A 56,080-nucleotide genomic window follows, 5' to 3' on the forward strand; every position below is an offset into this window, starting at 1 on the left:
AAAGAAGGAATTATAAATTCAGTATTATATGCATTAAAAAAGGTTGGAATTGAAGAATTACATGTAAGCGAGTTAGATTCATTTATTGGTCCACCCATCCAGCAATCATTCGTAGAGAGATACAATATGAACGAAGGAGAAGTTGAACGAGCTGTTTTTTATTTCAGAGAGTATGTAAAGCAGCGTGGATTGGTAGAAAATAATGTTTACGAGGGTATTCCAAATCTCTTAAAACAATTAAAAGATACCGGAAATCGTTTATTTATAGCAACTTCAAAACCTACTGTATTTGCAAAACAAGTACTAGATCATTTCCAACTAACGAATTATTTCGAAGGTATAATTGGAAGTAATTTAGATGGTACGAGAATAAAAAAAGAAGAAATCATTGCTCATATTTTACAAACAAATGAAGGCCTAAATAAAGAAGAAATTGTTATGATTGGAGATAGAAAGCACGATATAATCGGTGCGAATAATAATGAAATTGCTTCAATCGGCGTTTTATATGGATATGGTAGTAAAACAGAATTGACTGAAGTTGGTGCGACTCATATAGTAAACGATGTAAACGAACTACATCATTTTTGTTTAGAAAATAGTTTGATAAAGAAGTAAATATTGAGACTAACAATCCCTTTATAATGTATGACGATGAAATCGTTTCTGCTTAAAGGGATTTTTCATATGTAATCGAATATGTATAATTAGACATTTTTAGCATGAAAAATTTGTATGAATAAGAGGAGGGATGTCAGAATCAAAAGATTAGTAGAAGTTTATTTATAAAAGTTTGAATTTTCTGTTTAAAGGAGGGGTATAATTGGAGCTAGTTATTATATTATTAGCACTTAGTTTACTAATGTTTGTAGCATATAGAGGGTTTTCTGTTATTTTATTTGCACCGATATTTGCATTATTTGCGGTATTTTTGACAGAGCCTAGTTTTGTATTACCTTTCTTTTCGAATATCTTTATGGAGAAAATGGTAGGTTTTATTAAACTATATTTCCCTGTATTTTTACTTGGGGCAATATTTGGAAAAGTAGTAGAAATGTCAGGAATTGCAGACTCGATTGCAAAGACAATTATAGAGTTAGTTGGTGAAAAACGTACGATTTTAGCGATTGTATTAATGGGTGCTATCTTAACGTATAGTGGCGTTAGTGTGTACGTAGTAGTGTTTGCTGTATATCCGTTCGCAGCTAAGCTGTTTCGACAAGCGAATATTCCGAAGCGTTTAATCCCTGGAACGATTGTACTTGGAGCGGTCACGTTTACAATGGATGCGCTACCTGGATCACCACAAATTCAAAACGTAATACCTACAACCTTTTTTAAAACGGACATTTATGCTGCACCGATACTTGGTATTGTAGGGGCAATTTTTGTACTCACGTTAGGATTACTATATTTAGAGAGTAGACGTAAGAAGGCAAAGGCGGCAGGAGAAGGGTATTTTGGTTTTAACGATGGGGATACTGAAATGGCAGCTTCTTTGCAAGTGCAAGTAGAACAAAAAGATATGCCATTACTGAAAAGCATTGAAATTACAAGAGTTCAACAAGTGATTGCTTTTATACCACTTATTTTAGTAGGTGTAATGAATAAAGTTTTCACTATTATGATACCGAAGTGGTATCCGAATGGTTTTGATTTTTCTGCAATTGGTATGAAAGCATTTGGAAAAGTAGAATTAAGTGCAGTAGTTGGAATTTGGTCAGTAGAATTGGCACTTATTATAGGTATTGTAACAACGTTATTATTATATTGGAAACGAGTAGTAACAGGGTTTCAAGCTGGATTGAATACAAGTATTGGTGGAGCGTTACTTGCAACAATGAATACAGGAGCTGAGTTTGGATTCGGTGGTGTCATCGCAGCACTTCCAGGATTCGCGATTATGAGAGATGGTATTTCTGCCACATTCACAAATCCTCTAGTGAATGGAGCAGTCACGACGAATATTTTAGCTGGAATTACAGGCTCTGCATCAGGAGGAATGGGAATTGTTTTAAGTGCGATGGGAGATAAGTTTATTGCAGCGGCCAATCAATTTGATATTCCATTAGAAGTAATGCATCGTATCGTGTCAATGGCATCGGGAGGAATGGATACATTACCACATAACGGGGCTATTATTACTATTCTTACAGTAACAGGTTTAACACATAAACAGTCGTATAAAGATATTTTTGCCATTACAATTTTGAAAACGGTTGCTGTATTTTTAGTTATTACATTCTATACAGTAACAGGAATTTATTAAGTCTATATTTTATAAACTAAAATATTAATTAGGGTAAGAAGGGGTGGAGTACTTGCAAGAAGTTGCTGAGTTTCGTATGCCGAAGTCTGTATTATATGGAAGAAATTCGCTTGAAAAGCTGGGGGAACAATCTAAGAAGTTGGGGAAAAGAGCGTTTATAGTTACTGATACAATTATGGAGAATTTAGGATATGTTGAGAGGTGTATACAACAATTAAATACGAAAGGTATTACTGTTATTACATATAATAAAGTAAATGCTGAACCTACCAATATACACGTGTTAGAAGCGTTATCTATTTGTAAAGAAGGAAAGTGTGATTTTATTATTGGTATTGGTGGTGGAAGTTGTATTGATGCAGCGAAAGCAGTTGCGGTATTATATACAAATGGTGGAGAAGTGGAAGATTATGTTCAAAAGGATATGGAAATAGACAATAATCCGCTACCACTAATTGCAATCCCAACAACTTCTGGTACTGGGTCGGAAGTAACAAGTGTAGCAGTAATTACGAATAAACGAACAGATGTAAAAATGATGATGAAACATCCGAGTTTTACCCCACAAGTAGCGATTATTGACCCAATTTTAACGCGTTCAGTACCACCTCATATTACAGCAGCAACAGGGATAGATGCATTATGTCATGCAGTCGAAGCATATATTTCTAAAGTTTCACAATCGCTTACCGATGTACTAGCTCTTTCCGCTATTGAAAGTATTATGAAATATTTACGTATTGCATATGAAGATGGAGAGAATATGGAGGCAAGAGAAGCGATGATGATTGCTTCCTTACAAGCTGGAATCGCATTTTCCAATGCATCTGTTACGTTAGTTCATGCAATGTCAAGGCCGGTAGGAGCATTATTTCATGTACCACATGGTATATCGAATGCAATACTATTACCTACAGTTTTAGAATATACAAAAGTTAGTGCAGTAAAAAGACTAGCGGATATTGGTCGTTGTTTAAATAAAGATTTGTATTCCTATTGTGATGAAGAAGTAGCCGACTACACGCTGAGGGAAATAAAAAAACTTTGTTTTGATCTTCGTATCCCAAATTTAAAAAAATACGGAATTTGTGAAGTTGAATTTGAAACAGCTATTTCTAAAATGGCATCAGATGCAATTGAAAGTGGAAGTCCAGCAAATAATCCACGTGTGCCATCAAATGATGAAATTAAACAGTTGTATCGAGAATGTTTTCATTATCAATATGAAGATTTTATAAAAACATCAGAAAATTAATTTCAGAATATTCTTATAAAATTTCCTTGGAAATAGTTAAAACAAGACTTTATATTATAAACGTAAAGTCTTGTTTTATTGTGTATAATATACATAATAAAATGTTGTGATTAGTTTTAAAAAACAGTATAAGGTGGGTGTTGGTGTAATGAAAACAATAGGTTTAATTGGTGGTATGAGTTGGGAATCAACTTCTGAATATTATCGAATCATAAATGAAGAAATAAAAGAGAGATTGGGAGGATTACATTCAGCAAAATGTATGATTAATAGTGTGGACTTTGAAGAGATTGAACGATTCCAGTCTAACGGAAATTGGAATGGAGCAGGAGAAATATTAGGAAATGCGGCATATTCGTTACAGAGGGGAGGAGCAGATTTTATAATTATTTGCACAAATACAATGCATAAAGTAGTTGAGAAAATAAAGGAGAATATTCATATTCCAGTCTTACATATCGCTGATGCAACTGCGAAAGAAATTAAAAGGAAAGATATTCAAATGGTTGGTTTACTTGGAACTAAATATACAATGGAGCAAGACTTTTATAAATTACGCATAGAAGAGAATCGTATAAAAGTAATGGTTCCATCAGAAAAGGATAGAGAAAAGATAAATGAAGTAATATATACAGAATTATGTTTAGGAAAGATAACATCTCAATCTAGAGAGTATTATAAAAGAGTTATAGAAGAGCTAGTACAAGAAGGGGCCCAAGGAATTATATTAGGTTGTACAGAAATAGGATTATTAATAAAGCAGGAAGACGTATCAGTTCCGATATTCGACACAACTCATATACATGCAGTTGAAGCAGTTAATTTCGCTTTACGAAATAGATCATAATTATATTATGTAATCTAGTTCGTGTTTGTGGAAAACATTCTGAAAATACTATATAATGTAAGTGGTTACATTTAAGGGGGAATGCGTATGTTTTCAGTTCAACCAATCGCATTTGTACATAATGAAAGAAAGCAAATAAAAGATGATGAGTGGGGAGAAGTAAGATCCTATATTACTTTAACTGAAATATATACAGAGGAAAGTATACAAGGGATTGAAGATTTTTCTCATATTGAAGTTGTTTTTTATTTTCATAAAGTAACTGATGAACAAATTCAATATTTTGCTAGACATCCTAGAAATAATAATGATTATCCTAAAGTAGGCATTTTTGCACAGCGCGGGAAAAATCGTCCGAATCGCATAGGAACCACAATTGTAAAGGTGATCAAAAGAGAAGGTAAATCAATTATTGTTGAGGGATTAGATGCTATTGATGGCACCCCTATATTGGATATAAAGCCGATAATGAAAGGGTTTATGCCGAAAGAAGAAATTGTACAGCCTAAATGGGCAACGGATATAATGAGAGAGTATTGGAAGGGGAATGGAGTAAAATGAGAATATATGAGGCAACAATTGCAGATTTAGATGGACTAGCATCAGTTTTTAATAACTATCGTATGTTTTATAGACAAGATTCCGATATAGAAGGAGCAAAAGTATATTTGCAAAATCGAATCGAGAGAAAAGAATCCGTTATTTTTGTGGCAGTTGAAGACGGTGAATATATTGGCTTCACACAATTATATCCATCATTTTCTTCCATTTCGATGAAAGAATTATGGATTTTAAATGATTTATTTGTACAAGCTGCTAAGCGCGGAGCAGGAACAGGAAAAAAATTATTAGAAGCTGCGAAAGAATTTGCCTTAAAAAATGGTGCGAAAGGTGTAAAATTACAAACAGAGATTGATAATTTATCAGCGCAGCGATTATACGCTGAAAATGGATATTTGAGAGATAATCGTTATTGTGAAAACGTCTTTTTTAATCTGTATTATAGTTGATTTAAAACCCAATTTATTGCATCTTCAAAGTTTTCTGCAATGTAATTTGGTTCAATATGAGCCCATTTGTCTCGGTGTGTATGTAAAGCATCATAGCCAGCGCCTGTTCGTACTAAAATTGTTGTCGCGTTTACTTTTGCTCCTGCAACGATATCAGTCCAGCGATCACCAACTACAGCACATTGTGTTAAATCAAGCCCATGTTTCTTCGCTGCTTGCAGCAACATACCTGTACTTGGTTTCCGGCATTCACAACCATCACCGTGTTTGTGAGGACATACGTAAATATCATCAAAGCCGAATCCTTTTAATTCCTGTACAAAATCAGCTACAGTCGCTATCCCATCTGCGATACCTGGCTGATTTGTAAAGGAGAAAATTTTTATGTTTTTAGCTTTTAGTTTTTGTAAGGCTGCTTGTGTAAAAGGAAATAATGTAAAAGAGCCTGGATAATGTATTGTAGTATCACCACCAATTGTACCGTCACGATCAATAAAAATAGCTTGAATGTTTGTCATAGTTATAGTCCTTTCAATTAAAAAGTAGTTTAAAAATGTTTTACAAATCGATAGCCATTTACTTCATATCCTAATTTTTTGTAAAAAGGATGAGCTTCTAATCTTTTTGTACCACTAACTAGCCATGTGCCAATGCAATTATGCTTCTTTGCTAATTGCTCTGCATAATCCATTAACACTTGTCCAATGCCTTTTCGTCGTATTGTAGAATCGACGCTAATTATTGAAATTTCTCCATACCGAGTTACATCTTCTAAATTTTCACGTATACGAAACCCAAGTAATCCAAATATAGTATCTTCTTCCTCATAAACATATAAAAAATCAAAAGGACTCATTTGTACGAATTGCAATCGGTTGTTCATATCTTCATAGGAAATAGAGGAGCCCTTTAATTCTTTCGTCAAAGAGCAAAGTGCATCTATATCGTCTATTATCGCTTCACGAATTTGAAAAGACATATTATCCACTCCAATAAAATGTAATCAAACATTTAGTATTCTGTTAAAAAATATTTTTTCCTGCTAGGAAAATAAATATCTTATAATGATATATAGATAGTTATATGTTATTCTTTTCCTTGTTTGTATTGGAAATGGAAAGAAGGGGAATGTATGTTAGAAGTGAATATCCGCTCTGCAGGATATGATTTAGGGGAAAAGACAATTCATGATATTGACTTTTCGATTGAAAAAGGTGAATTAGTTGCACTTATTGGTGCAAATGGTGCTGGGAAGAGTACGACGATTAAAACGATGCTCGGTTTACTAGTAAATATGAATGGTGAAATATCATTTGTTGAAAAGAAAAATCCTTATGCATACGTGCCAGAACACCCGACATATTATGATTATTTGACGCTCTGGGAACATATTGAATTATTAATGGCTGCACGAGAGAACAAAGTAGGAAGCTGGGAAAAGAAAGCTAAAGAGTTATTACATATGTTTCGAATGGATAAGCATAAACATGAGTATTTATCAAAGTTTTCTAAAGGTATGAAACAAAAATCGATGCTTATATTAGCTTTCTTAACAGAACCGGATTTTTATATCATTGATGAACCTTTTATCGGCTTAGATCCAGTAGCTACGAAAGAGTTTTTAAGTTATTTATATAAAGAAAAAGAACGTGGGGCAGGAATACTGCTTTGTACGCACGTATTAGATACTGCTGAAAGAATTTGCGAAAGATTTTTACTCATCTCAAAAGGGACATTAGTCGCAGATGGCCATTTAGAGGCAATTCAAACGTTAGCAGAAATGCCAGGAAGTTCATTATTGGACTGTTTTGATGTAATCGTAAGGCGTGAACAGCATGATTAAACAACAATTTTATAAAAGATTGCGCCATGAACTGGGGCGGAAATGGAAGTCTATACGTTCGGTAACTGATTGGACGGTTGCGCTATATATTATTATTCCAGCACTTATATTTATAGGGATTTATTATCGTTCACTATGGATGGAAGAACTATCGATGGGAGAGACGGTTTATTTCGGATTAGGTCTACTTGCATTTTATGTGATTACATATGCAAGAGGAGTTCGTTCATTTTTTGAACAAGCGGATAGTTTATTTTTAATTTCGTATCCCGCTCACATGCAAAAGTTAATTCAGTATGGCATGGCATATACGTTTATTCGAATAGCAATAACGAATATAGTGGTAGTAGTTGCTATGTTACCAGTGTTGCTGAAAAGTATTGGAGTGACGAAGGTACAAGTCGTATTATTTTGGCTATTCTTTACTGTATTTCGATTTATGTTGTCGTTATTAACGAGATTTATTCATGTACGTATGGGGAAACGATGGCTACTATGGGTTATCAAAAATGTAATATTTTCAATAAGTCTATCCTTTTTTGGAGTGAGTCTGTTTCTTATTTATAAAAATCCATTTTATTCTATACTATGTATCGGTCTAGCAGTTTTTCTAATTATCGTATTGATAAAAGAAAAATTGAATTATAAAAATTGCTTTTTTAAAGAAGTTGAGAAAGAGAAAGAAGAAAGTATGCGCTGGACGAGTGGAATTATGCAAGTTGGTGGTCATGCGGCTAAACCGAGTAGTTCGAATAAAAAACCGTGGATGTTTCCGCGGTCTAAAAAGTTTTTAGGGAAGAAAAAGGAATCTCGTATTGTTGAATCCTTTTTGAAAGAATTTTTCCGTACAAGTAGTGCACGATTATTTTATATTCAGATTGTATGTATAAGCACTGTCAGTATTATTATGAGCCCGAGGTGGATTGCAGCTATTATTCTTGCATTTGCTTTAGTTGGAATTTCTCGATATGCGCGTGATTATTGGAATGAATTTTCGAAAAAAATGTTTCTTCATTTATATTGTGATGAAGGCAAATTACTAATGTTAAGATGGAAGGCAGATCGCTATTTATTACTTCCAGTAATACTTTTGTATGGAATAGTTATACTTTCTCATTTTTATTTATTACCAGCTGTAATTGCCGGGATTATTTTTATAGTCTGGATTGGTTGGATTGTATTCTTACCATAGAAAAAGAGCCGAAAAACGGCTCTTTTTCTAATCTGTCACACATTGATAAAGAAAATATACTAAAACTAGTATGCTTGCGGCGGAATACATGACATCTAAAGTCATCGGATCTCCTCCTCATTATTGTTGTATTTTTATTGTATGAAATCTTACAATTTCATATTCAAGTGAAAAATATGTGAACGTTAACAAAATTGTAAAGTGCAAAAATTACAATCATTTTGTATAATAGAAGGAACAACCGTTATATAAAACATAATGAGTGAAAGGGGAGGGAACATACATGCCAAATTGGTTTAGAAAAACCTTAGTCGCATTAATTACCGTATTTACATTTGGTTTAGTGACGCCTCCTTCCATATTGCTTGATAATGCCAAAGCTGCGGACAAGCCTACGAGCACAGCTGGGCAACAAAATTTGGAGAGTACGTCCTATACATATGAAGAAACGAATGACAGGTTAACCACTGATACTTTTATTACGTACGCAATGCAAGAAGCAGAGAAGCAGTCAATGCAAAAGTTTGGCACTAAAATTGGTCCAGTAATTGAAGATGAGTTTAAAGATGTAATATTACCGAAAATTGAAGAGGCAATTGCTGAGCTTGCAAGTGATGTGCCAGAGGAGTCATTGCAATCATTAGCGATTTCTCAAAGACCAGCTGGCGGAAATAATGAAAAGATTTTTCATGTGTATGACACGAAATCAGGAAATGACTTATTGCGATTTCATGTAAGAAGAGATCATCCACCGCAAGATGGTTATTATTTTAATTTCCACTATCACCGTTTTGATGATGGGTACTCAGGACACCATGAATTAGGGAATATTTATTGGAATACGAATATACCGCCAAAGTGGCTTTCTTAAAAAGAACAAGAGAAAATCTTGTTCTTTTTTATGCTTATAGAAGGGTAAGGCAACTATATTGTTGAATAAAATAGGTTTAGGAAAAAAGAAGTAAGGGGGTATGGGAGTGCAAAAATATATTGTTTTTGACTTTGATGGCACATTAGTAGATTCACAAAATATATTTGTACCAATTTATAATCAAATTGCTGAAAAGCACGGATATAAAACGGTAAGGGAAGAAAAAATTGAGTATTTGCGTAAATTAACGATGCCAGAGAGATGTAAACAACTTGATGTACCATTGTATAAACTACCGATATTAGCGCTGGAGTTTTATAAATTGTATCAACCCGCTATAAAAGATCTTATTTTGTTTCATGGGATGAAGGATGTATTAGATGAACTGCATAAAAAAGGATACGGAATTGCCGTTATATCTTCTAACTCAGAAGAGCATATTCGGGCATTTTTACACAATAATGATATAGAAAATATACAAGAGGTATATTGTTCTAAAAATTTGTTCGGTAAAGATAAAATGATAAAAAGATTTTTAAAATCGAAAAAAATAACAGAGAAAGATATGTTATACGTCGGTGACGAACAGCGAGACGTAGCAGCGTGTAAAAAGGCTGGGGTGAATGTAATATGGGTATCTTGGGGATATGATGTTATTGAAACAGTGAAAAAAGATGCACCAGATTATATGGTCAATACACCAATGGAAATTGTACAAGTAGTACAAGGGGCGTATTTTTAATATGAATACACTTTGAGCAGGTATTCATCATATTGAATTTTGGGTAGCAAATTTGGAGGAATCCATTTCTTTTTACGATCCGAATGGGTTTATTGTAGAAGTAGCGTATACATCAAATGTAGAAATACAAGGGGAATAAAAATGAAAACAATTACAGCGTGGCAAAACAATATACAAATAGTAAAAGATGCAGTTAATATTGAAGAAATCTCCAAAGGTTTCTCACCGGATAAGAAATATATAATTACGAGTGCGAATAACGAAAAATATTTATTACGGACAGGCGATATAAAAGAGTATGAAAGAAAGAAAATAGAGTTTCAAATTTTAAATGAAATGCAAAACCGTAGTGTGCAAGCACAAAAACCAATTGAAATGGGTTTGTTGGCAGAAGAAGGTTTATGCTATGGCATTTTTTCATATTTAGAAGGGGAAGATGCGAAGAAGCTATTGCCTACATATACACCAAAAGAACAATATGATATTGGTATAGAAGCAGGAAAAGATTTAGCAAAAATGCATACATATGAAGCTCCTAAGGATATCCTTCCATGGTATGAAAGAGCAATGGAAAAACATCGAAAATATGTAGAGGCATATAAAACATGTGGAATAAAAATAAAAAATGATGATAAAATCATAAAGTTTATAGATGAAAATGAAATATATTTAAAGAACCGCCCAAATCGATTTCAACACGATGATTTTCATTTAGAAAATATAATTGTACGTGATGCGAAATATGTAGGTGTTGTTGATTTTAATGGTTATGATTGGGGTGACCCGCTTCATGATTTCGTAAAAATTGCACTATTTGCAAGAGACATTAGTATTCCGTATTCAATCGGACAAATAGAAGGCTACTTTAATGGGGGAATACCAGAGGAGTTCTGGAACTTATATGCGGTGTACGTTGGCATGACAGTTTTCTCATCAGTTGTGTGGTCCTTACGAGCAGCACCGCATATGTTAGAGGATACGTTAGAACGCCTTACTATCGTTTTAGAGGATCATAAAAACTTTGAGTTATTAAAGCCAATCTGGTTTCAGCCAGAAAAGATTGCTATGAAATAGGAAAGGTAGGTGTGATTCACATCTACCTTTATTTTTTTACCATTCTTCATTTTGAAGCAGTTGTAATACTAACTTTAAATCTACATCTTCCTGTATATGTTCCGGAGTCCAGGGGATATGTATATGCGGTTGTATACCAATTCCGGACATTCCTTCGCCTTTATCTATAATAGAGAGCCGTGAAGTAGGGTAGTAAAGTGCGAATGTATCAGCCCATTCCATTACCGCTAAATTAGAATAATCATTTAAACCAGCAGTAGGACGACCTATTACTTTTACTTTCAATGATTTTTTTGCAACTTCTACAAAAGAATCACCAGAACTTCCACATGTAACATCTGTTAATATAACTACTCTACAAGGTGATTTTCGTCCGTGTATTTTTAATGATTGAAGTTCTTTTGGTAACTCAGAAGTATCAAATGTAACGAATCCTTTTTTATAATTCCTTTTTAAATCTTGAATAAATATATCTGTGAATAATTTGGAAAGTTCGTCTAAAGAATCATAATCTTCCATTTCGATGTCTTTCATACGTAATTGATAGTTTCGTTCTGTATGATTTAATTGCATTGTATCTGAAGAATCTAAAAGGGAGATCTCTTTGTCTTCGAATAAGTAAGGAAGTAATTTAAAAAATGCATCATCACTCCCACCACGATTCAAACGCACATCAATAATTAAGTTCGGAAAAGAATTAAGCTCATTTTTGTGTGAGTCTAATAATTTATTAATCGCTTCAGTATTTGCGAAATCAGTCAAAGTAATTAAGAGTGTGTCTTTATTATGCTGTTTAAATGAATAAATAGGCGTGTATTCATTTTGTTTATACTTTTGTAAAGTAATGGTTTCGATTACGCCATCTTCATTTATAAGTGTACAAGTTGATGATTGTAATAAAACATAATCCCATTTTTCGCGTTCATATGTATTCTCATTTAAATATTTCTTATATTTTATTAATAGCTCAGGAATTTTCATATTATCTAATGCTAGAATAGACTGCCCTTTTTTCACTCTTATTTCTTGTGAAGTGGATGTAATATATAGGCGGTCTTCGTATCTTTTCACTTGGAAGCCAGCACTGTTAAGTGGTTGATTGTTAGAGTTCATTTTGAAAAACATATGATTATCTTTAAAGTCTAGTAAGTAATCACGTACAATTTCAGTAAATTGTATTGGTGTTAGTTCTCCTTGTTTCTCTAGTTTCTCGACTGTCTGTAAATATGTAGTAGGATCGTCCCATCCTTTCTTATCTATACAACCTGAATAATCGTGATGAGTGATCGAAACAATTTCTTTGAAAATTTCTGTATACACAGCTTTTCCTCCTGATAATTTAATTAGTTGAATAATAGAATTCTGTATCCTTTACGTATTATCCTTTTTTTGCATAGAGAAAAGGGGAATAGAGGGAAGTGTTATCTTCCCTCTATTAAAATATTTATTTAATTTTCTTAAATACAAGCGGCTGCGTACTTAACATAGCTGGTACATGTAACTGAAGGGATGGGAATTCACCACTTACATTCATTTCATAAGCGAATAATAAACTCATTTTCATTTGGAATAAATCAACTTTTGCAGAGAAGATGTCGTAATGATGATGAGCTAATTGAATATCCATCTCCATAAATTGTACAAATAACGAATCATCTCGTTTGTATACTTGTAATGTTCCATATGCAGGATGCTCGAAAGTACCGGTATAATCCTCTAACTTGTGAGAAGGTGTAGTCCCTTCAATTTGTTCAGGAATGGATTCAGTTGCTTCTTTCATCATTTCCTTCATTTTTTCAGTATCTTCTACAGCACGTTTATGCCAATCAATGGATTCTAATTCAAGTAGTTCGTCATAAATTTGATTAGCGAGATAAGTAGGTAGTAATGTGCCTCCAGCATTCGTTAAAATAACAAGGCCTATGTTTTCTGTTGGTATGAATGAAACCAGTGCTGAAAACCCATCAATATTACCGCCATGATGAATTACCTTATTACCACGGTAAGCGCTAATAAACCAACCAAGACCGTAACTATTTAATGGAGATTCCGGAAGTGATAAAACTGGTTGATCTGGAATGGAATTATGTGGTGTATACATTTGTTGTAATAATTCAGAGGAGATTAATTCATGATCTCCAAATTTCCCTTCGTTTAAGTGAAGAAGGACCCAATTTGCCATATCTTCAATTGTAGAATTAATACACCCAGCAGCGCCGACTGTATCGATGTTATGGAATGGAACTTCTTTTATTTTACCGTCATTTTCAACGTAAGGTAATGCATAATCATCTGTATTTTGTGAGTCTGTAACAGAGAAGTTTGTTTGATCCATATTTAAAGGCTCTAAAATATGTTCTGCAACATATTGTTCCCATGTTTGATTCGTAATGTTTTCTACAATATAACTAATTGTCGCATACATTAAGTTGTTATAAAGAAATGCTGTACGAAACGGAGCATCAAGTGGTAAATGTTTTATTTTTTCAACGAGATCTTTTCGAGATAAGGAAGAGCTATACCAAAGAGCCTCATGACGGCTTACACCAGTTCGATGAGAAGCTAAATCTCGTCCGGTAACTTGTGAGCTAGCAAGTAGTTCAGATAAAGAGAAGTTAGGTATATAAGTCTGGACAGGAGTATCCCAATTAAACTTATTTTGTTGTGCTAATAAGCTTAATGAAAGTGTACCAAAAGCTTTCGTTGAGGAACCGATTGCGAACCGAGTATTCGGTGTAACAGCCTCTTTTGTCTCTATATTACGATAGCCAAATCCTTCTGAAATAATGACTTCACCATCTTTTATAACAGCTATAGCAGTGCCAGGAACATTTAAATCCTTCATCATTTTTTCAACCGTTGTTTGTAAAGAAGTCATAACAGGAGTTTCAATTTTAGACATACTTCTAACCTCCAAATATAAATTTTATCCTACCGCACTATACTTTCGGTAATAGAAAATGAAAACCTTTATAAATTTGGAAAGTTAATAATTTTGTAAGAATGAATAAAATTATTATTTATTTAGAATTTTAATTTTATTATAATTAATTTAAATTAAGATATAGAAAAGATGGTGAAGAAGTGTGCTAACAATAAAGAGAGTGCTTTGCGATAATAAAAAAAATCCGATAGGTATAGATTCAAAAGTTGTTAAAATGAGTTGGCTGCTTGAGTCGAGTAACCGAAATGTAAAACAACTTGCTTATCAATTGCAGGTTGCGAAAGATAGAGATTTTGAAATTATAATGTTTGATTCGCGAAAAGTAGAAACAGATCAAAGTTTACATATACCAATTAATTCATTTCCATACAGAGCAGAAACACGTTATTTTTACCGGGTAAAGGTATGGGATAATTACGGAGAAGAATCATCTTGGTCAGAAGTAGCATTTTGGGAGACTGGGTTACAAGGACAAGATAATTGGAGCGGAAACTGGATTGCTGCGAAAAAAGAACGAGCGCAAGTTATGTCCTTTAATAAAAATTTTACTATTAAAAAAGTAGTTAAAAAAGCGCGTTTATATATCACAAGTTTAGGATTATACGAGGCTTCTATAAATGGAGAGCGCATTGGAGATTGTTATTTTACCCCTGGATGGACAAGTTATGATAAGAGAGTACTGTATCAAACGTATGATATAACGCATTTATTAAAGGGTGAGCACAATACTATTTCGGCTCTGGTAGGTAATGGCTGGTATAAGGGACCACTTACCATGCATCATGTACGTAATTATTACGGTAGAAGACGTGTGATAATTGCTCAAGTACATATAACGTATGAAGATGGAACGAAAGAAAAAATTGTAACAGACGAAACATGGAAGGTAACTCCAAGCCCAATTTTGTATTCAGAAATTTATGAAGGGGAGGTTTACGACGCTAGGATAGAAGAAAGTGGGCAAGGGCTAGAAGATATTGAAGTAATTGAGCATTCCAAACAAATAATTGTTGCGCAAGAAAACGAAGCAATTCGTAAAATGAAAATTATTAAACCGATTTCTATTTCAAAACTACCGAATCACGAATGGCTCATTGATATGGGGCAAAATATGGTAGGTTGGGTTCAATTTACAGTCCGTCATGTTTATATTGGCCAAAAGATAGAATTGCATCATGCTGAAATATTGAATAAAGACGGTAGTTTTTACACCGGAAATCTCCGAAAGGCAAAACAAAAAATAGTGTATATAGCAAAAGGAGAAGAAGAGGAAACGTTTGAACCTCATTTTACATATCAAGGCTTTAGGTATGTGAAAATAAGTGGATTAACCCAGCCGCCTCAAATAGCAGATTTTGAAGGGGTTGTATTACATACGGATATGGAAAAAGCGACTGAATTTGAAACGTCTAATCCATTAATCAATCAACTTCATCATAATGTGGAATGGTCTCAAAGAGGGAACTTTTTTGATGTGCCAACAGATTGTCCGCAGCGAGATGATCGACTTGGATGGACCGGAGATGCACAAATGTTCATTGGGACAGCTACGCAAATTATGAATGTACAATTATTCTTTAAAAAGTGGCTCCAAGATTTATCATTAGATCAAAATGTTAATGGAGCTGTGCCTTTAGTTATTCCAGATGCTTTTGGGAAAAGAGCGGATTTTGATTTACATACTTCTGGTGGTTGGGGCGATGCAGCAATTATATGCCCGTGGGTTCATTATTTACATTACGGAGATGTATCGATTTTAAAAGAACAATATGACAGTATGAAGAAGTATATAGATTACATACGTTCACAAGGTGAGAACGAGTATTTATGGGATACAGGCTATCATTTAGGGGATTGGCTCGCATTAGATACGAAGCCAGATGTATATGAAGGCGGAACAGACAAGCATTTTATTGCGACAGCTTATTATGCCTATTCTACATCGCTTTTACGAAGGATTGCTGAGATTTTAGGTGAAAATACAGATGCTAAATTATATGCAGAGTTACATGGGAATATTGTTCAAGCATTTCAAAATGAATTCGTTACACCAAATGGTAGGTTAATTTCAAATACACAAACAGCCCACATATTAGTACTTCTTTTTGAACTAGTGAAAGATGATGTGAATGAGAAAGTATTTAATCGCTTAATTGAGCTATTAAAAGAAAATAAAAATCATTTAACAACAGGTTTTATAGGAACACCGTATTTGAATTTAATATTAAGCAAGTTTAACCGGCATGACCTTGCTTGTAAGCTTCTATTTTATGAAGATTATCCATCATGGTTATACCAAGTGAAAAAAGGTGCCACAACGATTTGGGAACATTGGGATGGCGTGAAAGAGGATGGAACACTTTGGAATGATAGCATGAATTCTTATAATCATTACGCATATGGCTCTATTGTTGAATGGATATACCGATATATTATTGGATTAGAAATGGATGAGACAAAACCTGCATATAAACATTTTTATGTACAACCACATTTTGATTCGAATATAGAATGGGTTAAAGTAAAACGTGAGACAGCTTATGGAGAAATTAAGATTGAGTGGCGGTTAGAAAAGGAACAAGCCTTTATATATATTTCTGTACCACCTAATACAAGTGCTACATTACGGATAGACGAAACAAATTGGAAAGCAGAACATGACGTTGGAAGGGATTTAGGATCAGGTGATTATAAATTTACATTTTGTAAAAATATATTGAAGTAGAATTCTGTTTATATAGAAATATATTTTTATTCATTAGGATTATTTAATTCACTGTTTTTCATGTTATGATAAATTTCATATAAGATTGAAAGAAGGTTTTACTACATATGAAACATGCTGAATATGAATACTTAAATTTATGCCGCCATGTAATGGAGCATGGTACGAAGAAAGAAGATCGTACAGGGACAGGCACTGTATCTGTATTTGGATATCAAATGCGTTTTGATCTAAGTAAAGGTTTTCCTTTATTAACGACAAAGAGAGTGCCGTTTCGCCTTGTAGCAAGTGAACTGCTTTGGTTTATGAAAGGTGATACAAATATTCGTTATTTATTGCAGCATAATAATAATATTTGGAATGAATGGGCATTTAAGAGCTGGGTAGAAAGCGATGAGTATACTGGTCCTGATATGACTGATTTCGGTCTTCGCTCACAACAAGATGAGGAATTTAAAGTTCAGTACGATGAGCAAATGGAATTGTTTAAAAAGAACGTTTTAGAAGATGATGATTTCTCAAATAAATATGGTTATTTAGGTGACGTATACGGAAAGCAGTGGCGTGCTTGGAAAACGACAGCTGGTGAGACACTTGATCAATTAAAAGATGTAATTGAAATGATTAAAAAAACGCCAGACTCCCGTCGCCTTATTGTTTCTGCTTGGAATCCTGAAGATGTACCAAGTATGGCATTACCGCCTTGTCATACGCTATTCCAATTTTATGTAGCAGATGGCAAACTTTCTTGTCAGCTATATCAAAGAAGTGGTGACATATTCCTTGGAATTCCATTTAACATTGCAAGTTATTCACTGCTAACACATTTAATTGCACATGAATGTGGTCTTGAAGTGGGAGAATTTGTTCATACAATTGGAGATGCACACATTTATACGAATCATTTTGAACAAGTAGAAAAGCAATTGGCACGTGAACCACGTCCATTCCCGAAACTTACATTAAATCCAGATGTGAAATCTGTATTCGATTTTGAAATGGAAGATTTAACGATTGAAGGATATGATCCACACCCAGCAATTAAAGCACCGGTTGCAGTATAATTGTAGAGGAGATGAAAAAATGATTGTTTCATTTATGGTCGCAATGGACGAGAATAGAGTAATTGGCAAAGATAATAATTTGCCTTGGCGTTTACCAAGTGAATTGCAGTATGTAAAGAAAACAACGATGGGCCATTCACTTATTATGGGCAGAAAGAACTACGAAGCGATTGGTAGACCACTGCCTGGAAGACGTAATATTATTGTAACTCGTAATGAAGGGTATCATGTTGAAGGTTGTGAAGTAGCACATTCTGTAGAGGAAGTGTTTGAACTATGCAAAAATGAAGAGGAGATTTTTATTTTTGGTGGAGCGCAAATTTATGATCTCTTTTTACCTTACGTAGACAAGTTATATATAACAAAAATCCACTACGCATTTGAAGGTGATACATTCTTTCCAGAAATGGATATGACAAATTGGAAAGAAGTTTTTGTTGAAAAAGGTTTAACGGATGAAAAGAATCCGTATACGTACTATTATCATGTATATGAGAAACAACAATAATAATAAGGATTGATGTGAAATTCACATCAATCTTTTTATTTGTATTCAATAATATAAGTTTATAGATGATATTCAATAGTGCTATAATGAAATCTAGCATGTAAAAATGCTAAAATTTTCAAAAGTATTCATATAGAAAGAGGAGGAGAATTGATTGAGAAAGATATGGGGGATTCTTTTTCTTTGCTTAACGTTCATGTTAGTTGGATGCGGTAAAGAAGAAAAACCACAAGAAGCGTTTGATACATATACAAAAGCATGGAATAAACAAAAATTTGCAGAAATGTATGATCAATTATCAGAAAAGGCAAAAAAAGATATTTCGAAGAAAGAGTTCACTGAGAAATATGAAAAAATTTATTCTGGCATTGAAGTGAAAAACTTAAAAGTAGAAGCAGGAGAAGTAAAAGAAGATAAAAAAGATGAAGGTCCTGTTCCTTTTAAAGTAAGTATGGATACAGTCGGTGGTAAAATCAATTTTGCCCATGAAGCAAAAATGGTGAAAGAAAAAGATGGAGATAAAGAATCTTGGAAAATAGATTGGACTCCTGATTTTATATTCCCAGGTATGACAAAAGATAGTAAAGTGCGTATGCAAACGACAGAGCCAAAACGTGGTGAAATATACGATCGTAATGGAAAAGGTCTTGCAACGAATGGGAAAGCTTCTGAAATTGGAATAGTTCCAGAAAAATTAGACGATACTGCTCCGCAAACGAAAGAGACAGTAGCGAAGTTATTAAATATGTCTGTAGAAGAAATTGATCAAAAACTAGCTGCTAAATGGGTAAAACCAGGGTATCTCGTACCAATTGGAATTTTGCCTGAGGGGGCAACGCAAAATACGTACATTGATTTACCAGGTGTTTCAACAAAACCTGTAAATGTTCGTACATATCCGTTAGGGGAAGCGGCAGCTCATCTGACTGGTTATATTGGAAAGGTAAATGCTGAAGATTTAAAAACGCTACAAAAGAAAGGCTATCAAGCTGATGATCCAGTTGGTAAAGCCGGTTTAGAGCAAGTATTAGAGGAAAAGCTACGCGGTAAAAAAGGTGGCCGTGTCTTTGTAGAAGATGCGCAAGGAAAAGAAATTAAAAATTTAGCAAAAACAGATGCTGTTGATGGAGAAAATGTAACTTTAACTATTGATAGTGCTGTTCAAGAAAAAACGTATAATGAAATGAAGGGCGAAGCTGGTTCAAGTGCAGCAATTAATCCGAAAAGTGGAGAAACAATTGCACTAGTAAGTAGTCCAGCATATGATCCTAATATAATTGCACGAGGGACATCGAAGGCACAACGCGAAGCATGGAATAATGATCCGAAAAAACCGATGACGAATCGATTTACACAATTATCAGTTCCAGGATCTGTATTTAAGCCTATTACAGCTGCAATTGGTCTTGAAACGAAAACGATTGATCCAAAAGAAGAGTTGAAAATTGAAGGATTAAAATGGACAAAAGATTCTTCTTGGGGTAATTATTATGTAACACGTGTGAAAGATGCAAATCCGATTGATTTGGATAAGGCGATGAAATACTCGGATAATATTTATTTCGCACAAGAAGCTTTGAAAATCGGAAAAGACAAGTTTATGAGTGAAGCGAAAAAATTCGGATTCGATGAGAAATTACCAATTGAATATGGATTCCCAGCTTCTAAAATCGCAAATGATGGTATTAAAAATGATATTCAAATGGCAGATACAGGATATGGACAAGGACAAGTATTAATGACTCCTCTTCATTTAGCTTTAACGTATGCGCCAATTGTAAATGATGGAACGATTCCATCACCGTATATTATTAAAACAGATAAACAACCAAAAGCTTGGAAAGAAAATGTAATTTCTAAAGGAAATCAGGATATATTAAAAACTGCTATGACGAAAGTAATTAATGATCCAGACGGTACAGGGAAAATTGCTAAAATTGATGGAATGACTCTTGCTGGAAAAACAGGGACAGCGGAATTAAAAGTATCGAAAGAGGCCGAAGGAAAAGAACTAGGCTGGTTCGCTGCATTTGATTTGAATTCACCAGATATGGTCATTACAATGATGATTGAAGATGTAAAAGGTAGAGGCGGAAGTAATATTCCAGCTGAAAAAGTGAAACATGTGTTTCAAAAATAGAAAATGATGAAGACTATCTCCATGGAATGTGGAGGTAGTTTTTTGTTTCACCAAAACGTATTGAAAAGATAGTGTTTATTAACTTACGAAAAAAAAGTAGCTATTTTTTATTGACATTGAACATAACTTTTTGTATTATACTTACATAAGGTAAGTTATTTACTTTCGAAATATAAATCTCAAATTAAAGATAAAATGTGTAAAAGGGAGAGAATACAATGACAAAAGTACTATTTATTACAGCAAATCCAAATTCAGCAGAAGGTTCTTTCGGAGTGGCAGTAGGGGAAGCTTTCATCGAGGCTTATAAAAACGAACATCCACAAGACGAAGTTGTAACAATTGATTTATTCAACACTACAGTCCCAGCAATCGATGCAGATGTATTCGCTGCTTGGGGTAAATTTGCAGCAGGTGAAGGTTTTGAAACTTTAACTGAAGTTCAACAACAAAAAGTTGCAGCAATGAACACAAACTTAGAAACATTTATGCATGCAGATCGTTATGTATTCGTAACTCCAATGTGGAACTTTAGCTATCCACCAGTAGTAAAAGCATACTTAGATAACTTAGCAATCGCAGGTAAAACATTCAAGTATACTGAAAATGGTCCAGTTGGCTTATTAGAAGGCAAAAAAGCACTTCACATTCAAGCAACAGGTGGCGTTTATTCTGAAGGAGCATACGCAGCTGTAGACTTCGGCCGCAATCACTTAAAAACAGTATTAGGATTCATCGGTGTAAATGAAACTGAATACATTGCAGTTGAAGGTATGAATGCAAACCCTGAAAAAGCACCAGAAATTAAAGAAGCAGCAATTGCTAATGCTCGTGAATTAGCAAAACGTTTCTAATATAGAATACTTAAAAATGTCCAAGCACTTGCTGTTTGGACATTTTTTCTTCTTTTTCCTTCGTTTGTCTAGTATAATGAAGGTCGGAATGATAATAGGTGGGGGTTCTGTATGATTCAAACGTTTTTTAAAATCTTTTATTTAATTTTAATCGTAATTGCGATTACACCGAGAATGTGGCGTCTGAAAAGACAAGTAAATACGATGTCGCCACAAGAAAAAGATAATGTTGTGTATAAAACGACAAATTGGTTTGGTAAGAAAATGGTACGTGTAGCTGGTGGGGCAATTGAAGTAAATGGTCTGGAAAATGTTCCAAAAGATAAGCCGGTACTAGTTGTAAGTAATCATCAGAGTAATATGGATATTCCTGTTTTACTAGGTTACTTAAATAAACCAATTGGATTTGTTTCAAAAGCAGAGATTAAGAAGTTTCCAGTTGTACCAACTTGGATGGAACTTATGAATTGTGTATTTATGGTTCGTAATGATCGTCGTCAATCTCTTCAAGCGATTAAAGATGGAATTGAGCTGTTAAAGAACGGGCATTCTATCGTAATCTTCCCAGAAGGGACGAGAAGTAAGGGTGGCGAAATTGGAGAGTTTAAGGCTGGGAGTTTTCACCTTGCAGTAAAGTCAGGTGTAGCAATCTTACCTGTAACGTTAGATGGTACATATAAAATGTTTGAAGCGAATGGAAACCGTATGAAACCAGCTCATGCAACAGTAACAATTTCTAAGCCGATTACACCTGAAGAGTATGCGAATATGGATATTAAAGAATTAACGAAGCATACACAGGATGTTATCGCATCACAATTACATAAGTAGTCAACTACCCCCACTGAGATACAGCGTTTCAGTGGGGGTTTGAGTTTGAACGCTAGGTCTTTTCGTCTATCCCTAGACAGTTTGACGCTCTAGCATTCATGCCACCTGACGGTAACACCCCAAGTATGTTTTTGGTTGGTACTGGCAACGAACTATCGTTTTCCCACTTGCACCACCCTTTCGAAAAAAAGCAGTTCTTCCTTCTGAAAGAAGCCACCACTCAGATGAATCTGGCGTGTGCGTGTGCTACAAGCCCCGACAAGTCGAGTACACATGGATGGTTGACGCACCCACTAAGCTATGCGCGAGGCAACAGCCTTACGTTTTTGCACTTCTAATAGAATCGGAGTTTTCACTTTAAGACTTTCATCCAATTCTACAACTCTTGATTTTTCCAATGTATTCAATGCACCATTAATATCCGAATGAATACATCTTCCTGATTTACTTTGGTACAGACCACGAGTGATTCGTTTACCACTAAAACGATAATGCGTCCTATCATCCTTAGACCAAACTGGAACCGGATCTTTATCCAGAAAACTAGCTTTTGAAGTATAACTTTCTTCTTGTTTGAAAAATCGTATACCTTCTTTTATACATTTATTCTCAATTGCTGCAATCAGTTTATGAAATGGGATTTGAACAAATTTTTGATTATTCTTTTTTCCCATATCAGATTTTTGTTTCCAACCAGCGTTATACCCTACGACAACCGTATCTATGTTACATGCTTTCACTTTTTTAAACAACAGGCCTACAGTTTGTGAAATGTAACCATTTATTTGTCGTTCTCGTTTATGCCAAAGTGCAGTCATTCTATTCGTTACAATACGTTTTGAAATTCCATTGTCCACATTTTTCTGTTGTAGATTATGTATCATTTTGTTGAAGTACTGGTTAATAGATTTTAGTTTTTTCCCATCAATTAAAAATGTATCACCTGTATTTGTCACGCAACTTACTAATCTGTCTACACCTAAATCGCAACTCAAAGCGTTACTCGTAGTCGTGGATTGTTGCTTCATTTGAGAAACGTGCATGTCATATGTGTAATGCACCTCAAAGAACCGACCTTTTTGCTTCGGTACAATCTCAATATAGGAGATTTTTTTATTTCTTAAGTTTTTTGGCATACGTATTTTAATGGAGCCGAATTTTTTCCTGAATGCCACATTCATCGGAATCATCCAATACCCGTTCTCATCCACTTTTGGGACTTGATAGATTTCAATAATTCGTTTGTCAGTGGAACGAGAATAATTCGGAAACTTAGGACGCCCTGTGAACTTCTCAGGTTTTTTCTTCCACTGTTCCAACGCTTTAAAAAAACTCTTCACTTCTGTAAACAAGGCTCTACGAATCGCTTGAACAGAATTTGATTGAATGCCCCAGTAATTCATATCGGCTTGCATGGCAGTGTCCACTTCTTTTACAGTAGCAATCTTGTTATTATTCAAGTAACTTTGTTTTATCGTGTACAATCCGACATTTCGCAATGCTTTTGAACTATGTGACATGCGCTGAAGTAAACGAAATTCTTTAGCTGTGAGACAAGCTCGTCCGATATTCTGTTTCTGCGTGAAGCGTTGTATGTTTTCTCGTTTCTTTTGTTTACGTAATACTTTCACTGCTTTCTTTCTAGCCATTGTTTTCACCACCTTTCTTAGAGAGTTCATTAAACTTATTCATTACTTTTGGTGCAAGTAACCGAATGATGATTATTATCCAATTTCGTTATCTTAAGATATATTCCCTCCTTATCTAAGGGCAGATTGTATCGTAAGACAAAAGAAACAAATATTTGTCCCAGGAACATTGTTATGAACGAAACAAAAGAGTTCAGACTACCTTCTGACGGCAATTCATCTCCACCTGAATTGTTGGGTTTCACCTGTAACACAAATCAGATGGAGTCTTCTTGCCGAAAAAGATAAAAAAGGTTTCAGCTTAATATAAGCTGAAACCTTTTTTATGCTGTAGGTAAGACATAAAAGAGTACGCAGAAGAACATCATCGCACTACCACCTAAAACGAAAAGATGCCAAATGGCATGATTGAAAGGTAACTTTTCCCAAAGGAAGAATATAGCCCCTACAGAATATAAAATTCCACCTGCTAAAAGTAGTGAAAAACCATGTCCAGTTAGATTTTCATAAAGTGGTTTAATAGCAACGATTATGAGCCATCCCATTATGATATAGCATAATGTTGATGCCTTAATAAAGCGACGTACAAAGAAAATTTTGAAGATGATACCTCCGAGTGCTAGTGTCCATATAATAGCGAGTAACGTCCAGCCTAATGGTCCGCGAAGCGTAATAAGTAAAAAAGGAGTATATGTGCCAGCGATTAATAAATAAATGGCTGAGTGATCTAGTATAGTAAATAATTTTTCTACTTTTGGATGATGAATGCTATGTAACAAGGTCGAAAACAAGTACAGTAAAAACATGCTTACACCATAAACCGTAAATGCAACTACAGCAGATGCGGTACCATGCTTAGAGGCATGAATAATTAATATAATTAAGGCAGGGATGCTTAAAATGGCACCGATACCATGTGTAATTGCATTTGCAATTTCTTCTTTCACAAAATGCGTCATTCGTGTCATTTTTTCAGTCATAATGCAAATCCTTTCTACTATCATAAAATAATATGTCATTTCCCTTACCATATCATACACAAGGGCAATAGAAAATGAAATTTGTATAATTGATTATATTTTTGAATTTTTTTGACAAAAGGCAATGGATTTGTTGACGTTTTCAAACTTTTTTGACAAAATAAAATTATGCAATAGTAGGACAAGGAATCTACTAATAAAGGGGATGGAGAAATGTTTTCAAATATTGGCTTTCCAGGATTAATTTTAATTTTAGTAGCTGTACTCATTTTGTTTGGGCCGAAAAAATTGCCAGAAATCGGAAAGGCTTTAGGGGAAACGTTAAAAGAATTCAAAAAATCAACGAAAGAATTGACTGATGATGCATTTCAAGAGAAGGAAAAGAAAGAAAAAATGTAATGAATTTTCCTCGAAATGGATAAATAAAGTGTGGTGAACGAGATGGAAGATCGGGAAATGAGCGTAGTAGAACATATTGTTGAGCTTCGCAAACGAGTAATATATACAGTACTATCCTTTGTCCTATTTTTAATTATCGGATTTACTTTTACGAAGGATATTTATTTTTGGCTAGTAAAAGATTTACCAATGAAATTAACTGTTCTCGGTCCAAGTGATGTATTATGGATTTTTTTCTCGATTGCTACAGTATTTGCTATCGTTTGTACAATTCCTTTTGCTGCTATACAAATTTGGTTATTTGTAAAACCGGGTTTACATCCAAATGAACAAAAAATGACAGTAATGTATATACCGGTATTGTCTATATTATTTATTGCAGGTTTATGTTTTGGATATTTCGTTGTAATGCCGTTTTTATTTCATTTTTTAACTACGATAGGTAATGAAATGTTTAATACGATGTTTACGACAGAAAAGTATTTTCATTTTGTTCTTAATTTAACAGTTCCATTTGCTGTAATTTTTGAATTACCTGTAGTTGTCATGTTTTTAACGAGTATTGGACTGTTAACGGCGGAATTGCTAATAAAAATAAGAAGGTATGCTTACGTAGCATTGATTATCATTGCATCGTGTATATCACCGCCGGATTTTTTATCACATAGTTTAGTAGCGGTACCACTTATTTGTATTTATGAAATTAGTATCGCTTTATCAAAGATTGTCAGTAAGCGGAAAAAGAAAAGAGAAGAAGAAATACAGTCGAAAAGTGCCTCGTTATAAAGGCACTTTTTTTATTTATTTGTTATACTTTAGACATAAACGTATACAATATATAGAAGAAAAAAATTATAGAATCTCCAAAATTTAGACAAACTTTGCGCTTTGCTAAGTTTATACTAAAATTATTAAGCAATATACGGATAACGGGATTCCTGTCTGATCGGATATTTAGGACGGAGGATGAATAGAGTATAAATCTTCTAACCAAAAGGACTACAGGGATTGACTAAGGATACTTTTGTATTCATAGAAGTCTCCACTTTAAACAACGTGTTTTAGCGTAAAGTAGAGGAAGTTCAAAAATCCAATGAAAAAGAGGATTGATATTGTGATTACGAAAAGTTTTTATTTCACTCATTCAACAGGGGATTGTATTAAAATATTCGAAATCCCTGTCCTACAGGCACAGCATCCATTATCGTTTCTAATTCAGTCTCGTCTTCAATTATTTATTGCAAAAATTCAAAAACAAAAGCACCCAAGATTTTCGTATTCTTTCCGTGAATATTTGCAAAATTGTTTGAAGTGGAATGATTATTTAAATGTATATAAAACAAATACCCTTGAAAAAAATGCATGATACAGAGTATGGACAGGGTTAGTAAACTCTGTCTTTTTCATTTTAGGTATAAAAATATAATTAATTTGGTGAAATTTGTTCGAAATTGTTGAAAGCACAGGGAATGCTAGTATAATAACAAGGAGAGCGTATTGGAAAGGGAAGAATATAATATGCAAAAAATTAAAATTGTAACAGATTCAACTGCAGATTTAACGCAGGATGTAATCGAAAAGTATGGCATTCATGTGCTACCATTATCAATCTCTGTAAATGGACAAACATATTTAGATCGCGTTGATTTACAACCTGATGAATTTATTGAAGAAATGATCAAATCAGAGGAATTACCAAAAACATCACAACCGGCAATGGGTACATTTGTAGAAATGTATGACAAGTTAGGTGAAGATGGAAGTGAAGTACTTTCCATTCATATGACAAGTGGAATGAGTGGTACTGTGGCAACTGCCAATAGTGCTGCATCAATGACCGACACAAAAGTAACAGTTGTTGATTCTCAATTTATTACACATGCTTTAGCATATCAAGTAATAGAAGCTGCAAAAATGGCAAATGAAGGACGCTCACTAGAAGAAATTTTAAAACGTGTAGATGAAGTGAGAAAGAATACTCGTTTATATGTAGTAGTAGATACATTAGAAAATTTAGTGAAGGGTGGGCGTATCGGTAAAGGAAAAGCGTTTATCGGTTCGCTACTTAATATAAAGCCAATTGCTAGCCTTGAAGATGGTGTTTATAACCCTGTAACGAAAGTGCGTAGCCAAGGTCAAATTGTAAAAACGTTAGCTAAGTTATTTGAGGAAGATACAGCTGGAAAAGTTGTAAAAGCTGTTGCAATTCCGCATGCGAAAGCAATTCCTTTAGCTGAAAATGTAAAAGCGGCTGTTGAAAAAGTGAGTGGATTTGCTCAATCAGAAATTTTCTTTACAACGCCTATTATTAGTACTCATACAGGTCCGGGTGCAATTGGATTTATGTATTTAGCAGAGTAATAAAAAAGCTACTTGAAATGAATTTTCAAGTAGCTTTTTTTATGTGAATAGAAAGTAAGAAATAAGAAGGGTTATACAGGCACTCCCGCTAATGATATAGCGAGTCTGTAAATATTCATTCATAGAAAACACCCACTGATTAAAGTTTTACTTTATGATTTTCTATAGTATATGTTGGATATAGAAAATAAGTAGTTACGTTATACGTGTAATGTTTCAATTTTTTCATTTACTTGCTTACCGTTTGTTGCGTTATTATAAGTAAAGGTTTGGCCTAAAAAGAGTACATGCAGTTGTTCCCACGGTAACATACGTAAATTCCAATTATTTCGAAGCCTTGTTACTGCCTCGCGGGGTGTTTCATCGGCGAGGGCAAAAGCTCCGTAATGCATCGGTATAAAGTGTGTAGCGTTTAAATCTAAATAAGCTTGCACTGCCTCTTCAGGTGAAACATGAGATGCTTTCATAAACCACTCTGGTTCATAAGCGCCAATTGGCATAAGGGCAATATCAATTGAAAAGCGTCTGCCAATTTCTTTGAAACCTTGGAAATAGCCACTGTCACCACAAAAATAAACGGTTTCTTTCGTTGGTTCATTATTAATAATCCATCCACCCCAATGTGATGTATTCATATCAAATAAGGATCTTCTCGTCCAGTGCTGAGCAGGTACGAAGTGAAAGGAAACATCATTAATGATTGTATTTTCCCACCAATTATACTCTTCTACACGAGTAAATTTTTTGCGAGTAAATAGTTTTTTCAGTCCAATAGGTACAAGGTATAAAACATCATCATTTAGCTGGCGAAGCGATGAAAAATCTAAATGATCATAATGACCGTGTGAAATGAGGACAATATCAATTTTAGGTAGTTCTTGTATAGAAAGACCAGGTTCAGTAAGTCTTGGAACTAATTTTAATTTAGTAGCCCATACGGGATCTGTTAATATATTCAGCCCATTCGTTTGGATAAGGAATGTGGAATGACCAATCCAAGTTACAGACGTCTTTTCAAAGTTGTTTTGTAGGAATTTACTTTGTTTAACAGGTGATTGTTCTACTAAAAAAGAAAAATCCTTTTTATTTTGTTTTCGTTCTTTTCGCCAACGTATAAAGGAACGAATTGATTTTTTTGTACTCACATTATCCATGTTTTCATAACGTTTTGTCATGAACATCACCTCATTTAAAATCGTTGTAATTGTATTGTACCGAAATGTTGTTAAGGAATACAGTGTATAACATGGATGAATGTTTAAGGAATTGTTAAAAAATAGGGGGATGCGTTTACAAAAGTAACAATAAAATTAGTTTTGCAACTTCTATTTAGAGAAATAATAGTAAAAAAATAAATTTTGTCTAGTAATTGGCTTGAAATAAAGAAGTAACATACGTAAATTCGTACGATTTCGTGAACAAATGTAGTAAACAATTTTCTCGTAGTGTTAACTTTTGTTATGATAAACATAACCTATTTAAATTTAGGATAGAGAAAAGAGGTTTATAAATGAAGCGTTATCAAAAAATAATTGGTCTTATGGTTGTATTTTGTCTCTTTGTACTTGCTGGATGTAGTGGATCGGGTTCAAAGCTTCGTAAGCCATTGAATTGGGATTTAGAAACTTTCCAATTTACAAATCAAGATGGAAAGTCATTTGGTACAAAAGATTTAAAAGGGAAAGTTTGGGTTGCAGATTTTATGTTCACAAATTGCCAAACAGTTTGTCCGCCAATGACTGCTAATATGGCAAAACTGCAAAAGATGGCCAAAGAAGAGAAATTAGACGTTCAGTTTGTTTCGTTTAGTGTAGATCCAGACCTTGATAAGCCGGAGAATTTGAAGGCTTTCATTCAAAAGTTTACAGAGGATACTAGTAATTGGAATTTATTAACGGGTTATTCATTAGAAGATATTACAAAGTTTTCAAAAGATAATTTCCAATCACTTGTAGATAAACCTGAGGATGGTCAAGTTATACATGGTACATCATTTTATTTAATTGATCAAAACGGAAAAGTAATGAAAAAGTATAGTGGTATTAGTAATACGCCGTATGAAGACATTATACGTGATATGAAGAGACTAGTGGATTAAAAAGAAGGGTGCACAGCACCCTTCTTTTTTTTTACATTAGTCTATGGATAAAATGTCATGCTGTTGTGGAAGTTTTGGTGCCCGAATTTCTAACACGCCGTTTTGATACGAAGCTTTCGCTGCTTTTTTATTAATTGAGTACGGTAATTTAATCAATCTTGATGCTTCTGAAATGGAACGTTCTCGGCGATAATAGTTATGAGATGTTTCTTCCTCGACCTCTTCAAGTATCTCTTCTTTTACAGAGACTTTTAAGTATTCACTCTGTATTTCAATTTGAATTTGTTCTTTTTGTATACCTGGTAGTTCAGCTGTAACAACGAGTTCTTCACCAACTTCATATAAATCTACGGGGAATGTTAATAAACGATTTCCTTTTTGGAAAAAATGATTTAAATCAGCGATTACATTGCGAAGTGGTGTTTGCTCGAAGAAATCATCAATTTGCTTTAAATAATTGCGAACCGGTGGGCGAGAAGAGTCTTTTTTTTCTTCACTCATGGTATTCCCTCCTAGAAATCAATTTGCAATATCATATGACAAAAGCGGAGAAAGGTGATTGCCTAGTTTTCATGTTTTCATAAAAAATTGTTAAAAATGTGAAATGGAGTGATTTTTTTATAGTTTTTGGTCGCCATATTCAATTGATTATGCTAGTATAAATAGGGTTGATATAGTAGTATATAGACAGAATGAAAACTGAAAGAGGGTAAGAAGTATGTGTGGTTTTGTAGGATGTTTATGTGAAAACCCTAGAGAGTTTTCAGAAACAGAAAAACATCAATTTGAAAATATGAACACGATGATTTTCCACCGCGGTCCAGATGACGAAGGATATTTTCGTGATGAACATGTACAATTTGGCTTCCGCCGTTTAAGCATCATTGACTTAGAGGCAGGACATCAGCCGCTAACTTATGAAAATGATCGATATGTAATTATTTTTAATGGTGAAATTTACAACTATGTAGAATTACGTGAAATGTTACTTGAAAAAGGTGCAACGTTTGCAACACAATCTGATACAGAAGTTATCATTGCATTGTATGCACATATGAAAGAAAAATGTGTAGACTATCTTCGTGGTATGTTTGCATTTATGATTTGGGATCGTGAAGAGAAGAAACTTTTCGGTGCACGTGACCATTTCGGTATTAAACCTTTATACGTCGCACAACAAGGTGATACTACATTCTTCGCATCTGAGAAGAAAAGTATTATGCATGTGATGGAAGATAAAGGCGTTAATCCAACGTCACTACAACATTACTTTACGTACCAATATGGTCCAGAGCCAGAAACATTAACAATTGATGTTAATAAAATCGAGCCTGGTCATTATTTCGTAAAAGAAATCGGTAAAGAGATGGAAATCCATCGCTACTGGAAACCTTATTTCAATGCTTCAAGTGCAACGAAAGAGGAGCATATCCAAGCAATTCGTGATGTGTTATATGATTCAGTAAAAGTGCATATGCGCAGTGATGTACCAGTAGGTTCATTCTTATCTGGTGGTATTGATTCATCTATTATCGCTTCTATCGCAAGAGAAATGAATCCAAATCTTTTAACATTCTCTATTGGTTTTGAACAACGTGGTTTCAGTGAAGTTGATGTTGCCAAAGAAACTGCTGAGAAATTAGGCGTTAAAAACCATAACGTATTCATTTCAGCGAAAGAGTTTATGGATGAGTTCCCAAAAATCATTTGGCATATGGATGATCCTTTAGCAGATCCAGCAGCTGTACCATTGTACTTCGTTGCAAAAGAAGCACGTAAGCATGTAACAGTTGTTCTTTCAGGTGAAGGTGCAGACGAGCTATTTGGTGGTTATAACATTTATCGTGAGCCAAACTCACTAAAAATGTTCTCTTACATTCCTAGCCCAGGTAAGAGCGTTCTAAAAGCATTAAGTGGTGCTCTTAAAGAAGGCTTTAAAGGAAAGAGCTTCCTAGAGCGTGGATGTACGCCAATTGAAGAGCGTTACTATGGAAACGCGAAAATCTTCCGTGAAGAAGAGAAAGTTGAATTAATGAAGTATTACAATGAAAGTGTTAACTATATGGATATCACGAAACCATTGTATAACGAGATTAAAGATTATGATGATGTAAGCAAAATGCAGTACATTGACATGTTCACATGGTTACGCGGTGACATTTTATTAAAAGCTGATAAAATGACAATGGCAAACTCATTAGAACTTCGTGTACCGTTCTTAGATAAAGAAGTATTTGATGTTGCATCTAAAATTCCAACTGAATTTAAGATTGCTAACGGAACTACGAAAGCTATTTTACGTGAAGCGGCACGCGGAATCGTTCCAGATCACGTATTAGATCGTAAAAAACTTGGATTCCCAGTACCAATTCGTCACTGGTTAAAAGACGAAATGCATGATTGGGCTATCAATATTATAAACGAGAGTAAAACAGAGCATTTAATCGACAAACAGTATGTATTAAACTTACTGGAAGCACATTGTGCAGATAAAGGCGATTATAGCCGTAAAATTTGGACTGTACTTGCGTTTATGGTATGGCATCAAATTTATGTTGAGCATAAATACGATACGAATAAGTTCCACGAAGAAACGAAACGTGCGTATAGCTTAGTTTAATTAGAAAAACCTTAAGATCGCATATGGTCTTAAGGTTTTTTTCATAAATAGGACGTATTATTGATACAATAATAGTAAAAGGATGGACAACATATGATTACGTTTGAAAAAGTAAATGTAGAAAATGAAAGCGTTGTTAAAGAAATGTTTCGCTCACATAGTTTAACTGAGAATCAAGTACAGTATTGTGTGAAAGTTGATGATACATATATTGGTGTAATAGACTATAGTGTACAAGAGGAGAGTGCAATTTTATCGCAGTTAATTATTCACTTTGATTATCAAAGTTACGGTTATGGGACAAATACGTATTTTACATTTGAAACGATGATGAAAGAAAGAAACGTGAAAGAGATAAAGGTATTACAAACGGAATTAACAGAACAAGCAAAAACTTTCATAGAGAGCTTTGGTTTTAATGAAGAAGATGGAATATATGTGAAGAAAATATAACGATGATTAGTAATGTGCTAAAATAAATATAAGGCAGGTGGATACATGATAATGACTTCTGGTCTTGTATTAATTGGAGGATGTTTTATTTTGGCAGAACTAAGCCATAAGTTCATTCGGAAAAGAGCTAGTAAGAAAAGAAAGCCGTACGAATTACAATATGTACCTGTGTTTTTTATTTTGTTTTGCATGCTTGTTACAGTACAAAATATTACTAATTTCCCGCCACTTTTGAACATTTTTTTAAAGTTCGGTTTGTTATACAGCGGTGTTGGAATGGGTCTTTTATTTATTTTATTTTGCATACGTTATATTCACTATCAATCGTATATATTTATTTTAAATTGGTTAAAGCAAGATGATAGAAACCGCCTTACATAAGGTGGTTTTTTATTTGTAATTGTAACGGAACTTGTACATTTTACATAAAATAGGACGAGTAGCAATGTAAACCTATTACACGAAAGAAAGGAACGAGACAGTGATATGAAACTTGTAATAGACGCAGGTCACGGTGGATATGATTCTGGTGCTGTTGGTAATGGTTTAGTAGAAAAAAACTTAACACTTCAAATAGCGAGACGTGTGCGAGACATTCTATCTGCAAACTACCCAATTACTATTAAAATGACACGTGATAGTGATGTATTTATCTCTTTATCAGAACGTGCTAATATCGCTAATTCTTTTGGAGCAGATTACTTTATCTCATTTCATATAAATAGTAGCGGTGGAACTGGATTTGAAAGTTATATTTATAATGGGTTATCTAACAGTAGCTCCGCATATGCAAAGCAACAAAAAATTCATGCAGCAGTCAATCCTGTATTAACAAAATACGGCCTTCGTGACCGAGGGGCAAAAAAAGCAAATTATGCAGTACTAAGAGAGACTGCAATGGATGCAATTTTAACTGAGACTGCTTTTATTGATACAACGTTTGATGCAAATTTATTGAAAAATCCACAATTTATTGAAGATCTATGTCAAGCATATGCAAACGGAATAGCAGCTATTTTTGGAGTAGCTCCGAATCCGAATCCTCCAAATCCACAACCTCCAAACCCTCAGCCAACACCACAAACGAAGGGAGTTGCTTATATACTTGGGAAAAATGTAAATTTAAGAAGTGGCCCATCAACATCTTCTTCAGTAATTCGCCAATTAAACTCTCCAGAATCGTATGTCGTATATCAAGAAAGTAACGGATGGTTAGACTTAGGTAACGGACAGTGGGTGTATTATGACCCGTCTTACATTAATTTTGTAAAGACGAGCAATAGTGATGGTAGCGCAATCGGTGTCGCATATATACAAGGAACGAATGTGAATTTGAGAAGTGGTCCATCAACATCTTCTTCAGTAATTCGTAAATTAAATAAACCAGAATCTTATTTAGTATTTATTAATCAAAACAGTTGGTTGAACCTTGGTGGAAATCAGTGGGTGTATAATGATCCATCATATATTAAATATAATCAATATTAGGAAATAAATTTATAATGTAATATGAATGCGTATCTATATATAACATAGATACGCATTTTAAGAACGGCCATTATTTACATACTTATACAGATAGTTTCAAAAAGAAACATTTGAATAACGGATAGAATCTAAATAGTATATATTAAAAAAGTTCTCTTATATACATTGACAATGTATGTAATATACATTAACCTTTAATTGTTAATGATAATCGATTTCATCTAGGGAGGACATATGGTACATACTAAAAAAATTTTTATGTTCTGCATTATGATACTTATGGTTATAATCGCAGGGTGTAGTAAAGAAGAAAAAAAAGAAAATGATCCATCAGCTAAAGCGAAAGATTCTTATACTGTAAAGCATGCAATGGGGGAAACAACAGTAAATGGTACACCTAAAAAAGTTGTTGTTTTAACAAATGAAGGTGCAGAGGCTCTTCTAGCTGTGGGAGTAACGCCAGTTGGAACTACGAAACCGCGTGCGGGTGATGAATGGTACCCTCATTTAGCGAAAGAGTTAAAAGATACGAAGGTTGTAGGAACTGAGCGTGATATTAATTTAGAGGCAGTAATGAAGCTTAAGCCGGATTTAATTATCGGGAATAAAATGCGTCATGAAAAAAAATATGAACAATTGAAAGAAATCGCGCCAACTGTATACGCTGAAACATTGCGTGGAGATTGGAAGGAAAACTTTACGCTCTATACAAAGGCTGTAAATAAAGAAAAAGAAGGTCAAAAGGCAATTGAAGATTATAAAAAGCGTATTGAAGGAATGAAAGAGAAGCTAGGAGATAAATTAAGCTCTAAAGTTTCTATTATTCGCTTCGTTCCAGGTGATGTTCGTATATATCAAAAGAACTCATTCTCAGGTGTTGTTTTAAACGATATTGGATTTAAACGACCACCATTACAAGATAAAGATGAATTTGCGATAAAAGGAATTACAAAAGAACAAATTCCAAATATGGACGGGGACTACTTATTCTATTTCACATCTGATAAAGATGCGGATAAGAATAATGAAGGAAACACGTTAGCGAAAGAATGGACAGAAGATCCGCTCTTTAAGCAGTTACAGGCTTCTAAAGATAATAAAGTATTCGAAGTAGATGAAGTGATTTGGAATACAGCAGGTGGTATTGTAGCTGCAAACCTTATGTTAGATGATATTGAAAAATATTTTTTAAAGTAAATGAATGGTCGAGTACATCACCTTAAATGGGTGATGTACTTTTTTATTTGTAAAAATACAGAAAATTCCTTCTTTTGAGTGTGGATAAGTTGTACAATTAAACCAATTATGGAATAAAGGAGTGGGAATGAATGAAAGCTACTCATAAAGATTGGATTTTGTTTAACGGAAGAATTGTAAATACGAAGGAAGAACAGCCGATGATTCCATTAGAGGAGAGAGGCTTTCAATTTGGTGATGGTATATACGAGGTATTCAGACTATATGATGGGAAGCCACATTTATTAGATCTACATTTGGAACGATTCTTTAATTCTATGGAAGAAATAAAACTAATTCCACCTTTTACTAAGGAGGAGTTAGTGGAAGAGTTGCATCAAATGATTGAAAAAAATCAATTTCAAGAAGATGGGAATGTATATTTGCAAATATCAAGAGGTGCTCAAGCACGTAATCATGTATATGAGTCAAATATGCAACCAACATATTTTGCAAATATTGTTTCGTTTCCAAGACCAATTGCTGCTATGGAACTGGGAATAAAAGTTACGGTAGAAGAGGATATACGGTGGAAGTTTTGTCATATAAAATCTTTAAATCTGCTACCTAATATTATGATTAAAAATAAAATAAACGAACAAGGCTATCAAGAAGCGATATTAGTACGAGATGGAATTGTAACTGAAGGGTGTCATTCAAATTTCTTTATGGTGAAGAATAATAAATTGATTACACATCCGGCTGACAACTTCATTCTACACGGCATTACACGTCACTTCGTTATTACATTAGCGAAAGAGTTACATATTGAAGTAGAAGAACGAGAATTTTCACTACAAGAAGTATATGAGGCTGATGAGTGCTTCTTTACAGCGACACCACTTGAAATATTCCCAGTCGTTCAAATAGGTGATGAACAGTTTAGAACCGGCGAAAGAGGACCAATTACAAAGAAACTCCAAGTTGCATATGAAGAAAGTATTCATTTGTTTAAAGTTACGAACTAATATTGAAGAAAAAAGCTGGTATTCCTCCAGCTTTTTTTCATGATATAATTCAAACATAGGACAAGATTTGAAAACGTTGTAAAAAGGGGATTTAATGTATGAATTATGAAGATTTTAAAGAAGTAATTCACGGTAGACGAAGTGTTAGGAAGTTCACAGAACAAGAAGTATCCATTAGTGACATAAAAGAAATTATTGATTGTGCTCGTTATGCACCGAGTGATACGAACTCACAAACTTGGGAGTTCTTGGTCATTATGAACCGAGAGAAAATTAAAGAAATTGAGCAAATGACTTGGGATGCATTACATAAACTTGCGGCAAAAGCGGCAGAAAACGGAGAAGAGAAAGCAGGGAAATTACTTACCCGTTCATTTGGACCATATGCAACAGCTTTCTCAGAGGCACCTGTATTAATCGTGTGTTTGGCAACACCATATGAATCAAAATTTCGCGAAAAGATATTTGATCCAATTGCTTTTGTTCCAGATTCAGTTTGGGAAGAAGAAGGAATTAAGAGTAGCTGTTTAGCGGCACAAAACTTAATGTTGGCTGCACATGCGAAAGGGATGGGTACTTGTCCAATGACAGGACCGGTATTGTTAGCTCAAGATGAACTACGCCAATATTTACAAATTGAGTCTGAAAAACAAATAAATATGGTTATTTCACTCGGTTTTCCGAAAGATAAGCCGAAGAAACTTGCAAGAAAAGAAGTAGATGAGATTACAACATTTGTTTTTTAAAGCTTAAAATAAAAAGACATTGAATGAACAATGTCTTTTTATTTTGGACAGGTATGTAATTAATTTGTTGGGCTAAAATGATAGATAAGAGGGAATTACTATTTATTTCATAAAAAAAATTAATGTTCTATTAAGGAAAGTATGATACATTAATCGTGAGCAAGATTCTATTTGTTCATGAAAGTGTTGAAAATAGTCTTAAAATTTAAAAGGTATTTTTGTATAATAAATTATAATGAAATGACAGGGGGGATGAATTTTGAAAAAATTCATAATCACTGGATTGTCTGTATTGTTATTAGTTGGTTGCGGTGCTCCACAAGAAAAAGAGGATGCGCAATCAAAGCAGGAAGAACGAGTTGTAAATGCAAGTAATGAGAATATAGTAGTATTCCCTGAAGGTGCAGTACCAGTTGGTGAAGGAAAAGTAAAAGTTATTACACCAGATGGTACTTCTGAAAACGGCAATATACCAACTGTATTCATCAAAAAGGATACTTTAATTCAACATGTTGAATTAGAGCTTTCTAATTTTCAAAATGATAAAGAAACATTTATATTTGTAGATCAAGTATATGCAGATAAACATCAAGTCACTAGTACAACACAGACAACAGTACAATTAAAAGAAAAGACACTTGAGACAGGTAGTCATACGATTACTGCAGTTCAGTATGAAAACAATGATCCAAAAGGAAAGGTTATTAGTTTAAATCAAGCAACATTCGAAACAAAACCAGCGTCATAAGAAGAATAAAAAGTACATTACTCAAAAAGTAGTGTACTTTTTTGTTTATACTAGAGGATGTAATAGTAAATCACTTGTTTCGTTTTCTAATACGATTAAGTAGGAAGAAATTACTTGTTTCTACTATGATAGAGAAAGAGGCTGAAGATGTGAATCGGTGTATTCGTATCGTCTTGATTATTTTAACGATGTCAGTCATTTGGTTTATGATCCAAGAGGTGACTCAAATTACGCTCAATTAACAATTCATGATTTGTTAATAGGAGCTATTTGTTTTACCATTGTTTATCTATCATATGATAAACTCAGATTAAGGTAAGTTTTACATGAAAAATGTAGGTATTTCATTTGAAATGTCGAATAGTACATACGATGTCGTAATAACAAATTTTCTATTGTTTACTGTGAAACAGAAGAAGGGGAGATAGTAGTTATGAAACGAGCTCTTGTTAATATTGATTATACATATGATTTTGTAGCTGAAAAAGGTGCTTTAACATGCGGGAAACCAGGACAAGAAATTGAGAAGGAAATTGTCCATATAACGAAGCAATATATTGAAAATGGAGATTACGTTGTCTTTGCGATTGATAAACATGAAGAAAACGATGTATACCATCCAGAATCAAAGTTATTCCCGGCTCATAATATAGCTGGTACAAATGGAAGAGATCTGTTTGGTGAATTACAAGAAGTGTACGAAACATATAAAAATGCAGAGAATGTATATTATATGGATAAAACACGATATAGTGCATTTGCAGGAACAGACTTAGAAATGAAGTTACGAGAAAGAGGAATAGAAGAAGTTCATCTTGTAGGTGTTTGTACTGATATTTGTGTTCTTCACACAGCAGTAGACGCTTATAATAAAGGATTTAAAATTGTAGTTTATGAAAAGGCAGTTGCATCTTTTAATGCGCAAGGACATGAATTTGCACTTGGACATTTTAAGTCATGCTTACATGCAGAAGTGAAGTGAAAAAAAGAGGCCTTTAAAAAGGTCTCTTTTTACGTTATAGCCCATTGTAAGTAACCTCCGCGAGTCAAAAAATTTTCAAATGAACAATTCGGCGCTGTGTTAATATTCCCCTTTTTGTTTAGGGAAGTATTGAGGTCTTAAAATAAAGTCACTTATAAAAAATTCTATAGTTATCCCCCTTTAGTTAATGAAAAAGGGTATATTTATAGAAGAAAGTGTAACAAGTTTTAAGGAAATCAAAAGGTATGACAATAAATTAGTTTTTCATGAAATTTTCATTAGTTAAGGGTGTGGATGGATGAGTTTATTAACGTATACTGAAGAATTTTTTAATTATGTAAGAGAGTTTTTACTTTTAAGATTTTTACTATTTGCATTAGTTTTAATCATTATCTCTTTTGTAATCAACCGTATTATTGATTGGTTTTTTAGGAAATCAAGCTTTTTTGATGAAGAGGTAGAGCAAACGATTCAAAGTGTGATTCGATCTATTCTTAGATATATCATTATCATCAGTCTAATCATATATTTAATTAGCCAATTTGTAGATATAAAAAGTATCATTGCAGGTGCAGGGATAGCGGGTGTTGTTATCGGTTTTGCTGCACAACAGATGTTAAAAGATGTTATATTAGGCTTTGCGAGATTAGCGGACAAAGAGTTTCGTGTTGGCGATTTTGTTACTTTTAACGGAACAAATTCAGGAACGATTGAGGAAATTAGTATTCGTTTTATGCAAATTCGTGAATGGTCAGGAAAACTTCTTACGATACCACACGGAGAGATTAGGACGATACAAAATTTTAATAAAGGATGGATGCGCGTAATTGAACGGATTACGGTAAGTTATCAGGAAGATCCTAAAAGAGTTAAGGAATTGTTAGAAGAAGTTTGTGTTAATTGTAATGAAAAATTGGCTTCGAGTCTTTATAAAGTAGAGGATGAAGCTGTTGAACCGTTTAAATATGTTGGTGTCACAGATTTAAACCCGAATCTTAAATATGTTGGATATGAATTTTGTATTACAGGTTTAATAAAGCCAGAAGATTATTTTGAAATTTCTAGACAAGTAAGATTTGAATTAATGTCTATGTTCCATAAGAATCAAGTGCAAATGCCATCAGCAAATATGTTCATTACTACTGAAAGTATACAGCATAACCATGGTGGACAATCTTTATCGGACAGCTAAAATAGAATAGTTTGTTAACAAAAATCTAGCTTCCAACATTGGATAGAAAAACAATAATAAAATGATCGATATAAAGAAAGAACTGAAGGAATTCAGTTCTTTCTTATTTGTAGAATTTAGAAATTTCTTAATGTTATAATGATAGATGGTGATGAAAATGAACTTTGAAGAAAAAGAGATGCATCGTTTAGAAGCATTAAAAGCAATTGCAGAATTATTAAATGAAGCAACAGACTTACAAGTCATGTTAGAAAAAGTGTTACATACATTGTTACAAGTTATGAATTTACAAACAGGGTGGATCTTTTTTATTGATGAAAGTGGAAAGCACCGTATGCTTGTAGATGAAAACTTACCGCCAGCTCTTACGTGGCAAGAGAAGAAGCCGATGTGTGAAGGAGACTGTTGGTGTGTAGAGCGTTTTGTGAATGGCAGATTGGAAAAAGCGACAAATATTATTGAATGTAAGCGAATAGAGGATGCGATTGAATGTAATTGGGGAGAGACCGAAGATGTTACGCATCATGCGACAATTCCCCTTAGGTCTGGATCGGAGAAGTTTGGTCTATTAAATGTGGCCTCGCCTCAAAAAACACATTTTTCAGAGGAAGAATTAGCATTACTAGAATCAATTGCATTTCAAATAGGAACGACAATACAACGTATTCAGTTAGTGGAGAAAGAACGTAAATATGTAGTGGTAGCTGAAAGAAATCGACTTGCACGTGATTTACATGATTCAGTAAAACAATTGTTATTTTCTATTATGCTGACAGCAAAAGGTACTTTAAATATGACGCAAGATAGAGACTTGCAGGAGCTGTTGAGCTATATTGGAGAATTATCACAGGAAGCATTACAAGAAATGACACTTTTAATTTGGCAATTAAGACCGGAAGGATTAGAGAAAGGTTTAGCAGAAGCAATTAAAAATTACGGAAAGTTGTTAGGGATCCACGTGGAAGTTCGAATTGATGGTATGGTTTCAATTGGAGATGAAATAGAAGAAGTTTTATGGCGTATTAGTCAAGAAGCAATACATAATTGTAAAAAACATGCTTCATGTGAAAAGGTAAATGTTCTTTTAAAAATAGAAAATAGCCAGTTGTATTTTTACATAGAGGATAACGGAATAGGATTTATACAAGATCACGTAAGAGAGTCAGCGCTCGGTTTAAAAAGTATGAAGGAACGTATTCAGTTAATGAGGGGATCATTTCAAATAAAAACTGAGCTGAAAAAGGGTACAAAAATTGAAATTCAATTGCCGGTTTAAAGGGGAGAAGAAGATTGAAGATTAAATTACTACTAGTTGAGGATCATCATATCGTTCGAAGAGGACTTATATTCTTTTTAAAAACGAGAGAAGAATTTGAAATAGTTGGGGAAGCAGAAAATGGTGAAGAGGCATTAACATTCATTCAAACGGAAAGACCAGATGTAGTATTAATGGATCTATCAATGCCGAAGATGGATGGTATAGAAGCAACAAAACGGATAAAACAATATGATGAAACAATAAAGATACTTATATTAAGCAGTTTTTCAGAGCAAGATTATGTTTTACCGGCACTGGAAGCTGGAGCAGATGGTTATCAATTAAAAGAAGTACAACCAGAGCAACTTGTTGCTTCTATCATTGCAGTACATGAAGGAAATGCGAATTTTCATCCGAAAGTAACACCAGCACTATTCGGACGGTCAGCAGTCAAGAAAGAAAAAGAAAACCCTTTTTCCATGTTAACGAAAAGAGAGCAAGAAGTACTTCGTGAAATTGCGAAAGGGCGAAGTAATAAAGAAATTGCAGCAGAGCTTCATATTACAGAACAGACTGTGAAAACACACGTTTCAAATGTTTTAGCTAAATTGGAAGTAGATGATCGTACGCAAGCTGCATTATATGCGGTGAAGCACGGGGGAAATAATAAGTATGAATAATTATGTCCCTTGTTACGACAGAATACATAGGAGTATTTAAAATTTATCCCGCTATTTGCGGGCTTATAATTAGTGGGAGATGTACAATACTCTCACTGATTAAAGTTTCAATTTATAGTAGTGCTAAATAAAGGTTTTTCTTCTTTCTATAATTAGGTACAATAAAACTACGATGGAAGGGGAAGATATGCTATGCCAGGTACAAGAAGTGGGATTGGAAAGATTCAGGCTTCGTTAAACGGTTTATCACCGAAATTGCGAAGTATTGCCGAACATATATTGAAACATCCACAAGATGTTGTACATAAATCTATTACAGAATTAGCTGAAGTTACGAATAGTTCTGAAGCTACGATATTCCGCTTATGTAAGCACCTCGGTTTTCAAGGGTTTCAAGATTTAAAGATTACATTAGCTCGTGAAATTGTACATACTCCTATGCAAAATATTCATGAAGAAGTATCGGCAGAAGATAGTATGGTAACTGTTGCTAAAAAAGTTTTTCATTCGCATATTACAGGACTGCAAGATACATTGCATTTGTTAAATGATACAGCGCTAGAGCAAGCCGTAAAGGTATTGCAAGATGCAAGTCGTATTGAGTTTTATGGAAATGGTGGTTCTGGTATTATTGCGATGGATGCATATCATAAATTTATGAGAACGGGTATTTCTTGTATTGCTCATACAGATTCACATTTTCAAATTATGGGTGCGGGTTTACTTACTAAAGAAGCAGTGGTAATTGCAATTTCTCATTCTGGTAGCAATAAAGGGTTACTGGAAGCGTTAGAAGTAGCAAAAGCAAGAGGAGCCCACATTATTGCAATTACGAGCTATCAGAAATCAGCATTAAGTCAACTTGCTGATATTACTTTGTATACTTCAACACGTGAGACAGAATTCCGTACAGAAGCAAGTTCATCAAGATTAGCACAGTTAAGTTTGTTAGATACTTTATACGTTGGGTTATCGTTACAACGCCAAGAAGAGACGCTGCAAAATTTACAAAGTATACGTGAAACAATTTCGATGAAACGAATATAAAAAGTCCTTCAGTTGAAGGGCTTTTTATATTGGTCAATAGTTTTTTGTGAAAATTTGATAATTATAATTTCCTGTTTTAAAAAATCTTTATTAATTGAGTTTTTTACTCCCGCGTAGAGTTCTAATAAACTATACATAGATGCAATTTCGGTTTTCCCTTCAAATAAACATTTGGTTAATAATTCAAATATTGTTCAATATTTAACAATAGGCTTTTAAAATTACATGTTATGATGAACGTGTAATGATGATTGAACATTTAAATTTGGCATAATAATTAGCCAAACCAGTGAAGACAGAAGTTGTGAGATGAACTCATTAAAATTCTAAAACACTAAAGGGGAGATCACATATGAAAGCAGTAGTGGTAAATAAAAATAGTAAAGCAAACATTGAAGTTATTGAAAAGAAATTACGTCCGTTACACTCAGGTGAAGCGCTAGTAGATGTAGAGTATTGTGGGGTTTGTCATACTGATTTACACGTTGCAAATCATGATTTTGGAAACACAGATGGCCGTATTCTTGGTCATGAGGGTGTAGGTATTGTTACGAAAATTGCTGATGATGTAACTTCACTAAAGGTAGGTGACCGTGTAAGTATTGCATGGATGTTCCAATCTTGTGGACGTTGTGAATATTGCGTAACAGGTAGAGAAACATTTTGCCGTGAAGTTAAGAATGCTGGTTATTCAGTAGATGGTGGTATGGCAGAACAATGTATTGTTACAGCTGATTATGCGGTGAAAGTACCAGAAGGATTAGATCCTGCTCAAGCATCATCAATCACATGTGCGGGCGTAACTACATATAAAGCAATAAAAGTATCAGACATTAAACCTGGTCAACCTATCGTCATCTACGGTTGTGGTGGATTAGGTAACCTAGCTATCCAATATGCTAAAAACGTATTTGGTGCAAAGGTAATTGCAGTAGATATTAATGACGATAAATTAGCGTTAGCAAAAGAGGTTGGTGCGGATATGACTATCAATCCAATTTCTCAAGGCCCTGCTGATAAGATTGTTCAAGATGAGTTTGGTGGTGCTTATGCTGCTGTAGTAACAGCCGTTTCTAAAGTAGCATTCAATTCAGCAGTTGACGCAGTACGTGCTTGTGGTAAAGTCGTTGCAGTAGGTTTACCAGTAGAAACTATGGATTTAAACATTCCGCGCCTTGTACTAGACGGAATTGAAGTGGTTGGTTCTCTAGTTGGTACTCGTAAGGATCTAGAAGAGGCATTTATGTTCGGTGCAGAAGGAAAAGTAGTGCCGGTTGTTCAAACTTGTTCTCTAGATAAAGTACAAAATGTATTCGAAGAAATGGAACAAGGCAGAATTCAAGGACGTATGGTAATCGATTTTAAACAGCATAATTGTAATTGTAAATAATTCACTTTAAATATAAAAAGTATGAGTCTAACAAAGTACATGTAAAAAAAGTTAGACGGCATAAAAAGATGATCCCTTTATTCAATAGGGATCATCTTTTTTATATTCTACTAATATCAATGCCTATTCATACTTGATTAATGAGATATGATTAAAGGTTCACTTTATTTGCAAACGAAAAAGAATCTTGATGTTTAACAAATTTCTTTTGATTTGGAACGGTTTGAATTGCTACAACTTGCGAATCTCTTGCTTTCAGTGCATCCTGAATCCCGATTGTCATAAGCTTAATAAATAGAATCGTAATAAAGAATGAAGCGAGAGTATAAAAAATAATCCACCATGAAAGATTCATTTCATTACGATTTAATCCAATAAGGCCTGCCCAATCATTAGATAGAGAAACGGGTTTGAGCACTCCGTCATAGAGTTCACGCATTTGTATCCCACCAATTACAATATCAAGTAACGCTAAATGGATAACGAGTATGAGAGTTTGGACGATATGTTCCATAAATAACACAAATAAGCGGTCAAGTAATAAGACTCGTAAGTGTTTTTTGATAATATGAAAACGGCTAGCACCCAGTAATTGTGAACTTAAAATATAATCTTGTTTCATAAATTCATCAACCTCTGAGGATATATATAAAGAAAGTGTAGGCAGAGCGACGAAAATAAGTACGAGTACTTGATAAAACGCAAATGAAATATTTGGATCTAATCTATCAGCATTTGATATGATTACAATATTAACGGGCGTGATGAGTATAAATGCGATAAATAAAGTAGGAATATAGTAAAAAACTTCTGAGCATGCCTGGAAAAATCTCTTGAATTTTGGAACATATAAACTTAAGAGGATTCCTATACATGTTCCGAATAAAATTCGAAAGAAGCTAATTGCCACAGCTAATAAGATAGTGAATTTTGCTCCTTCTATAATTTGTAAGAAAACAGACTCTCCAAAACGATCAGATCCAAAAGGCGGTATTAACGATGGCGGAAAGGGGGCCTTTCCAAGTAATTCGTTATTGTCATTGTAAAGTAACTGAGGAGGTTTTTGGATGTTATCTTTAAAGAACCAACTATAAATAAAACTAGCTGAAACAAGTATGAATAAATAAGTAAAGCCGATTAAAAAGCGTTTTGATTTCCAAATAGATTTCATAAAGCTGCTCCTTTCAATTGCTTTTGCCATCTATTCATCATGAAAGAGATTATTTGAAAAATGGCATAAAACGGTAAGATAATCATGACAAGTATGATAAATGCAGCTGGAGGTGAAATAAACGCCTTTTTAAATAAAAATTGAATAATGCCTTGCATATTAAAAACAAATTCTAAAATGAATAAGTTAGACAGTAAGAAAACAAAAATCGTTTTTAAATGGTGGAAGAAGTGGATAGATATATTTTTGAATAAATGAATACAAAGTATATAACTTGATGAAAGGCCTTTGCCATATGCAACCTCTACGTAATGTTTTCCATGTTCTTCTTTTATGTATAACACCATCATTCGAAACATTTGTAATGTAGGTAAAACAGATAAAGATAAAATAGGGAGTAAATAAGCTCGATTTTCATTAAAAGAAATAATGGTGAAAGGAGCTTCCCTGAATTTCTGAAGTACCCATATGAAAAATATTTGCAAACAAATCATTATCATCATATCAGGGACAGCTTCTAATATGAACACAATTCGGTTTATCCATTTTTTTATATAATCTTTTGCCAAAAAATAAAAAAATGCCATGCTAGATGATAAAAAGAGTGCAAGCAAAAAGGCTAAAAATAATATAGTAAATGAATATAGATAAGGTTCTAAAACAGTTGGAAATAATGGTGTTGTTTTTAAATGACCAAACTTTGGGTCTGATCCTATAACCAACAATGATTCAGGTGAGAAAACCTGTTTTAACATAGTAACGATCTGGTTAAAAAAATAAATTGGTTGAAAGGTGAATCCTTGTTGAGTGATAAATAAATAAGGTAAATTTAATAATAGTAACAGTGATAAAAGAATGGATGAAAGCTTAATTGTGAATTGAGATATTTTATGTAACATTAAATCCCTCCGACATCTTTTTACAACATTATACAATAAATTCAGTGTTATTGTTTTATTTTTCTGAAAAATATAAATACTATTAGATTTTATAGTATGGAACATATATTTACAAGTTAATAAAGTGATAGTAGGATCCGCACTCTAAGACTATTAAGATAAAAGGACGAGTGAACTTCATACAATAAAAACGAGCAAAGTGCACAAAATTTCCATTGCGGAGGTAGTTGCTGTACAACTCCTTTTTCATGCAAATGAGTAGAACGTAAGGAAGGACTATGTATGTGTTGTTAATGAAAGAAAAAGAGAGTGTGTTGCGTAACGAATATTTCGCAACTTTACCGCGGGGAAAATCTAAATTTAGTATGTAAATGAAATGGAATGAGGGGTTTTATTTTTTATTATGAAAAAAATTTTCTTTTTAAAACTTGATTAATGAAAAAATATTTTATATACTAATTCATGTAAACGGTTTACTAAATCGTATTTTGCTAGAAACGAAGGGAAGATTCGCATGGAAACAAGGGGGAGAGTAATCGGGATTGATATCGGTACCACAAGTACAAAAACGGTTGTGTTTACAGAAAAAGGAAAAGTCGTTGCGTCACATGCAGTTGATTATCCAATTATTCAACCGAACGTCGGATGGGCTGAGCAAGATCCTGATGTAATATGTGCTGCTGTTTATAAAACTGTAAGCGTTGCCATAGAAAAAGGTAACGTATTATCAGAAGATATTTCTTCAATCGGTATTAGTACAGCAATGCACGCATTAATTGCGGTAGATGAAAATGGTGCGCCGTTAACGCGTTCTATTATTTGGGCAGATAATCGGAGTACAAAACAAGCAGAAAAATTATTACAACATATGAATGGACATGAAATTTATAAACGTACAGGTACACCAATTCATCCAATGTCGCCATTATCTAAATTGTTATGGATGAAAGAAGAGGAACCAGAATTATATAAAAGTGCTTATAAATTTATTTCTATTAAAGAGTATGTTATTTACCAATTATTTTCACGCTACGTAGTTGATCATTCGATTGCTTCTGCTACAGGGTTATTCAATTTAGAAACGCTAAATTGGGATGTTGATGTTTTGGAAATGTTAAATATTTCTTCAGAACAATTATCAACTCCAGTACCAACTACATATATTTTATCGGATATGAAACCAGAATTAGCACAAAAGATGGGGATTCGTAAAGATACTCCAGTTGTTATTGGTGCAAGTGATGGAGTTCTTGCAAATGTAGGCGTTGGGGCAATATCACCAGGCTCAGCTGCAATTACGATTGGAACAAGTGGTGCAGTTCGAACAATTTCATCAAGTGTTAATACAGATGAAAAAGGAAGAACATTTTGTTATGCATTAACAGACGAGCATTGGGTGATCGGCGGACCAACAAATAACGGTGGAATATTACTGAGATGGTTACGTGATGAATTTGGTAGCCCGGAACAAGAAGTTGCAAGGAAGCTTGGCATTGATCCGTATGATTTATTAATTAAGTATGCGGAAAGTGTACCAGCTGGAGCGGGTGGATTGCTATTTTTACCGTTTCTATCTGGAGAACGTGCACCATACTGGAATGCAAATGCTCGTGGTACATTCTTCGGAATAAACTTGCAGCATAAGCGAGAACATTTTATACGAGCAGTCATGGAAGGCGTTTGTATGAGCGTATATTCTGTTGCACTCGCAATCAGGGATTGTACAGGGCCACTTACTGAAATACGCGTTTCAGGAGGTTTTGCGAAATCTGCATTTTGGAGACAAATGTTATCCGATATGATGGGAAAAGAATTGCTTGTTCCTGAAAGTCATGAAGCATCTGCGCTTGGGGCAGCGGCAGTTGCTTTATATGCTGTAGGAAAAATTGATTCTCTTGAAGAGGTAAAGGATTGGATTGATATTGTTCATCATCATGTACCGAATAAAGAAAATACGGCTATATATTTAGAAATGTTTTATATGTATGAACGACTTTACAATCGCTTGAAAGAAGAATTTGATTGTATAGCTGCTTTCCAACGTAAACAATAGGGGGATTGGGAGAAATGGTAGTTGGAATCGTACTTGCGGCAGTTGTCATACTACTTTTACTTATTACGGTAGTAAAATGGCATCCGTTTGTCGCGTTAATTTTAACAGCAATTGGAGTTGGGCTAGCAATGGGGATGCCCTTGGTTGCAACTTCACCACAACATCCAGGGATTATTGATTCTATTAAATCGGGTCTTGGAAGTACGTTAGGGTTTTTAGCGATAGTTTTAGCATTAGGAACGATGCTTGGAAAAATGATGGCCGAATCTGGCGGTGCTGAACGAATTGCTAACACATTAATTGGTCGTTTTGGGAAGAAACGTGTTCACTGGGCAATGATGTTTGTTGCATTTTTAGTAGGAATTCCTGTGTTTTTCCAAGTTGGATTTGTACTATTAATTCCATTAGTATTTACAATTGCGTTAGAAACTGGGGTATCACTTATTACAATCGGTATTCCACTAGTAGCAGGACTATCCGTTGTACACGGACTCGTGCCGCCACATCCAGCAGCGATGGCAGCGGTAGGTATTTTTAAAGCAGATGTAGGGAAGACAATTTTATATGCATTAATTGTCGGACTTCCAACTGCAATTATTTCAGGTCCGCTTTACGGGAAATGGATTGGTGCTCGTATACATAAAGAAGTACCGTTAGATATAGCGGAACAATTTATTGAAAGAGATAAGAAGAAGGAACTTCCTAGTTTCGGAAATACATTGTTTACTATTTTACTTCCAGTATTTCTAATGCTAGGTGCATCGATTGCGGAAGTAGCGCTAAGTAAAACAAGCCAACTTGCACAAGTATTGCACTTTATTGGAGATCCAATAGTCGCATTATTAATTGCAACGATATATTCTTTCTTTAGTCTTGGTTATGCAAAAGGTTTCTCAAAAGATAAAGTATTACAATTTACAAATGATTGTTTAGGACCAATTGCGAACATACTGTTAGTTATTGGTGCAGGCGGTGCGTTTAATAAAGTATTATTAGATTCTGGAATTGGAACGATAATCGCAGAAATGGCGAAAGAATCTCATATTTCACCGATATTATTAGGTTGGGGAATCGCAGCACTTATCCGAATCGCGACTGGATCTGCTACTGTTTCTATGATGACAGCAGCTGGAATTGTAGCACCGATTGCAGCAAGTACACCAGGTGTAAATGTTGAACTACTAGCACTTGCAACAGGTGCAGGGTCATTAATTTTATCACATGTAAATGATTCTGGATTTTGGATGATTAAAGAGTATTTTGGAATGACTGTGAAAGAAACATTATTAACATGGACTGCAATGGAGACGATATTATCTGTTGTAGCACTTGGACTCATTTCGTTATTAAATATATTTGTATAGAATGGGAGATTGATGAATATGAAACTAGGTTTAATTGGATTAGGAAAAATGGGATTCCCATTAGCAGAACATTTAAATGAAGACAAGCATGAAGTAGTTGTATACGACGTTAATAAAGAGCTTGTTGAAAAGGCAGGGGCTTTAGGGATTACTGCTCGTCATACATTAAAAGAAATGATTGCTGAATTAGAAGCCCCTCGTACAATTTGGGTAATGGTACCTGCGGGAGAAGTTGTTGAGTCAGTATTAAAAGATGTATATCCATTATTAGAAGAAGGCGATATCGTTATTGAAGGCGGAAATTCATTCTATAAAGATACGTTACGCCGTGCTGAAGAAGCGAAAAGCTTTGGTTTACATTACGTTGATATCGGTACATCAGGTGGTGTAGAAGGAGCTAGATACGGCGCTTGCTTAATGGTTGGTGGAGAAAAAGAAATTTATGATCAATTAGAACCTTTATTTAAAGATTTAGCAGTAGAGAATGGGTATTCGTATGCAGGCCGCGTCGGAAGTGGTCATTTCTTAAAAATGGTTCATAACGGTATTGAATACGGTATGATGCAAGCAATCGCTGAAGGCTTTGAAGTGTTAGATAAAAGTGATTTTGATTTCAATTATGAAGATGTTGCAAAAGTATGGGCAAACGGATCGGTTATCCGCGGTTGGTTAATGGACTTAACTGAAAAGGCATTTGCAGATGATCCAAAACTAGATGGTATTAAAGGTGTGATGAACTCTTCAGGAGAAGGGAAATGGACTGTGGAAACAGCACTTGAACTTCAAGCGGCAGCACCGGTAATCGCAATGTCATTATTTATGCGCTACCGTTCTCAAGAAGATGATACATTCCACGGAAAAGTAGTTTCAGCTCTTCGTAATCAGTTCGGTGGACATGAAGTTGTGAAAAAATAGGAAATGATTTTCGAAAAGAAACTTGTGCAAAGGCGCAAGTTTCTTTTTTTATAGTGTAAGAAATCTCTACTTTAAAAACACCAATCAATCACTGTTTATTTGTACTGATTGTATCAAATATATAGTGGAGCATGAAAGATGTCCTAACATAAAAGTAAGAATAAATAAAATGAAATTTTCATAAATAGTAAAAGGATGATTATGTCATCAGTGTAGCTATGAAATGGTGTTACATATGAAAAGAGCGTGTTAATAAAATATGAGGTGGTTAAATGGGAAATGAGCAAGTGAAGAATGCAGGGGAAGAAAAAAAGTTATGTCTTTGTATGATTGTTAAAAACGAGTCTAGAATTATGGAAAGATGTTTAAATGCTACAAAATCAATTGTAGATTTTGTTTCTATTTGTGATACGGGATCAACTGATCATACACCTGAAATTATTGAAAATTGGTGTAAAGAAAATGAAATCCCTGGAACAGTACATCATGAACCATTTAAAAACTTTGGTTATAACAGAAGTTTAGCAGTGTCATTGGCACAAAAAACATATCCAGAAGCAGATTATTTATTAATATTAGATGCAGATATGATATTAGAAGTTGATCCCGAGTTTGATAAGACTAGTTTAACGGAAGACCATTATCTTACAATGCAATATGATATTCATATTAAGTATTGGCTTACACGCCTTCTGAAAGCTTCTTTACCATGGAAGTCTGTCGGTGTTACTCATGAGTATTGGGATATAAATCGCTCCAAGGTTGGCACGGATTACAATACGAGGGTAGCTAGGTTAGAGACGCTTGTCGTTAACGATCCTGGGGATGGTGGTAGTAAAGCTGATAAATTTGAGAGAGATGAGAGGTTGTTGTTACAAGGATTGAGTGATCCAGAAACAACGCCAGATTTGCATATAAGATATTTATTTTATTTAGCCCAAACTTATTTTCATTTAAGTCAATTTGAAGATTCGATTAAATGGTATAAAAAACGGGTGGAAGCAGGTGGATGGGTTGAAGAGGTGTTCTATTCGTTATTGCGAATAGGATTTTGTTATGAACAATTAGCAAACCGTTCAGCAAATAAACAATATGAAGTAACAGAAGCGGATGAAAAAGAAAATGCTAAGATGCTAGAAGAGCAATATACAGCATTAGCTATTTTTTATTTTCAAAAAGCGTGGGAATATAGACCAACTCGGGCTGAGCCATTATACCAACTTGCAAGAATGTATCGATTAAAATCTCAAAATAATATTGCCTTGATGTATGCGTTGCAAGGGAAGGAAATTCCTTTTCCAAAAAATGATCTTCTATTTGTAGATTATCATGTGTATGATTACTTATTTGACTATGAGATTTCTATAAGTGCTTTTTATATACCACATAAAAAGCATTTAGGTGCTGTATCACAAAAATTTTTGGAATCGAAAAAAGAAGATCTACCGTTGCATATAGCAAATATGGTTGAAAGTAATGCGAAATTTTATTAAATACAATTTCGGTTAAAGGAGTAGTGGAGTAATAATGGAATTAATACGATGGGCGCTAGAGTTAGGAGAATCTGTGCATGGAAATACGTATGAAGAATTGATGCCACTACTAGATTATTATTATGATCGTGATCATTTAAAAGCATATTGTATCGCAACTCTTCTTTTAGACATGGACGTAGCAGATGAGCATCGGCAAAGAATTGAATTAAGAAGGTGCATTGCTGCTTATTATGCTGGATTATATAAAGTAGCAAAAAAACATGCAAATGAGCTTTTAATTAAATATCCGGATGTGGATTTGTATAAAAATAATTTAAGGCTAATGGAAGCTTATTTGAATAAAGAATATGATTATTGTCTTTTTATATGCCCAAAGACGTATGGTAGTTTCATAGATGTCGCGCGAGCTTTGAAATGGCGATTGGAGCAGGAGGGAAATACAGCAATCATATCAGAAACAATACTAGAAAATGTGAAAAATACAATTGTTTTTGGAGCGCATACATATGCACATAATCCGAATCTGCTTCCGAAAAATGCAATTATTTATAATTTAGAACAGCTATATGAAGGAAGCCCTTATGCGCATCCCCTATATTTAATGTTATTAAAAGATAAGGAAATTTGGGATTATAGTAAACAAAATATAGCATGGTTAAAACAAAAAGGTGTAGGAAAAAAAATAAGACATATAGGAATGAACTATGCCCCAACTTTGGAAATAAAAAAAGATGCATTTGAAGATGAGGTTACTGAAGACATCGATATACTGTTTATAGGTGCTCTTAATCCGAGGCGGCAAGCTATTTTTGATCAATTAAAAGCAGTTGCCCCGAATTTAAATATTGTTTTTAAAAATAATGCGTGGGGAATTGTTAGAAATGAATTGATCGCTAGGTCTAAAATTATATTAAATATTCATTTTTACTTATCAGGAATTCTTGAAACACCTCGAGTTTCTTATGCAGTGGCAAATAAGAAATTTATTATTTCGGAAAATAGTAATCCAGAGGACGAGATGGAGTGGCCAGGAATTGTGTTTACTCCGTACGAAAAAATAATAGAAAATATTATGAAATATGTAGCCTTACCAGAAGAACGTATCAAATTAGCAGTAAAAGCGTATAACCATTTTGAAGCGAAAGGAAACATAGGCATACTGTGTCATAAAGAGGAGGAAAAGTAATTGTGAATAACTCATACTTTCGTATGAGTTATTTTTTTCGTCTATTATACTATTTTATCAAGCTAGTTCCCTCTTTATATTGTGTTTTGTATAGAAATTTCTGATAATATATAAGCATAACTGAAAAACAAAGGAGAGAAATAATTATGAAACTAGTCGTTATTAACGGTACGCCAAGAAAATTCGGTAGAACTCGCGTGGTGGCAAAATATATTGCTGATCAATTTGAAGGGGAGTTATACGATTTATCAGTAGAGGAACTGCCTTTATATAACGGGGAAGAATCACAACGTGAATTAGAAGCGGTAAAAAAATTAAAGGCAGTAGTGAAAACTGCAGACGGTGTAGTACTATGTACACCTGAATATCATAATACAATGAGTGGGGCGTTGAAAAATTCGTTAGATTACTTAAGCAGTAGTGAATTTATTCATAAACCTGTCGCATTACTTGCAATTGCTGGAGGCGGTAAAGGTGGCATTAACGCATTAAACAGTATGCGTATTGTTGCTAGAGGGGTGTACGCAAATGCAATCCCAAAACAAGTTGTGCTTGATGGACTTCATGTACAAGACGGTGAACTGGGAGAAGATGCAAAACCATTAATTCATGATTTAGTTAAAGAATTAAAAGCATATATGAGCGTATATAAAGAGGTGAAAAAACAACTAGGAGTGGAGTGATATGTCCTCACTTTATCAGGATTCTCGCTTGTATTACATTCTAGGGGCCAATAGTCTATCTGCTATTGGTTCCGGAATTGTTATGATAACGATTCCTTGGCTGTTAATTAAAGAGAGTGGAGGAGAGACAACGTTTGGTTATGTTTCTATCATTGCAACCCTCATTATGTTTTTATTAACACCATTCATTGGGCAAAGTATTGATCGTTTTTCAAGAAAATCTTTATTGCTATGTAACGAAGGAATCGGAATAGCCGTAATCGGGATAATGGTTATATGGGGATTTGCTGGGCAACCCTATCATTCTATTCACTATATTCTTATTTATATAGCCGGATCATTCTACTATTTATTATTTTACCCTACAATATTTGCGTTCAACCAAGAGATATTTCAAGCAGAACATTATAAAAGTTTAAGTGGAACGATGGAAATACAAGGACAGTTAACACAAGTTATTTCTGGAGCGGCCGCAAGCTTCTTAATTGAAATTGTATCTTTGAAGTGGATTTTGTTAGTAGACATGTTAACTTTTGCTGGAGCATTTTTTCTTTTCTTATGTATACCGTACGTAAAGAAAAAAGAAGTGAAAAGAAAAATAACATTTAAGAAGCAATTGTTTGAAGGAATTCACTTTATGAAAAAACGTCCTAAGCTCTTTTGGTTCTTACTGGCCACTTATATGCCGTTTATAGGTGTTATGATGGCAAATTATTTAATACCCGTGTATATTTCGGATATACTCAAAGCCAATGCCTCTGTATACGCAATAGAGGGCACGATGTACGGTGTCGGAGCGGTTGTTGCAGGAATCTGTATTCCACTCATAATGAAATATGTCAAAACAGAAGTTTCAATCGTTATGACGATGTTCATTTATGTAATTTCAATTACCGCAATGAGTATTGAACCTTCTGTATTGTTTTTATATGGATTAGCGATTTTTCATGCAATTGGAAATGCGGGGACAAGAGTGGCGAGAAATGTATTGATGATGGAGGAAATTCCAAATGAAGTAATGGGACGTGTAGACAGCTTATTTCGCTTAATTGGTACAGGAATACGCATTGTATTATTAATGCTGTTTACAGCGGGTGTATCTAAAGCTGGAGTAATGCTGCCGTTTTACGTATTAAGCTGTATATTGATCTTCTCATTAGGAATCGCTATTTATTATGTACTATCACAACGTAAAGTAAGAACGAACGTTTCTAATAAATCAATCATATAAAAAGTACTTCTGCCTTCCTATCTTTTTCTATCATTTCTTTCGAGAGGACTCCCACCTCTAAACGTAAGTGAAGGTGGTGAGGTGAATCGAAAGAAATATTTTATTTTCGAGAAAAAATGAAAACGTATGTTCTTTTTGCTATAATATCCTTAAGAAGGAGGTGAATAAAATGACAAAGGAAAATCCATCAAACTATAAAACTCTTCAAATTTGGATTAAAAAAGGGCATCGTATGTATTCTTATTTTCAAGAATGTTGTCATAACGCTAAGAACATGTACAACACCACAAACTTTTATATACGCCAGGTGTACACTGGATTAACACAAGAAAAAGAGTTGCAGCCTTTGCAAAAAGAAGTTCTGGATAATATTCATAAAAATATTGGTAAGATGAATGACATACAACGTCTTGCCTATCAGAAGAAATTGGAAAAAGAGAAATTAAAGCCTAAAGAAGAACAGAAAGAGATTAAATGTAATTTGTTTTCAGAACCTAATTTTGAAAAACCTTATGTAGATTACAACTTTCTAGATGCACTATTTAAGGCTATGATTCAAAATGATTATCGAGCTATGCCTACGCAATGTAGCCAGTCCATCATGAAAGGTTTGTTCCA

Annotated in this window: 53 protein-coding genes and 3 pseudogenes (1 of these 56 running past the window's edge); 46 read left to right on the plus strand and 10 right to left on the minus strand. The window is 34.1% G+C overall.

Going from position 1 to position 56,080, the window contains the following annotated elements; all coding sequences use genetic code 11:
• The 6 genes from DN394_RS15810 to DN394_RS15835 form a co-directional block, all read left to right on the plus strand.
• Nucleotides 1–618, plus strand: partial view of an HAD family hydrolase gene (locus DN394_RS15810; protein ID WP_097993981.1) — the 3' portion only. The gene continues 48 nt to the left of window position 1, outside the view; only the last 618 of its 666 coding nucleotides appear in the window; its start codon lies beyond the left edge, outside the window; it ends in the stop codon at nt 616–618.
• Between the two features lie 205 nt (nt 619–823).
• Nucleotides 824–2,269: a GntP family permease gene (locus DN394_RS15815; protein WP_097993982.1), complete on the plus strand. Its 1,446-nt coding sequence runs from the start codon at nt 824–826 to the stop codon at nt 2,267–2,269.
• A 52-nt stretch (nt 2,270–2,321) separates the two neighbouring features.
• Entirely contained in the window at nt 2,322–3,524 is a 1,203-nt protein-coding gene (gene eutG / locus DN394_RS15820; RefSeq protein WP_141474953.1) for an alcohol dehydrogenase EutG, read from the plus strand.
• Between the two features lie 148 nt (nt 3,525–3,672).
• Nucleotides 3,673–4,371 (plus strand): aspartate/glutamate racemase family protein, encoded by a 699-nt coding sequence (locus DN394_RS15825; RefSeq protein ID WP_046959298.1) that lies wholly within the window; start codon nt 3,673–3,675, stop codon nt 4,369–4,371.
• A gap of 87 nt (nt 4,372–4,458) precedes the next feature.
• Nucleotides 4,459–4,932 (plus strand): SAM-dependent methyltransferase, encoded by a 474-nt coding sequence (locus DN394_RS15830; RefSeq protein WP_046959299.1) that lies wholly within the window; start codon nt 4,459–4,461, stop codon nt 4,930–4,932.
• Nucleotides 4,929–5,381: a GNAT family N-acetyltransferase gene (locus DN394_RS15835; RefSeq protein ID WP_149293961.1), complete on the plus strand. Its 453-nt coding sequence runs from the start codon at nt 4,929–4,931 to the stop codon at nt 5,379–5,381. The genes DN394_RS15830 and DN394_RS15835 overlap by 4 nt, the downstream gene beginning before the upstream one ends.
• Here the strand turns inward: DN394_RS15835 and DN394_RS15840 are convergent.
• Together DN394_RS15840 and DN394_RS15845 are read right to left on the minus strand one after the other, a co-directional pair.
• Nucleotides 5,372–5,899, minus strand: a complete 528-nt coding sequence (locus DN394_RS15840) for an HAD-IIIA family hydrolase (protein WP_046959301.1) — start codon at nt 5,897–5,899, stop codon at nt 5,372–5,374. The two genes, DN394_RS15835 and DN394_RS15840, sit on opposite strands and share 10 nt — an antisense overlap.
• A 29-nt stretch (nt 5,900–5,928) precedes the next feature.
• The gene (locus DN394_RS15845; protein WP_097915948.1) at nt 5,929–6,360 is read right to left on the minus strand and encodes a GNAT family N-acetyltransferase; all 432 of its coding nucleotides are present in this window, start codon (nt 6,358–6,360) and stop codon (nt 5,929–5,931) included.
• Nucleotides 6,361–6,513: 153 nt separating this feature from the next.
• Between DN394_RS15845 and DN394_RS15850 the strand changes: the two genes are divergently transcribed.
• The 6 genes and pseudogenes from DN394_RS15850 to DN394_RS15875 all read left to right on the plus strand — a co-directional run bounded on the left by DN394_RS15850 (nt 6,514) and on the right by DN394_RS15875 (nt 11,103).
• The gene (locus DN394_RS15850; RefSeq protein ID WP_097915950.1) at nt 6,514–7,224 is read left to right on the plus strand and encodes an ABC transporter ATP-binding protein; all 711 of its coding nucleotides are present in this window, start codon (nt 6,514–6,516) and stop codon (nt 7,222–7,224) included.
• Entirely contained in the window at nt 7,217–8,416 is a 1,200-nt protein-coding gene (locus DN394_RS15855; RefSeq protein ID WP_046959303.1) for an ABC transporter permease, read from the plus strand. Before DN394_RS15850 ends, DN394_RS15855 begins: the two co-directional genes overlap by 8 nt.
• 283 nt (nt 8,417–8,699) lie before the next feature.
• Entirely contained in the window at nt 8,700–9,287 is a 588-nt protein-coding gene (locus DN394_RS15860; RefSeq protein WP_001134418.1) for a YpjP family protein, read from the plus strand.
• A 106-nt stretch (nt 9,288–9,393) separates the two neighbouring features.
• Nucleotides 9,394–10,029: an HAD family hydrolase gene (locus tag DN394_RS15865; protein ID WP_141520969.1), complete on the plus strand. Its 636-nt coding sequence runs from the start codon at nt 9,394–9,396 to the stop codon at nt 10,027–10,029.
• A 22-nt stretch (nt 10,030–10,051) separates the two neighbouring features.
• A pseudogene (locus tag DN394_RS29815) lies at nt 10,052–10,144 on the plus strand (aminoglycoside phosphotransferase); the annotation flags it as partial.
• 26 nt (nt 10,145–10,170) lie between these two features.
• A complete protein-coding gene (locus DN394_RS15875) occupies nt 10,171–11,103 on the plus strand; it encodes an aminoglycoside phosphotransferase family protein (protein ID WP_046959304.1) in 933 nt (310 codons plus the stop codon).
• A 36-nt stretch (nt 11,104–11,139) separates the two neighbouring features.
• On the opposite strand, the gene DN394_RS15880 is transcribed toward DN394_RS15875, so the two are convergent.
• Both DN394_RS15880 and DN394_RS15885 read right to left on the minus strand, forming a co-directional pair.
• Nucleotides 11,140–12,423, minus strand: coding sequence for a S41 family peptidase (locus DN394_RS15880; RefSeq protein WP_098705025.1), 1,284 nt, complete (start codon nt 12,421–12,423; stop codon nt 11,140–11,142).
• Between the two features lie 124 nt (nt 12,424–12,547).
• Nucleotides 12,548–14,005, minus strand: coding sequence for a serine hydrolase (locus DN394_RS15885; protein ID WP_087982543.1), 1,458 nt, complete (start codon nt 14,003–14,005; stop codon nt 12,548–12,550).
• Between the two features lie 184 nt (nt 14,006–14,189).
• On the opposite strand from DN394_RS15885, the gene DN394_RS15890 reads away from it, so the two are divergent.
• The 6 genes from DN394_RS15890 to DN394_RS15915 all read left to right on the plus strand — a co-directional run bounded on the left by DN394_RS15890 (nt 14,190) and on the right by DN394_RS15915 (nt 22,169).
• On the plus strand, nt 14,190–16,772 hold the full coding sequence (locus DN394_RS15890) for an alpha-L-rhamnosidase (protein ID WP_098705026.1): 2,583 nt from the start codon (nt 14,190–14,192) through the stop codon (nt 16,770–16,772).
• 107 nt (nt 16,773–16,879) lie between these two features.
• The gene (locus DN394_RS15895) at nt 16,880–17,836 is read left to right on the plus strand and encodes a thymidylate synthase (protein WP_002085878.1); all 957 of its coding nucleotides are present in this window, start codon (nt 16,880–16,882) and stop codon (nt 17,834–17,836) included.
• A gap of 19 nt (nt 17,837–17,855) precedes the next feature.
• Nucleotides 17,856–18,344 carry a dihydrofolate reductase gene (locus DN394_RS15900; protein ID WP_000637215.1) on the plus strand — a complete coding sequence of 163 codons (489 nt, stop codon included), beginning with the start codon at nt 17,856–17,858 and terminating at the stop codon, nt 18,342–18,344.
• Between the two features lie 154 nt (nt 18,345–18,498).
• The gene (gene pbpC / locus DN394_RS15905; RefSeq protein WP_001227226.1) at nt 18,499–20,484 is read left to right on the plus strand and encodes a penicillin-binding protein 3; all 1,986 of its coding nucleotides are present in this window, start codon (nt 18,499–18,501) and stop codon (nt 20,482–20,484) included.
• A 218-nt stretch (nt 20,485–20,702) separates the two neighbouring features.
• Complete coding sequence (locus tag DN394_RS15910) at nt 20,703–21,338, plus strand: FMN-dependent NADH-azoreductase (RefSeq protein ID WP_000170043.1); 636 nt, start codon at nt 20,703–20,705, stop codon at nt 21,336–21,338.
• Between the two features lie 111 nt (nt 21,339–21,449).
• Nucleotides 21,450–22,169 carry a lysophospholipid acyltransferase family protein gene (locus DN394_RS15915; RefSeq protein WP_000616595.1) on the plus strand — a complete coding sequence of 240 codons (720 nt, stop codon included), beginning with the start codon at nt 21,450–21,452 and terminating at the stop codon, nt 22,167–22,169.
• A 293-nt stretch (nt 22,170–22,462) separates the two neighbouring features.
• Here DN394_RS15915 and DN394_RS15925 read toward each other — a convergent pair whose 3' ends face one another.
• Nucleotides 22,463–23,818: an RNA-guided endonuclease TnpB family protein gene (locus DN394_RS15925; RefSeq protein ID WP_149293962.1), complete on the minus strand. Its 1,356-nt coding sequence runs from the start codon at nt 23,816–23,818 to the stop codon at nt 22,463–22,465.
• Nucleotides 23,819–24,141: 323 nt separating this feature from the next.
• Nucleotides 24,142–24,798, minus strand: a complete 657-nt coding sequence (gene trhA, locus DN394_RS15935; RefSeq protein ID WP_000136880.1) for a PAQR family membrane homeostasis protein TrhA — start codon at nt 24,796–24,798, stop codon at nt 24,142–24,144.
• A 213-nt stretch (nt 24,799–25,011) separates the two neighbouring features.
• Here trhA and DN394_RS15940 point away from each other — a divergent pair, with 213 nt between their 5' ends.
• The 4 genes from DN394_RS15940 (at nt 25,012) to DN394_RS15955 (ending at nt 27,558) form a co-directional block, all read left to right on the plus strand.
• A complete protein-coding gene (locus DN394_RS15940) occupies nt 25,012–25,197 on the plus strand; it encodes a twin-arginine translocase TatA/TatE family subunit (RefSeq protein WP_000492443.1) in 186 nt (61 codons plus the stop codon).
• A gap of 42 nt (nt 25,198–25,239) precedes the next feature.
• Nucleotides 25,240–25,983, plus strand: a complete 744-nt coding sequence (gene tatC / locus DN394_RS15945) for a twin-arginine translocase subunit TatC (protein ID WP_000390128.1) — start codon at nt 25,240–25,242, stop codon at nt 25,981–25,983.
• Between the two features lie 328 nt (nt 25,984–26,311).
• Nucleotides 26,312–26,563: a DUF2535 family protein gene (locus DN394_RS15950; RefSeq protein WP_000629012.1), complete on the plus strand. Its 252-nt coding sequence runs from the start codon at nt 26,312–26,314 to the stop codon at nt 26,561–26,563.
• Between the two features lie 152 nt (nt 26,564–26,715).
• Entirely contained in the window at nt 26,716–27,558 is an 843-nt protein-coding gene (locus tag DN394_RS15955) for a DegV family protein (RefSeq protein ID WP_033657798.1), read from the plus strand.
• 200 nt (nt 27,559–27,758) lie between these two features.
• Here DN394_RS15955 and DN394_RS15960 read toward each other — a convergent pair whose 3' ends face one another.
• On the minus strand, nt 27,759–28,733 hold the full coding sequence (locus tag DN394_RS15960) for an MBL fold metallo-hydrolase (protein WP_000167208.1): 975 nt from the start codon (nt 28,731–28,733) through the stop codon (nt 27,759–27,761).
• A 335-nt stretch (nt 28,734–29,068) separates the two neighbouring features.
• Between DN394_RS15960 and DN394_RS15965 the strand changes: the two genes are divergently transcribed.
• On the plus strand, nt 29,069–29,656 hold the full coding sequence (locus tag DN394_RS15965) for an SCO family protein (protein ID WP_046959312.1): 588 nt from the start codon (nt 29,069–29,071) through the stop codon (nt 29,654–29,656).
• Between the two features lie 36 nt (nt 29,657–29,692).
• Here the strand turns inward: DN394_RS15965 and DN394_RS15970 are convergent, their stop codons facing one another.
• Nucleotides 29,693–30,157, minus strand: a complete 465-nt coding sequence (locus tag DN394_RS15970; protein ID WP_001288088.1) for an Hsp20/alpha crystallin family protein — start codon at nt 30,155–30,157, stop codon at nt 29,693–29,695.
• Between the two features lie 217 nt (nt 30,158–30,374).
• On the opposite strand from DN394_RS15970, the gene asnB reads away from it, so the two are divergent.
• The 15 genes and pseudogenes from asnB (at nt 30,375) to adhP (ending at nt 44,464) form a co-directional block, all read left to right on the plus strand.
• Nucleotides 30,375–32,276 carry an asparagine synthase (glutamine-hydrolyzing) gene (gene asnB, locus DN394_RS15975; RefSeq protein ID WP_000333826.1) on the plus strand — a complete coding sequence of 634 codons (1,902 nt, stop codon included), beginning with the start codon at nt 30,375–30,377 and terminating at the stop codon, nt 32,274–32,276.
• 93 nt (nt 32,277–32,369) lie between these two features.
• Nucleotides 32,370–32,729 carry a GNAT family N-acetyltransferase gene (locus DN394_RS15980; protein ID WP_046959313.1) on the plus strand — a complete coding sequence of 120 codons (360 nt, stop codon included), beginning with the start codon at nt 32,370–32,372 and terminating at the stop codon, nt 32,727–32,729.
• Between the two features lie 51 nt (nt 32,730–32,780).
• Nucleotides 32,781–33,110: a hypothetical protein gene (locus DN394_RS15985; protein ID WP_000200454.1), complete on the plus strand. Its 330-nt coding sequence runs from the start codon at nt 32,781–32,783 to the stop codon at nt 33,108–33,110.
• Between the two features lie 105 nt (nt 33,111–33,215).
• A complete protein-coding gene (locus DN394_RS15990; RefSeq protein ID WP_046959314.1) occupies nt 33,216–34,217 on the plus strand; it encodes an N-acetylmuramoyl-L-alanine amidase in 1,002 nt (333 codons plus the stop codon).
• Nucleotides 34,218–34,451: 234 nt separating this feature from the next.
• Nucleotides 34,452–35,414, plus strand: a complete 963-nt coding sequence (locus tag DN394_RS15995; protein ID WP_149293963.1) for an ABC transporter substrate-binding protein — start codon at nt 34,452–34,454, stop codon at nt 35,412–35,414.
• A gap of 131 nt (nt 35,415–35,545) precedes the next feature.
• Nucleotides 35,546–36,421 carry a D-amino-acid transaminase gene (dat, locus tag DN394_RS16000; protein WP_097994746.1) on the plus strand — a complete coding sequence of 292 codons (876 nt, stop codon included), beginning with the start codon at nt 35,546–35,548 and terminating at the stop codon, nt 36,419–36,421.
• Between the two features lie 98 nt (nt 36,422–36,519).
• Nucleotides 36,520–37,167 carry a nitroreductase family protein gene (locus tag DN394_RS16005; protein ID WP_097994747.1) on the plus strand — a complete coding sequence of 216 codons (648 nt, stop codon included), beginning with the start codon at nt 36,520–36,522 and terminating at the stop codon, nt 37,165–37,167.
• Between the two features lie 259 nt (nt 37,168–37,426).
• Nucleotides 37,427–37,915, plus strand: coding sequence for a putative periplasmic lipoprotein (locus DN394_RS16010; protein WP_000713499.1), 489 nt, complete (start codon nt 37,427–37,429; stop codon nt 37,913–37,915).
• 125 nt (nt 37,916–38,040) lie between these two features.
• A pseudogene (locus DN394_RS16015) lies at nt 38,041–38,234 on the plus strand (hypothetical protein).
• Between the two features lie 114 nt (nt 38,235–38,348).
• Nucleotides 38,349–38,897, plus strand: coding sequence for a cysteine hydrolase family protein (locus tag DN394_RS16020; RefSeq protein ID WP_098705029.1), 549 nt, complete (start codon nt 38,349–38,351; stop codon nt 38,895–38,897).
• Nucleotides 38,898–39,195: 298 nt separating this feature from the next.
• A complete protein-coding gene (locus DN394_RS16025; protein WP_098705030.1) occupies nt 39,196–40,089 on the plus strand; it encodes a mechanosensitive ion channel family protein in 894 nt (297 codons plus the stop codon).
• Between the two features lie 157 nt (nt 40,090–40,246).
• Nucleotides 40,247–41,365: a GAF domain-containing sensor histidine kinase gene (locus DN394_RS16030; protein ID WP_097915978.1), complete on the plus strand. Its 1,119-nt coding sequence runs from the start codon at nt 40,247–40,249 to the stop codon at nt 41,363–41,365.
• Nucleotides 41,366–41,379: 14 nt separating this feature from the next.
• The gene (locus DN394_RS16035) at nt 41,380–42,027 is read left to right on the plus strand and encodes a response regulator (protein ID WP_097915980.1); all 648 of its coding nucleotides are present in this window, start codon (nt 41,380–41,382) and stop codon (nt 42,025–42,027) included.
• Nucleotides 42,028–42,219: 192 nt separating this feature from the next.
• The gene (locus DN394_RS16040; RefSeq protein WP_001119633.1) at nt 42,220–43,074 is read left to right on the plus strand and encodes a MurR/RpiR family transcriptional regulator; all 855 of its coding nucleotides are present in this window, start codon (nt 42,220–42,222) and stop codon (nt 43,072–43,074) included.
• Between the two features lie 352 nt (nt 43,075–43,426).
• Entirely contained in the window at nt 43,427–44,464 is a 1,038-nt protein-coding gene (gene adhP / locus DN394_RS16045) for an alcohol dehydrogenase AdhP (RefSeq protein WP_097915982.1), read from the plus strand.
• 151 nt (nt 44,465–44,615) lie between these two features.
• Here adhP and DN394_RS16050 read toward each other — a convergent pair whose 3' ends face one another.
• Together DN394_RS16050 and DN394_RS16055 are read right to left on the minus strand one after the other, a co-directional pair.
• The gene (locus DN394_RS16050) at nt 44,616–45,635 is read right to left on the minus strand and encodes an ABC transporter permease (RefSeq protein WP_141475344.1); all 1,020 of its coding nucleotides are present in this window, start codon (nt 45,633–45,635) and stop codon (nt 44,616–44,618) included.
• Nucleotides 45,632–46,534 carry an ABC transporter permease subunit gene (locus DN394_RS16055; RefSeq protein WP_149293964.1) on the minus strand — a complete coding sequence of 301 codons (903 nt, stop codon included), beginning with the start codon at nt 46,532–46,534 and terminating at the stop codon, nt 45,632–45,634. Before DN394_RS16055 ends, DN394_RS16050 begins: the two co-directional genes overlap by 4 nt.
• Before the next feature lie 514 nt (nt 46,535–47,048).
• Here DN394_RS16055 and gntK point away from each other — a divergent pair.
• The 8 genes and pseudogenes from gntK to DN394_RS16095 form a co-directional block, all read left to right on the plus strand.
• Nucleotides 47,049–48,587, plus strand: a complete 1,539-nt coding sequence (gene gntK, locus DN394_RS16060) for a gluconokinase (protein WP_097994753.1) — start codon at nt 47,049–47,051, stop codon at nt 48,585–48,587.
• Between the two features lie 14 nt (nt 48,588–48,601).
• Nucleotides 48,602–49,951: a GntP family permease gene (locus DN394_RS16065; RefSeq protein WP_141475346.1), complete on the plus strand. Its 1,350-nt coding sequence runs from the start codon at nt 48,602–48,604 to the stop codon at nt 49,949–49,951.
• Between the two features lie 18 nt (nt 49,952–49,969).
• The gene (gene gnd / locus DN394_RS16070; protein WP_097994754.1) at nt 49,970–50,866 is read left to right on the plus strand and encodes a phosphogluconate dehydrogenase (NAD(+)-dependent, decarboxylating); all 897 of its coding nucleotides are present in this window, start codon (nt 49,970–49,972) and stop codon (nt 50,864–50,866) included.
• A 272-nt stretch (nt 50,867–51,138) separates the two neighbouring features.
• Nucleotides 51,139–52,359: a tetratricopeptide repeat-containing glycosyltransferase gene (locus DN394_RS16075; protein WP_097915993.1), complete on the plus strand. Its 1,221-nt coding sequence runs from the start codon at nt 51,139–51,141 to the stop codon at nt 52,357–52,359.
• A 34-nt stretch (nt 52,360–52,393) separates the two neighbouring features.
• Nucleotides 52,394–53,548, plus strand: coding sequence for a CgeB family protein (locus DN394_RS16080; protein WP_046955698.1), 1,155 nt, complete (start codon nt 52,394–52,396; stop codon nt 53,546–53,548).
• Nucleotides 53,549–53,694: 146 nt separating this feature from the next.
• Complete coding sequence (locus tag DN394_RS16085) at nt 53,695–54,231, plus strand: NADPH-dependent FMN reductase (RefSeq protein WP_097994755.1); 537 nt, start codon at nt 53,695–53,697, stop codon at nt 54,229–54,231.
• 1 nt (nt 54,232) lies between these two features.
• On the plus strand, nt 54,233–55,462 hold the full coding sequence (locus DN394_RS16090) for an MFS transporter (protein ID WP_000097181.1): 1,230 nt from the start codon (nt 54,233–54,235) through the stop codon (nt 55,460–55,462).
• Nucleotides 55,463–55,631: 169 nt separating this feature from the next.
• Nucleotides 55,632–56,080: pseudogene (locus DN394_RS16095) on the plus strand (RNA-guided endonuclease InsQ/TnpB family protein); the annotation flags it as partial.

The sequence above is a fragment of the Bacillus sp. BB081 genome, from assembly GCF_008368895.1.
GTDB lineage: Bacteria > Bacillota > Bacilli > Bacillales > Bacillaceae_G > Bacillus_A > Bacillus_A wiedmannii.

What these genes read in the sequence shown, in the direction of transcription:
- dat (WP_097994746.1), top strand. Translation starts at nt 35,546, where the DNA reads ATGAAAGCTACTCATAAAGATTGGATTTTGTTTAACGGAAGAATTGTA.
- DN394_RS15895 (WP_002085878.1), top strand. Translation starts at nt 16,880, where the DNA reads ATGAAACATGCTGAATATGAATACTTAAATTTATGCCGCCATGTAATG.
- DN394_RS16055 (WP_149293964.1), bottom strand. Translation starts at nt 46,534, where the DNA reads ATGTTACATAAAATATCTCAATTCACAATTAAGCTTTCATCCATTCTT.
- DN394_RS15965 (WP_046959312.1), top strand. Translation starts at nt 29,069, where the DNA reads ATGAAGCGTTATCAAAAAATAATTGGTCTTATGGTTGTATTTTGTCTC.
- DN394_RS16025 (WP_098705030.1), top strand. Translation starts at nt 39,196, where the DNA reads ATGAGTTTATTAACGTATACTGAAGAATTTTTTAATTATGTAAGAGAG.
- DN394_RS16040 (WP_001119633.1), top strand. Translation starts at nt 42,220, where the DNA reads ATGCCAGGTACAAGAAGTGGGATTGGAAAGATTCAGGCTTCGTTAAAC.
- adhP (WP_097915982.1), top strand. Translation starts at nt 43,427, where the DNA reads ATGAAAGCAGTAGTGGTAAATAAAAATAGTAAAGCAAACATTGAAGTT.
- DN394_RS16020 (WP_098705029.1), top strand. Translation starts at nt 38,349, where the DNA reads ATGAAACGAGCTCTTGTTAATATTGATTATACATATGATTTTGTAGCT.
- DN394_RS16065 (WP_141475346.1), top strand. Translation starts at nt 48,602, where the DNA reads ATGGTAGTTGGAATCGTACTTGCGGCAGTTGTCATACTACTTTTACTT.
- DN394_RS15925 (WP_149293962.1), bottom strand. Translation starts at nt 23,818, where the DNA reads ATGGCTAGAAAGAAAGCAGTGAAAGTATTACGTAAACAAAAGAAACGA.
- DN394_RS15995 (WP_149293963.1), top strand. Translation starts at nt 34,452, where the DNA reads ATGGTACATACTAAAAAAATTTTTATGTTCTGCATTATGATACTTATG.
- DN394_RS15970 (WP_001288088.1), bottom strand. Translation starts at nt 30,157, where the DNA reads ATGAGTGAAGAAAAAAAAGACTCTTCTCGCCCACCGGTTCGCAATTAT.
- DN394_RS15940 (WP_000492443.1), top strand. Translation starts at nt 25,012, where the DNA reads ATGTTTTCAAATATTGGCTTTCCAGGATTAATTTTAATTTTAGTAGCT.
- DN394_RS16050 (WP_141475344.1), bottom strand. Translation starts at nt 45,635, where the DNA reads ATGAAATCTATTTGGAAATCAAAACGCTTTTTAATCGGCTTTACTTAT.
- DN394_RS15885 (WP_087982543.1), bottom strand. Translation starts at nt 14,005, where the DNA reads ATGTCTAAAATTGAAACTCCTGTTATGACTTCTTTACAAACAACGGTT.
- DN394_RS15860 (WP_001134418.1), top strand. Translation starts at nt 8,700, where the DNA reads ATGCCAAATTGGTTTAGAAAAACCTTAGTCGCATTAATTACCGTATTT.
- DN394_RS15855 (WP_046959303.1), top strand. Translation starts at nt 7,217, where the DNA reads ATGATTAAACAACAATTTTATAAAAGATTGCGCCATGAACTGGGGCGG.
- DN394_RS15840 (WP_046959301.1), bottom strand. Translation starts at nt 5,899, where the DNA reads ATGACAAACATTCAAGCTATTTTTATTGATCGTGACGGTACAATTGGT.
- trhA (WP_000136880.1), bottom strand. Translation starts at nt 24,798, where the DNA reads ATGACTGAAAAAATGACACGAATGACGCATTTTGTGAAAGAAGAAATT.
- DN394_RS15955 (WP_033657798.1), top strand. Translation starts at nt 26,716, where the DNA reads ATGCAAAAAATTAAAATTGTAACAGATTCAACTGCAGATTTAACGCAG.
- DN394_RS15835 (WP_149293961.1), top strand. Translation starts at nt 4,929, where the DNA reads ATGAGAATATATGAGGCAACAATTGCAGATTTAGATGGACTAGCATCA.
- DN394_RS15825 (WP_046959298.1), top strand. Translation starts at nt 3,673, where the DNA reads ATGAAAACAATAGGTTTAATTGGTGGTATGAGTTGGGAATCAACTTCT.
- DN394_RS15990 (WP_046959314.1), top strand. Translation starts at nt 33,216, where the DNA reads ATGAAACTTGTAATAGACGCAGGTCACGGTGGATATGATTCTGGTGCT.
- DN394_RS15985 (WP_000200454.1), top strand. Translation starts at nt 32,781, where the DNA reads ATGACTTCTGGTCTTGTATTAATTGGAGGATGTTTTATTTTGGCAGAA.
- asnB (WP_000333826.1), top strand. Translation starts at nt 30,375, where the DNA reads ATGTGTGGTTTTGTAGGATGTTTATGTGAAAACCCTAGAGAGTTTTCA.
- DN394_RS15845 (WP_097915948.1), bottom strand. Translation starts at nt 6,360, where the DNA reads ATGTCTTTTCAAATTCGTGAAGCGATAATAGACGATATAGATGCACTT.
- DN394_RS15830 (WP_046959299.1), top strand. Translation starts at nt 4,459, where the DNA reads ATGTTTTCAGTTCAACCAATCGCATTTGTACATAATGAAAGAAAGCAA.
- DN394_RS15875 (WP_046959304.1), top strand. Translation starts at nt 10,171, where the DNA reads ATGAAAACAATTACAGCGTGGCAAAACAATATACAAATAGTAAAAGAT.
- tatC (WP_000390128.1), top strand. Translation starts at nt 25,240, where the DNA reads ATGGAAGATCGGGAAATGAGCGTAGTAGAACATATTGTTGAGCTTCGC.
- DN394_RS15850 (WP_097915950.1), top strand. Translation starts at nt 6,514, where the DNA reads ATGTTAGAAGTGAATATCCGCTCTGCAGGATATGATTTAGGGGAAAAG.
- DN394_RS16085 (WP_097994755.1), top strand. Translation starts at nt 53,695, where the DNA reads ATGAAACTAGTCGTTATTAACGGTACGCCAAGAAAATTCGGTAGAACT.
- DN394_RS16030 (WP_097915978.1), top strand. Translation starts at nt 40,247, where the DNA reads ATGAACTTTGAAGAAAAAGAGATGCATCGTTTAGAAGCATTAAAAGCA.
- DN394_RS15900 (WP_000637215.1), top strand. Translation starts at nt 17,856, where the DNA reads ATGATTGTTTCATTTATGGTCGCAATGGACGAGAATAGAGTAATTGGC.
- DN394_RS16090 (WP_000097181.1), top strand. Translation starts at nt 54,233, where the DNA reads ATGTCCTCACTTTATCAGGATTCTCGCTTGTATTACATTCTAGGGGCC.
- gntK (WP_097994753.1), top strand. Translation starts at nt 47,049, where the DNA reads ATGGAAACAAGGGGGAGAGTAATCGGGATTGATATCGGTACCACAAGT.
- DN394_RS15910 (WP_000170043.1), top strand. Translation starts at nt 20,703, where the DNA reads ATGACAAAAGTACTATTTATTACAGCAAATCCAAATTCAGCAGAAGGT.
- DN394_RS16080 (WP_046955698.1), top strand. Translation starts at nt 52,394, where the DNA reads ATGGAATTAATACGATGGGCGCTAGAGTTAGGAGAATCTGTGCATGGA.
- DN394_RS15980 (WP_046959313.1), top strand. Translation starts at nt 32,370, where the DNA reads ATGATTACGTTTGAAAAAGTAAATGTAGAAAATGAAAGCGTTGTTAAA.
- gnd (WP_097994754.1), top strand. Translation starts at nt 49,970, where the DNA reads ATGAAACTAGGTTTAATTGGATTAGGAAAAATGGGATTCCCATTAGCA.
- DN394_RS15915 (WP_000616595.1), top strand. Translation starts at nt 21,450, where the DNA reads ATGATTCAAACGTTTTTTAAAATCTTTTATTTAATTTTAATCGTAATT.
- DN394_RS15960 (WP_000167208.1), bottom strand. Translation starts at nt 28,733, where the DNA reads ATGACAAAACGTTATGAAAACATGGATAATGTGAGTACAAAAAAATCA.
- DN394_RS16075 (WP_097915993.1), top strand. Translation starts at nt 51,139, where the DNA reads ATGGGAAATGAGCAAGTGAAGAATGCAGGGGAAGAAAAAAAGTTATGT.
- DN394_RS16005 (WP_097994747.1), top strand. Translation starts at nt 36,520, where the DNA reads ATGAATTATGAAGATTTTAAAGAAGTAATTCACGGTAGACGAAGTGTT.